The 56,393-nt window shown below is 71.7% G+C and carries 51 protein-coding genes (1 of these 51 running past the window's edge); 28 read left to right on the forward strand and 23 right to left on the reverse strand.

All coding sequences use genetic code 11. The annotated features are described in order from the left end of the window. Positions 1–35 precede the first annotated feature (35 nt). Genes bioD through bioB form a run of 4 tightly spaced genes read right to left on the reverse strand, consistent with a single transcriptional unit; the run spans position 36 to position 4,372 of the window. Positions 36–755, reverse strand: coding sequence for a dethiobiotin synthase (gene bioD, locus ASE20_RS08820; RefSeq protein ID WP_056894199.1), 720 nt, complete (start codon positions 753–755; stop codon positions 36–38). Continuing rightward, positions 752–1,879 (reverse strand): 8-amino-7-oxononanoate synthase, encoded by a 1,128-nt coding sequence (locus tag ASE20_RS08825; RefSeq protein WP_056894200.1) that lies wholly within the window; start codon positions 1,877–1,879, stop codon positions 752–754. Before ASE20_RS08825 ends, bioD begins: the two co-directional genes overlap by 4 nt. Continuing rightward, positions 1,876–3,168 carry an adenosylmethionine--8-amino-7-oxononanoate transaminase gene (locus ASE20_RS08830; RefSeq protein WP_056894201.1) on the reverse strand — a complete coding sequence of 431 codons (1,293 nt, stop codon included), beginning with the start codon at positions 3,166–3,168 and terminating at the stop codon, positions 1,876–1,878. Before ASE20_RS08830 ends, ASE20_RS08825 begins: the two co-directional genes overlap by 4 nt. Positions 3,169–3,172: 4 nt before the next feature. Next, entirely contained in the window at positions 3,173–4,372 is a 1,200-nt protein-coding gene (gene bioB / locus ASE20_RS08835) for a biotin synthase BioB (RefSeq protein ID WP_157560751.1), read from the reverse strand. A gap of 70 nt (positions 4,373–4,442) precedes the next feature. Here bioB and ASE20_RS08840 point away from each other — a divergent pair, with 70 nt between their 5' ends. After that, positions 4,443–4,943, forward strand: coding sequence for a TetR family transcriptional regulator (locus ASE20_RS08840; protein WP_056894202.1), 501 nt, complete (start codon positions 4,443–4,445; stop codon positions 4,941–4,943). Here the strand turns inward: ASE20_RS08840 and ASE20_RS25260 are convergent. Further along, positions 4,927–6,267 (reverse strand): RNA polymerase sigma factor, encoded by a 1,341-nt coding sequence (locus tag ASE20_RS25260; RefSeq protein ID WP_200952751.1) that lies wholly within the window; start codon positions 6,265–6,267, stop codon positions 4,927–4,929. The genes ASE20_RS08840 and ASE20_RS25260 overlap by 17 nt on opposite strands. A 19-nt stretch (positions 6,268–6,286) precedes the next feature. After that, the gene (locus ASE20_RS08850; RefSeq protein WP_056894204.1) at positions 6,287–7,036 is read right to left on the reverse strand and encodes a hypothetical protein; all 750 of its coding nucleotides are present in this window, start codon (positions 7,034–7,036) and stop codon (positions 6,287–6,289) included. A 119-nt stretch (positions 7,037–7,155) separates the two neighbouring features. Here ASE20_RS08850 and zwf point away from each other — a divergent pair, with 119 nt between their 5' ends. After that, complete coding sequence (gene zwf / locus ASE20_RS08855) at positions 7,156–8,604, forward strand: glucose-6-phosphate dehydrogenase (protein WP_056894398.1); 1,449 nt, start codon at positions 7,156–7,158, stop codon at positions 8,602–8,604. 93 nt (positions 8,605–8,697) lie between these two features. Then, positions 8,698–10,242: an MXAN_6640 family putative metalloprotease gene (locus tag ASE20_RS08860; protein ID WP_056894205.1), complete on the forward strand. Its 1,545-nt coding sequence runs from the start codon at positions 8,698–8,700 to the stop codon at positions 10,240–10,242. Positions 10,243–10,263: 21 nt separating this feature from the next. On the opposite strand, the gene ASE20_RS08865 is transcribed toward ASE20_RS08860, so the two are convergent. The 4 genes from ASE20_RS08865 to ASE20_RS08880 all read right to left on the reverse strand — a co-directional run bounded on the left by ASE20_RS08865 (position 10,264) and on the right by ASE20_RS08880 (position 14,507). Further along, positions 10,264–11,139 (reverse strand): helix-turn-helix transcriptional regulator, encoded by an 876-nt coding sequence (locus ASE20_RS08865; protein WP_056894206.1) that lies wholly within the window; start codon positions 11,137–11,139, stop codon positions 10,264–10,266. 70 nt (positions 11,140–11,209) lie between these two features. Then, complete coding sequence (locus ASE20_RS08870) at positions 11,210–12,700, reverse strand: flavin-containing monooxygenase (protein ID WP_056894207.1); 1,491 nt, start codon at positions 12,698–12,700, stop codon at positions 11,210–11,212. Beyond that, on the reverse strand, positions 12,697–13,572 hold the full coding sequence (locus tag ASE20_RS08875; RefSeq protein ID WP_056894208.1) for an SDR family oxidoreductase: 876 nt from the start codon (positions 13,570–13,572) through the stop codon (positions 12,697–12,699). Before ASE20_RS08875 ends, ASE20_RS08870 begins: the two co-directional genes overlap by 4 nt. Next, the gene (locus ASE20_RS08880; protein ID WP_200952752.1) at positions 13,569–14,507 is read right to left on the reverse strand and encodes a patatin-like phospholipase family protein; all 939 of its coding nucleotides are present in this window, start codon (positions 14,505–14,507) and stop codon (positions 13,569–13,571) included. Before ASE20_RS08880 ends, ASE20_RS08875 begins: the two co-directional genes overlap by 4 nt. An 84-nt stretch (positions 14,508–14,591) precedes the next feature. Here ASE20_RS08880 and ASE20_RS08885 point away from each other — a divergent pair, with 84 nt between their 5' ends. From ASE20_RS08885 to ASE20_RS25140, 6 genes are all read left to right on the forward strand, one after another. Beyond that, positions 14,592–15,221: a TetR/AcrR family transcriptional regulator gene (locus ASE20_RS08885; protein WP_056894400.1), complete on the forward strand. Its 630-nt coding sequence runs from the start codon at positions 14,592–14,594 to the stop codon at positions 15,219–15,221. Positions 15,222–15,357: 136 nt separating this feature from the next. Continuing rightward, positions 15,358–16,383, forward strand: a complete 1,026-nt coding sequence (locus ASE20_RS08890; protein WP_056894209.1) for a methionine ABC transporter ATP-binding protein — start codon at positions 15,358–15,360, stop codon at positions 16,381–16,383. After that, positions 16,380–17,051, forward strand: a complete 672-nt coding sequence (locus ASE20_RS08895; RefSeq protein ID WP_056894210.1) for a methionine ABC transporter permease — start codon at positions 16,380–16,382, stop codon at positions 17,049–17,051. The genes ASE20_RS08890 and ASE20_RS08895 overlap by 4 nt, the downstream gene beginning before the upstream one ends. Before the next feature lie 76 nt (positions 17,052–17,127). Next, the gene (locus ASE20_RS08900) at positions 17,128–18,060 is read left to right on the forward strand and encodes a MetQ/NlpA family ABC transporter substrate-binding protein (RefSeq protein WP_056894211.1); all 933 of its coding nucleotides are present in this window, start codon (positions 17,128–17,130) and stop codon (positions 18,058–18,060) included. Between the two features lie 85 nt (positions 18,061–18,145). Further along, positions 18,146–18,631, forward strand: coding sequence for a DUF4396 domain-containing protein (locus ASE20_RS08905; protein WP_164483665.1), 486 nt, complete (start codon positions 18,146–18,148; stop codon positions 18,629–18,631). After that, the gene (locus ASE20_RS25140) at positions 18,631–18,771 is read left to right on the forward strand and encodes a hypothetical protein (protein ID WP_164483666.1); all 141 of its coding nucleotides are present in this window, start codon (positions 18,631–18,633) and stop codon (positions 18,769–18,771) included. Before ASE20_RS08905 ends, ASE20_RS25140 begins: the two co-directional genes overlap by 1 nt. 6 nt (positions 18,772–18,777) lie before the next feature. On the opposite strand, the gene ASE20_RS08910 is transcribed toward ASE20_RS25140, so the two are convergent. Then, positions 18,778–20,124, reverse strand: coding sequence for an NAD-dependent malic enzyme (locus ASE20_RS08910; RefSeq protein WP_056894401.1), 1,347 nt, complete (start codon positions 20,122–20,124; stop codon positions 18,778–18,780). A gap of 146 nt (positions 20,125–20,270) precedes the next feature. Here ASE20_RS08910 and ASE20_RS08915 point away from each other — a divergent pair, with 146 nt between their 5' ends. Together ASE20_RS08915 and ASE20_RS08920 are read left to right on the forward strand one after the other, a co-directional pair. Continuing rightward, entirely contained in the window at positions 20,271–21,347 is a 1,077-nt protein-coding gene (locus tag ASE20_RS08915) for a TIGR03857 family LLM class F420-dependent oxidoreductase (RefSeq protein ID WP_056894212.1), read from the forward strand. After that, complete coding sequence (locus ASE20_RS08920; RefSeq protein ID WP_056894213.1) at positions 21,344–22,384, forward strand: phosphotransferase; 1,041 nt, start codon at positions 21,344–21,346, stop codon at positions 22,382–22,384. Before ASE20_RS08915 ends, ASE20_RS08920 begins: the two co-directional genes overlap by 4 nt. 152 nt (positions 22,385–22,536) lie before the next feature. Here ASE20_RS08920 and ASE20_RS08925 read toward each other — a convergent pair whose 3' ends face one another. Further along, on the reverse strand, positions 22,537–23,973 hold the full coding sequence (locus ASE20_RS08925) for an aminopeptidase P family protein (RefSeq protein ID WP_056894214.1): 1,437 nt from the start codon (positions 23,971–23,973) through the stop codon (positions 22,537–22,539). Positions 23,974–24,046: 73 nt separating this feature from the next. Here ASE20_RS08925 and ASE20_RS08930 point away from each other — a divergent pair, with 73 nt between their 5' ends. From ASE20_RS08930 to ettA, 5 genes are all read left to right on the forward strand, one after another. Further along, positions 24,047–25,168 carry a PrsW family intramembrane metalloprotease gene (locus ASE20_RS08930; protein ID WP_056894215.1) on the forward strand — a complete coding sequence of 374 codons (1,122 nt, stop codon included), beginning with the start codon at positions 24,047–24,049 and terminating at the stop codon, positions 25,166–25,168. Further along, complete coding sequence (locus tag ASE20_RS08935; RefSeq protein ID WP_225869033.1) at positions 25,165–26,922, forward strand: dynamin family protein; 1,758 nt, start codon at positions 25,165–25,167, stop codon at positions 26,920–26,922. Before ASE20_RS08930 ends, ASE20_RS08935 begins: the two co-directional genes overlap by 4 nt. Next, a complete protein-coding gene (locus ASE20_RS08940) occupies positions 26,919–28,520 on the forward strand; it encodes a GTPase (protein ID WP_225869032.1) in 1,602 nt (533 codons plus the stop codon). The genes ASE20_RS08935 and ASE20_RS08940 overlap by 4 nt, the downstream gene beginning before the upstream one ends. A 182-nt stretch (positions 28,521–28,702) precedes the next feature. Then, positions 28,703–29,119, forward strand: coding sequence for a single-stranded DNA-binding protein (locus ASE20_RS08945; protein WP_056894216.1), 417 nt, complete (start codon positions 28,703–28,705; stop codon positions 29,117–29,119). A 169-nt stretch (positions 29,120–29,288) separates the two neighbouring features. Beyond that, positions 29,289–30,971, forward strand: coding sequence for an energy-dependent translational throttle protein EttA (gene ettA / locus ASE20_RS08950; RefSeq protein WP_056894217.1), 1,683 nt, complete (start codon positions 29,289–29,291; stop codon positions 30,969–30,971). 60 nt (positions 30,972–31,031) lie between these two features. On the opposite strand, the gene ASE20_RS08955 is transcribed toward ettA, so the two are convergent. Both ASE20_RS08955 and ASE20_RS08960 read right to left on the reverse strand, forming a co-directional pair. Beyond that, positions 31,032–31,514 (reverse strand): MarR family winged helix-turn-helix transcriptional regulator, encoded by a 483-nt coding sequence (locus ASE20_RS08955; protein WP_056894218.1) that lies wholly within the window; start codon positions 31,512–31,514, stop codon positions 31,032–31,034. Positions 31,515–31,711: 197 nt separating this feature from the next. Beyond that, positions 31,712–32,926 carry an acetyl-CoA C-acetyltransferase gene (locus tag ASE20_RS08960; RefSeq protein WP_056894219.1) on the reverse strand — a complete coding sequence of 405 codons (1,215 nt, stop codon included), beginning with the start codon at positions 32,924–32,926 and terminating at the stop codon, positions 31,712–31,714. A gap of 142 nt (positions 32,927–33,068) precedes the next feature. Between ASE20_RS08960 and ASE20_RS08965 the strand changes: the two genes are divergently transcribed. Beyond that, positions 33,069–33,959 carry an acyl-CoA thioesterase gene (locus tag ASE20_RS08965; protein ID WP_225869031.1) on the forward strand — a complete coding sequence of 297 codons (891 nt, stop codon included), beginning with the start codon at positions 33,069–33,071 and terminating at the stop codon, positions 33,957–33,959. A 24-nt stretch (positions 33,960–33,983) separates the two neighbouring features. Here ASE20_RS08965 and ASE20_RS08970 read toward each other — a convergent pair whose 3' ends face one another. The 6 genes from ASE20_RS08970 to ASE20_RS08995 form a co-directional block, all read right to left on the reverse strand. Next, a complete protein-coding gene (locus ASE20_RS08970; RefSeq protein WP_056894220.1) occupies positions 33,984–34,757 on the reverse strand; it encodes an enoyl-CoA hydratase/isomerase family protein in 774 nt (257 codons plus the stop codon). Between the two features lie 31 nt (positions 34,758–34,788). After that, positions 34,789–35,352 carry an RNA polymerase sigma factor gene (locus tag ASE20_RS08975; protein WP_056894221.1) on the reverse strand — a complete coding sequence of 188 codons (564 nt, stop codon included), beginning with the start codon at positions 35,350–35,352 and terminating at the stop codon, positions 34,789–34,791. A 113-nt stretch (positions 35,353–35,465) separates the two neighbouring features. Next, the gene (locus tag ASE20_RS08980; RefSeq protein ID WP_056894222.1) at positions 35,466–36,170 is read right to left on the reverse strand and encodes a hypothetical protein; all 705 of its coding nucleotides are present in this window, start codon (positions 36,168–36,170) and stop codon (positions 35,466–35,468) included. Between the two features lie 94 nt (positions 36,171–36,264). Further along, on the reverse strand, positions 36,265–36,804 hold the full coding sequence (locus ASE20_RS08985) for an RNA polymerase sigma factor (protein WP_056894223.1): 540 nt from the start codon (positions 36,802–36,804) through the stop codon (positions 36,265–36,267). A 770-nt stretch (positions 36,805–37,574) separates the two neighbouring features. Then, positions 37,575–37,970, reverse strand: a complete 396-nt coding sequence (locus ASE20_RS08990) for a globin (RefSeq protein WP_056894224.1) — start codon at positions 37,968–37,970, stop codon at positions 37,575–37,577. A gap of 7 nt (positions 37,971–37,977) precedes the next feature. After that, positions 37,978–38,976, reverse strand: a complete 999-nt coding sequence (locus ASE20_RS08995) for a mechanosensitive ion channel family protein (protein ID WP_082612275.1) — start codon at positions 38,974–38,976, stop codon at positions 37,978–37,980. An 82-nt stretch (positions 38,977–39,058) separates the two neighbouring features. On the opposite strand from ASE20_RS08995, the gene ASE20_RS09000 reads away from it, so the two are divergent. Both ASE20_RS09000 and ASE20_RS09005 read left to right on the forward strand, forming a co-directional pair. Continuing rightward, on the forward strand, positions 39,059–39,427 hold the full coding sequence (locus ASE20_RS09000; RefSeq protein ID WP_157538411.1) for a hypothetical protein: 369 nt from the start codon (positions 39,059–39,061) through the stop codon (positions 39,425–39,427). 9 nt (positions 39,428–39,436) lie between these two features. Beyond that, on the forward strand, positions 39,437–39,796 hold the full coding sequence (locus tag ASE20_RS09005; protein WP_056894226.1) for a DUF5130 family protein: 360 nt from the start codon (positions 39,437–39,439) through the stop codon (positions 39,794–39,796). 88 nt (positions 39,797–39,884) lie between these two features. Here ASE20_RS09005 and pepN read toward each other — a convergent pair whose 3' ends face one another. Continuing rightward, a complete protein-coding gene (pepN, locus tag ASE20_RS09010; RefSeq protein ID WP_056894227.1) occupies positions 39,885–42,452 on the reverse strand; it encodes an aminopeptidase N in 2,568 nt (855 codons plus the stop codon). Positions 42,453–42,615: 163 nt separating this feature from the next. Between pepN and ASE20_RS09015 the strand changes: the two genes are divergently transcribed. From ASE20_RS09015 to ASE20_RS09040, 6 genes are all read left to right on the forward strand, one after another. Continuing rightward, complete coding sequence (locus ASE20_RS09015; protein WP_162260992.1) at positions 42,616–44,244, forward strand: CHAP domain-containing protein; 1,629 nt, start codon at positions 42,616–42,618, stop codon at positions 44,242–44,244. A gap of 40 nt (positions 44,245–44,284) precedes the next feature. Continuing rightward, a complete protein-coding gene (locus ASE20_RS09020) occupies positions 44,285–44,917 on the forward strand; it encodes a DsbA family protein (RefSeq protein ID WP_056894229.1) in 633 nt (210 codons plus the stop codon). A 47-nt stretch (positions 44,918–44,964) separates the two neighbouring features. Further along, positions 44,965–46,755 carry a methionine--tRNA ligase gene (gene metG, locus ASE20_RS09025; RefSeq protein ID WP_056894230.1) on the forward strand — a complete coding sequence of 597 codons (1,791 nt, stop codon included), beginning with the start codon at positions 44,965–44,967 and terminating at the stop codon, positions 46,753–46,755. Positions 46,756–46,889: 134 nt separating this feature from the next. Further along, a complete protein-coding gene (locus ASE20_RS09030) occupies positions 46,890–47,501 on the forward strand; it encodes a LysE family translocator (RefSeq protein WP_056894231.1) in 612 nt (203 codons plus the stop codon). Then, entirely contained in the window at positions 47,501–48,394 is an 894-nt protein-coding gene (locus ASE20_RS09035; protein ID WP_056894232.1) for a GNAT family N-acetyltransferase, read from the forward strand. The genes ASE20_RS09030 and ASE20_RS09035 overlap by 1 nt, the downstream gene beginning before the upstream one ends. Before the next feature lie 20 nt (positions 48,395–48,414). Further along, positions 48,415–49,308, forward strand: coding sequence for an alpha/beta hydrolase (locus ASE20_RS09040; RefSeq protein WP_056894233.1), 894 nt, complete (start codon positions 48,415–48,417; stop codon positions 49,306–49,308). Between the two features lie 3 nt (positions 49,309–49,311). On the opposite strand, the gene ASE20_RS09045 is transcribed toward ASE20_RS09040, so the two are convergent. Next, positions 49,312–50,496: a glycoside hydrolase family 43 protein gene (locus ASE20_RS09045; protein ID WP_082612277.1), complete on the reverse strand. Its 1,185-nt coding sequence runs from the start codon at positions 50,494–50,496 to the stop codon at positions 49,312–49,314. Positions 50,497–50,540: 44 nt separating this feature from the next. Between ASE20_RS09045 and folC the strand changes: the two genes are divergently transcribed. From folC to secA, 3 genes are read left to right on the forward strand one after another with little or no spacing between them, the layout of a single operon-like run. Next, positions 50,541–51,893: a bifunctional tetrahydrofolate synthase/dihydrofolate synthase gene (gene folC / locus ASE20_RS09050; RefSeq protein WP_056894235.1), complete on the forward strand. Its 1,353-nt coding sequence runs from the start codon at positions 50,541–50,543 to the stop codon at positions 51,891–51,893. Then, on the forward strand, positions 51,890–52,297 hold the full coding sequence (locus ASE20_RS09055) for a DUF4233 domain-containing protein (protein WP_225869030.1): 408 nt from the start codon (positions 51,890–51,892) through the stop codon (positions 52,295–52,297). The genes folC and ASE20_RS09055 overlap by 4 nt, the downstream gene beginning before the upstream one ends. A 23-nt stretch (positions 52,298–52,320) precedes the next feature. Next, the gene (gene secA, locus ASE20_RS09060) at positions 52,321–55,203 is read left to right on the forward strand and encodes a preprotein translocase subunit SecA (protein WP_056894236.1); all 2,883 of its coding nucleotides are present in this window, start codon (positions 52,321–52,323) and stop codon (positions 55,201–55,203) included. Positions 55,204–55,266: 63 nt separating this feature from the next. Here secA and ASE20_RS09065 read toward each other — a convergent pair whose 3' ends face one another. Beyond that, positions 55,267–56,393 carry the 3' portion of a hypothetical protein gene (locus tag ASE20_RS09065; protein ID WP_056894237.1) on the reverse strand. The gene runs 67 nt beyond the window's last position, so the window shows 1,127 of its 1,194 coding nt (coding positions 68–1,194); the start codon falls outside the window, past its right edge; it ends in the stop codon at positions 55,267–55,269.

Below are 56,393 nucleotides of genomic sequence, written 5' to 3' on the forward strand. Positions count from 1 at the left end.
CACGGTTCGTGGTGCCATCTCCGACGGTTCGTGGGTCAGGGGAACCAGGTGGGGGCGGCGGTGCGGAAGTCGTCGCCGGACAGGGAGCCGGCGCCTTCGGGGAGCACGGCGAGGACGGGTACGCCGGTGACGCGGGGGAGGTCCTCGCGGTTGCAGGTCTCGGCGAGGCCGGGCGACGACGGCCAGGAGCCGATGACGAGGCCGGCGGGCTCGACCTGGACCGCGCGCAGCGCCGTGCAGGTGAGCTCGGTGTGGTTGAGGGTGCCGAGGCCGGCGCGGGTCACGACGACGACCTCGACGGGCGAGGAGACGACGTCGTCGGCGCCCCGGCGGCGCAGCGTGAAGGTCAGGTCGCGGGCGAGGTCGAGCAGGGTGCCGCCCTCGGCGTCGAGGCGCACGAGGAGGCCGCCGGCGCCCTCGACCAGCACGACGTCGTACGACGCCCCGGCGACCAGCTCGCGGATCCGGGCGACGTGCTCACGGACGGTCGGGATCGCGACCCCCTGGCGGCGGGCGGCGGTGTCGGGGGCGAGCGGCTCGTCGAGCGCGACGAACTGCACGGTCTCCACGCCGGCGAGCGACCGCACGGTGTCGACGTCCGGGGTGTCGGGTTCGGTGCCGCCGATGCCGGTCTGCACCGGCTTCACGACGAGCACCCGCTCGCCGGCAGCCGCGGCGCGGGCGGCGAGGGCAGCGGTGGCGACGGTCTTCCCGACGCCGGTGTCGGTGCCGGTGACCACGACGACCCGGGTCACTGGTGCTCCTTGACCAGCTCCACGAGGGTGTCGACGGCGCGCGCCCAGTCGTCGGCAGGTACGCCGGCCGTGACCGTGATGCGCAGGCGCGAGATGCCGTCCGGGACCGACGGCGGGCGGAAGCAGCCGACTCGCAGGCCGGCCTCGAGCGCGGCGGCCTGGGCCGCGACGGCGGCCTGCGGCGAGGACATCGGCACTGACAGCACCGCGCCCGCGGGGGCGACCACGCCGAGCACGTCGGCCAGCGCGGCGACCCGCGACCGTACGGTCGCACCCAGCTCGGGACGACGGCGGATCTCGCGCAGCGCGGCGAGCGCGCCCGCGGTCGGCGCCGGCGCGAGCCCGGTGTCGAAGATGAACGGCCGGGCCCGGTTGACCAGGTGCTCGCGCAGCGCCGTCGGGCCGAGCACGGCCCCGCCCTGGCTGCCGAGCGACTTCGAGAGGGTCGCGGTGACCACGACGTGAGGCAGGCCGGCCAGGCCCAGCGTGGTGACCAGGCCGGGGCCGTGGACGCCGACGCCGTGCGCCTCGTCGACGACCAGCAGGGCGTCGTACTCCTCGCAGAGGGCGGCCAGTTCCACCAGCGGCGCCGCGTCGCCGAGCACGGAGTAGACCGACTCGACGAGCACCATCGCCCGCTCGCCCGCGTCGTGGGCGGCGACGAGGCCGGCGTGCACCGCGTCCACGTCGCTGTGCGGAACCACCGTCAACGCAGCCCGCGAGAGGCGGACCGCATCGACCAGCGAGGCGTGGATGTGCGCGTCGGAGAGGACCCGGACGGTGCGGTCGGCGAGAGCGGTCACGATCGCGAGGTTGGCGTGGTAGCCGGTCGAGAAGACCAGTGCGGAGGGCTGCTCGAGGTAGTCGGCGAGCTCGTTCTCGAGCTCGCCGTGCAGCGCGAAGGTGCCGCTGACCAGGCGTGAGGCGCTGGCCCCGGAGCCCCACTGCAGCGCGGCGTCCGCGGCCGCCTGCCGTACGGCGGGGTCGCGGGCGAGCCCGAGGTAGTCGTTGCCGGCGAGGTCGGTCGTCGGGTCGTCGGCCGGCCGCTCGCGCAGCCGCCGGGTCAACCCGGCCTCCTCACGCTTGCTCGCCTCGTCCGCGAGCCAGTCCTGCCAGGCGCTCATCCGGCCCTCACCGCCGCTCCGATTCCTGCGACGAGCGTGTCGAGCTCGTCGTCACTGATGACGTACGGCGGCATCGCGTAGACCAGGTCCCGGAAGGGCCGCAGCCACACGCCCGCCTCGATGGCCGCGTCGGTGGCCGCCACGACGTCGACGTCGTGGTCGAGCTGCACGACGCCGACGGCGCCGAGGGTGCGTACGTCGCGCACGCCCGGCAGGTCGCGCAGCGGCGCCAGGCCGGTGGCCAGCCGGGAGCCGATGTGCCCGACGGTCGCGCTCCAGTCGCCAGCCAGCAGCACGTCGATCGACGCGCTCGCGACGGCGCAGGCCAAGGGGTTCCCCATGAAGGTCGGACCGTGCATGACGACCCCGGCCTCGCTGGCGGAGATCCCGCGGGCGACGGCGTCGGTGGTCAGGACCGCCGCGAGCGTGAGGTAGCCGCCCGTCAGCGCCTTGCCGACGCAGAGGATGTCGGGGGTCACCAGGTCGCTGACGAACAGGTGGCCGGTGCGGCCGAAGCCGGTCGCGATCTCGTCGAAGACGAGCAGGAGGCCGTGCTCGTCGGCGACCTCGCGCAGCACCTTCAGGCAGGCTGCGGGGTAGGGCCACATGCCGCCCGCGCCCTGGAGCAGCGGCTCGACGATGATGCCCGCGAGCTCGTGGTGGTGCTGGTCGGCGATGTGCCGCAGCGTCGTCGCCCACTGGGCGACCTCGTCCTCCGGGGCGAGGGCCGAGGGAGGCTGCGGTGCGAAGACCTGCTGGGGGAGCAGCCCCTGCCACATCGCGTGCATCCCGCCGACCGGGTCGGTCACGCTCATGCAGTCGAAGGTGTCGCCGTGGTAGCCGCCGAGCACGGTGAGCATCCGGGTGCGGTCGGGGCGGCCGACGCCGCGCTGGTACTGCAGCACCATCTTCATCGCGACCTCGACCGACACCGAGCCGGAGTCGGCGAGGAACACCCGCTCCAGCGGCTCGGGCGTGACCGAGAGGAGTCGACGGCCGAGCTCCACCGCGGGGGCGTGGGTCAGGCCGCCGAACATGACGTGCGAGAACTCCGCGGCCTGGTCACGCAGGGCTGCGTCGAGCACCGGGTGCCGGTAGCCGTGGATCGCCGACCACCAGGAGGACATGCCGTCGACGACCTCGCGGCCGTCGTACCCACCGCCGAGGGTGAGACGCGCGCCGGACGCGCCGGTGACGAGCCGCACCGGGGTGGGCTCGGTCATCGACGTGTACGGGTGCCAGAGGTGCTCGCGGTCGAAGGCGAGCACGTCGGCCGGCGCGGTGGTCATGGCCTCAGGCGTTGGCAGCGACTTCGGTCCCGGCGCCGCGGGAGCGGATGACCGGCTTCTCGGCGGGCGCCGCCTCGGCAGGCGCCGCGGCGACCGAGCAGCCACCGCAGCCGTCGCCGCAGCCGGAGCCGGCCGAGGAGCCGCACGGCGTGGTCGCGTGCGCGCGGTGCACGGTCGCGGCGTTGGCCTCGTGGGTCGCGATCAGCTCGGCGAAGCCGGCGTCGTCGAGGCCCAGGATCGAGAAGCCGTTGTCGCGCAGCATGTGCAGGTCGGCGAGCGCGTCCTGGCCCTCGGAGGTGAGGTAGTCGCCGAGGAAGATCGAGTTCGCGACGTGCAGCGCGGTGGCCTGCAGGGTCCGCAGGTGCATCTCGCGGCCGCCGGCGATGCGGATCTCCTTGTCGGGGCACACGAAGCGCGCCATCGTCAGGATCTTCACGCAGCGGGTGGGGGAGAGCTCCCAGGTGTTCTCGTACGGCGTGCCGTCGAACGGCATCAGGAAGTTCACCGGGATCGAGTCGGACTCCAGCGCCTTCAGGGCGAAGAGGGCCTCGACGAGCTGCTCGTCGGTCTCGCCGAGTCCGGCGATCAGGCCGGAGCAGGGGGACAGGCCGGCCGACTTGGCCTTGCCGATGGTGTCGACGCGGTCGGCGTAGGTGTGCGTCTGGACGATGTTGTCGTGGTTGGACTCGGCGGTGTTGATGTTGTGGTTGTAGGCATCGACACCGGCGCCCTTGAGCCGCTCGGCCTGGCCGTCCTTGAGCAGGCCGAGGCAGGCACAGACCTCGACGCCGTCGTACTCGTCCTTGAGGGCCTCGGTCATCTCGACGACCTTGTCGATGTCGCGGTCCGAGGGGCCGCGGCCGGAGGACACCATGCAGACGCGGGTCGCGCCGCCGCGCAGACCGGCCCCGGCCTGCTTGAGGGTCTCCTCCTTCGAGAGGTAGGAGTACTTGAGGATCGGCGCCTCGGAGCCCATCGCCTGGCTGCAGTAGTTGCAGTTCTCGGGGCACAGGCCGGACTTGAGGTTGACCAGGTAGTTGACCTTGACCGTGTTGCCGAAGTGCTCGCGGCGCAGGCGGCCGGCGGCGGCGACGAGGAACATCAGCTCGGAGTCGGGCGCCTGCAGGACGGCGAGTGCGTCGGCCTCGGTCGCCGCGCCGCCCTCGAGGATGCGGGTGGCGAGCGCGTCGAAGTTCGTGGTCATGGGCACTCCTGGTGCGGTAAGTTGAACACTGTTCAGTTGAAGGGTAACGGGGATCGGGGGGACGCGCCAGATGGGCTACCGACGTACGGACGTCCTCGAGCGGGCGATCGAGCTCCTCGACGCGGGCGGCATCGACGGGTTGACCATGCGCAAGCTCGCCGCCGACCTCGGTGTCCAGCCCGGCGCGCTCTACCACCACTTCGCGAGCAAGGACGCGCTGTACGCCGCGATCGCGGACGAGATCCTGCGTCGCGGCCGGCGCCCCGCCGAGATCCTCGCCTGGGACGCGGAGGTGCAGCTGCTGTGCCTGGGCCTGCGCAGCGCGATGGCCCGCCACCGCGACGGCGCCCTGCTGATCACACAGGTCCACCGCGCCGACGGCGAGGCCCTGGAGCAGCCGCTGCGCGACGCGCTGGCCCGTGGGGGCGTGGACGACGACCTCGCCCGCGTCGGCGCGCGGACGCTCGTCCGGCTGGTCCTGGCCCACGAGCACGACGACGCGGACGACTTCAACGTCGCGCTCGGGCTGGTCCTCGACGGGTTGCGCCAGCGGGTCACCGCGTCGACGTGAACGTCACGCTCCGCGGGTCGTTGGCGGCGCGCTGGAGGGTGGCGCGGGTGCAGTCCCAGCAGTTCTGCTGGACGACGACGCGGTGGCCGCCGACGTCGAGCACCCACCACCGGCCGTGGTACGGCGGCGGCGCGCCGACGACCGTGGCGGTACGTCCGGGGAGCTGGACCGCGCCGTCCCCGCTGCAGCGGGAGGCGTCGTAGGCCCGTGGGACGTCGGCCTCCAGGTAGTAGCCGCTCGCGCCGCCCAGGCGGACGGGCTCCGGGGCGGAGACCTCGAAGACGGGGAGCGCGGCCATCGCGGCGACGAGGGCGTCGACGCCCGGCCCGACCGGGACGATCCCCCCGGCGCAGGGGTCGCGCGGCACGCCGTAGTCGTCCCCCGCGAGCTCGACCTTGAGCACCACCGCGGCGCTGGAGAGGAAGAGTCCGTCGTCGTGGGCCGAGGAGCCGTCGGGCAGGTCGACGTCGTAGGAGATGTCCTCGCCCAGGTCGATCCGGTAGCGGCCGGCGGGCACGTCGACGAAGTCCTCGCCGGCGGGCGCGGCGGGCAGGGCGTGCACCCCCTCGGGCAGGTCGCTCGGCGAACGGGTGGGCTCCTTGACGGGCTGGGAGTCGTCGCGCCCGTCGCCGTGCGTGGCGATCCCGATGCCGCCGGCGACGAGGACGACCGCAGCGAGCGCGCCGACCAGCCCCCGCGCCCGGTGCTGCCGACGTCGCGCGGTGTGCTCGAGCGAGGCGAAGTCCGGTGGCGTGACGTCGTGCGCCAACTCCCTCAGCCCGTCCCAGTCAGCCATGGCTCGGTTCCTCCCTCTCGGTGGCCTGCTCCGAGTCGGCCAGCAGCTCGGCGAGCCGCTGGCGTCCCCTGCCCAGCCGGGACTTGACGGTGCCGGCCGGGAGCCCGAGGTCGTCGCGATCTCGTCGACCGTCCGGTCGGCGAGGTGGTGGAGCACCACCACCTCGCGCTGACCGACGTCGAGCTGGGCCAGGGCGGACACGAGAGCGACGTGCTCGGGCCCGATCTCGGCGACCGGGGCCGGCCCACGGTCGAGGGCCTGGTGGTGTCGTACGACGGCACGGTGGCGCCACCCGCCGTGCAGCCGGCGGAGCGCGACGGTCCGGATCCACGCCTCGGGGTTGAGCACGGACTGGAGGGTGCGCCGCTTCCGGAGCGCGGTGATGAAGGCCTCCTGCACCGCGTCCTCGGCGTCGGCGAGGTCGCCGCAGAGGGCGTACATCTGGACCACCAGCCGTCGGTACGACGCTGCGTACAGCGCGTCGAGGTCGTGCACCTCGCGCCTGCCGTCAATGAGCGCCCCCGTCATCCGGATCAACCGTCCCGCATCACGGCGCGGCTGTGAAGGCGAGCGTCGAGGGGATCGGGCGCGCGGCGTCGAGCTGGGCGGCCGAGCAGTCCCAGCAGTTCTGCTGGACGACCACGCGCTGGCCGTGGACGTCGAGGACCCACCAGCGTCCGTCGTACGGCGGAGGCGCGCTGACCGCGGTGTCGGGGTTGCTGGGGAGCTGGAGCGAGCCCATGCTGCTGCAGCCGGAGGCGTCGTAGGCCTCGGGGCTGTTGGCCTCGAGGTAGAAGCCGTCCGCTCCGCCGAGCGAGACGGGCTCCGGCTCCGAGACCTCGTAGACGGGCACGCCGGCCAGGTCGTCGACCAGGGCGTCGACGCCGGCACCGGAGGGGAGGATGCCGCCCGCGCACGGGTCGCGCGGCGCGCCGTACTCCCTGCCGGCGAGCTCGACCTTCAGCACGGCCGAGCCGGAGGCGAGGAACAGGCCGTCGTCGTGGGCGGAGGTGCCCTCGGGCAGGTCAACGTCGAACGAGAGCCCCTCGCCGAGGTCGATCCGGTAGCGGCCGGCGGTCAAGTCGACGAAGTCCTTGCCGGCGGCGCGCGCGGGGAGCGCCCGAACGCCGTCGGGAAGGTCGTCGTCGGCGACCGGGCTCGTGGTCGGGCCGGTGGCGGGGCTGGTGGACGGCTGGTCGGCCGCCTTGTCGTCATCTGCGTCGTCGGAGCAGGCGCCGAGGAGGGCCGTGGCCGCCACGAGCGCGACCGAGGTCCGGAGGAAGGTGGTGTGTCTCATGCACCCACGAGGTCCGAGCCGTGCGCCGGGTTCCCGGGCGCGTCGAATCTTTACCCGGCGACCGGGACGGACGCCTCTCGTTATCGTGGAGGTAACACCGAGGAGGCAGTGTGGACGACATGGCACCGAAGACCCAGAAGCCGGTGACGGTGGTCCTGTTCGGGGCGACGGGGGACCTCGCTCGGCGCAAGCTGTTGCCGGGACTGCTCCATCTCTTCGAGACCGGCTTGCTGCCCCAGCTCCAGATCGTCGGTACGTCGCTCGACGAGCACACGACCGAGTCCTTCGTCGCGTTCGTGCACGAGGCGGTCAAGGAGTTCTCGGGCGACGACGGCGACATGGATGCCTGGCCCGAGTTCGCGCCGCTCCTGCACTGGGCGCCCGGGGCCGAGGGCGCGGCCGGGCTGCGGGCCGCGGTCGAGAAGGCCGAGTCCACGCTCGAGGGCGACCGGATCCGCCTGCACTACCTGAGCGTCCCGCCGAAGGCGGCGCTCTCGGTGGTCAAGACGCTCGACGACGCCGAGCTGGTCGAGGGCAGCCGGATCATCATGGAGAAGCCCTTCGGTGTCGACCTCGCCTCCGCGAAGGCCCTCAACGCCGAGCTGCACAAGACCTTCGACGAGTCGCAGATCTACCGGATCGACCACTTCCTCGGGAAGGAGGCCGCGCAGAACATCCTCGCGTTCCGGTTCGCCAACGGCCTGTTCGAGCCGATCTGGCACCGCAACAACATCGACCACGTCCAGATCGACGTGCCCGAGGAGCTCGGCCTCGACCAGCGGGCCAACTTCTACGAGTCGACCGGGGCCTACAAGGACATGGTCGTCACCCACCTCTTCCAGGTGCTCGCCTTCACCGCGATGGAGCCGCCGACCTCGCTCGCCCCGGACGCGATCCGGGAGGAGAAGGACAAGGTCTTCCGGTCGATGCTGCCGATCGACCCGGCCGACGTGGTGCGCGGGCAGTACCAGGGCTACCGCGACATCCCGGGCGTCGCGCGCGAGTCGGAGACCGAGACCTTCATCGCGCTCAAGTGCTTCATCGACAACTGGCGCTGGGCCGGCGTGCCCTTCTACCTGCGCACCGGCAAGCGGATGGCCGAGGGGGCGCGGATCATCTCGATCGCCTTCAAGGAGCCCCCGAAGTCGATGTTCCCGGCCAACTCGGGCGTCGGCGACCACGGCCCCGACCACCTCACCTTCGACCTCGCCGACAAGGCCAAGATGTCGCTGTCCTTCTACGGCAAGCGCCCCGGGCCCGGCATGAAGCTGGACAAGCTCTCGATGCAGTTCGCGATGGGCGACACGACCTGGGCCGGCTCCGTGCTCGAGGCCTACGAACGCCTCATCTACGACGCCGCGCGCGGCGACCAGACCCTGTTCAACTCCGCCGAGGGCATCGAGCGGCTCTGGGAGGTCTCCGCGCCGCTGCTCGAGAACCCGCCGATCGTGCGGCCCTACCGCCAGGGCAGCTGGGGCCCCAACCAGATCCACCAGCTGATCGCGCCCTACGCCTGGCGGTTGCCGTTCGAGCGGGCCTGGCGCGACCCGAACGCCACCGGCGGCTGAGGTTCGACCCGGGAAGTCTGGGGAAATGCTGCCGTGACCAGGCCCGCCTGAGAGGCTGGGCCGCGATCCCCCAGCTCGGAAGAGGTTTGTCTCGTGGTTGCACCGTCCCGACTCTCCCGCGGCGTCGTCGCCGCAGCGGCGCTGCTCGCCGCCGTCGTCCCGATCGTCGTCGTACCGAGTGCCTCGGCAGACGACGACGGCAAGCAGAAGGTCCTCACCTCCTCCGTCGCGCGCGACGAGCGGCGGGTCCGCGCGAACGCCGCGCTGGATCGGGTCGAGAAGATCGCCGACGGTACGGCGAGCGAGGCGGAGAAGGCGTCGTACACGATCGCCCGGCGTGACCTGCGCGTCGCGCTGCGCGACCTGGGCCGCGCCGACCAGGCGCGTGCCGCCGCGATCCTGGCGCGCCCCGCGACCGACCAGGTGCTGTGCAGCGCGACCACCTGCGTGCGCTGGGCGACCGGCGTCGCCACGCCGCAGTTCGCCCAGTTGGCCCTGACCACGGTGGACCAGGTGCGGGCCAAGTACCAGGCTGCGGGCTACCGGGCGCCGCTGGGCGACGGCACCTCGGGTGGTGACGCCCGGACAGACGTCTACCTCGAGGACAGCGGTTCCGAGGGCCTCTACGGCTACTGCGACTCCGACGACCCGAAGATCTCCACACCCGGCGCCGTCGGGTTCGACGTCTCCGCCTACTGCGGCCTCGACAACGACTTCTCGACGTCGCAGTTCCCGGGCAACCCGACCAACAACCTGAAGGTCACCGTCGCCCACGAGTTCTTCCATGCCGTCCAGTTCGCCTACGACTTCCTCGAGGACGGCTGGTTCATGGAGGGCACCGCGGCCTGGGTCGAGGACGAGATGTACACCGCCGTCAACGACAACCGCCAGTACCTCTGGACCAGCCAGCTGCGCGCGCCGGGCCGCTCGCTCGACCTCTTCGGCGGCGGCTACCACTACGGCACGTGGCTGTTCTTCCGCTACCTGACCGAGCGCTTCCCGGGGAAGTCGGGCGGCCTGCCGTCCCTCGTGCGCAGGATGTGGGAGCTGGCCGACGGTGCCGTCGGTGGCCCTGACTACTACTCGATCTCAGCGGTGGCGCAGGCCCTGGCCGAGCGTGGCACCAACCTGACCACGCAGTACAGCCGCTTCGCGATGGCCAACCGGTCGCCGCGCAGCTTCTACCGCGAGGGCGCCGCCTACCCGAAGGCAGTGGCGAGCAGCGTCGTCGTCCGTGCCTCCCGTCCCAACGCGCCGGCCACGGCCCGCACGCTCGACCACCTGACCTCGGCCACCGTTCGCTACGTCCCGTCGCGCACGACCGCCCGCAGCTGGAAGCTCAAGCTGACGCTCAACATGGCCGACCGCGTGCGGGGATCGGCCGCGATCGTCCGCGTGTTCTACCGCAGCGGCGCGGTGAAGACGATCAACGTCGCGCTGAGCTCGACGGGTGGCGGCGTCGTCCGCGTGCCCTTCTCGACCCGCACGGTCCTCAGCGTCGAGGTCACCATGGCCAACGCCAGCCGCCGCTTCTACGGCAACACCTGCTTCTCCTACGAGACGCCGCTCTCGTGCGGTGGCGCCACCCCGATGGACGACAACCTGCGCCAGGTCGTCGACCCGGTCGCCTACCGCTGACGCACCGTCCGCGGGGCCGGCTCAGTCGATGACGCCGGCCTCGCGGGCCAGGCGCACCGCGTGCACGCGGTTGGTCGCGTGCAGCTTGCGCATCGCGTTCTTCAGGTAGGACTTCACCGTGCTCTCGACGAGCCCGAGCGACTCCGCGACCTGGCGGTTGCTCTGGCCGAGGGCCACGTGCGCCAGGACGTCGACCTCGCGTGCGGCGAGGCCGGTCGGCGGCTGCGTACGGGGCTGCGCGGGCGTGGGCTCACGCCCCTCGTCGACCCGGTGCCGCACCTCCTCGAGGCGCTGCCGCAGCGCGTCGTCCTGCACCAGGGCGGCCAGGTCGGCGAGCTCGTCGGAGATGTCGCGGAGGTCGGCGCGCGTCAGCTGGACGGCGGGTGCGGGCGTGGCGGGAGGTGCGGCGAGCGCCGTCAGCCGGCGGCGGACCTCGTCGTCGACGGCGATGTCGCGCTCCACCTTGCGGACCAGGGGCAGGAAGGAGTCGTACCAGACGTCGCCGAGCACCACCTGCGTGCGGTGGGCGAGGTAGACGACCATCCGCGGGACGCGGTCGACCACGATCGGCAGGGCGGTCACCGTCTCGAGCTGCTCGGCGCGCACCGGGCCGTCGTACTGGTGGGTGATGCCGCGCGCGTCGTAGTAGTTGGTGACCGAGACGGGGCGTCCGATCATCAGCGCCTTGCCGCCCAGGCCGTAGCTGCTGCGGACCCGGAGGCCCTGCAGTGAGCGGGTGTTCGCTCCGTGCAGACTGGTGATGTCGAGGGCGGTCCCGGCGCTCACGACCGGTCCACCGAAGGCGACGTCGCTGCGGCCGACGGCGCGGAAGTCTGCCAGCGTTCGCAACAGCCGGGCGCCGTCGTAGGGCGCCTCCGGGAGGAGCTCAGCTGTCATGCTCACCACGGTAGGTGACCGCGATCACAGCGGCAATCCGGCTACCTCCTTAGGGAGGTGGCCCCAACCCTCAGGCGGTGCGGAACTCGTAGTCGTCCAGCGGGAACCGCACCGCCTCGCGGTGGGCCGAGAGGGTCGAGGTCGGCCGCAGCAGCACCGCCTCGCCGTGCTGGTTGAAGTAGTAGCTGCGGGCCGTCGCGCACTGGCCAGCGTTGAACACCGAGTTCCCGAGCAGTCCGGTCATCCGGTCGAGGAACTCGGTGTTCGCGCGCTCGGTGACCTCGAAGACGCCGGCACCCTTCTTCTCCATCCCCTCGAGCAGCCGGGCCATGTGGGCCATCTGGGTCTCGATGGTCGTGAAGTAGGACAGGCCCGAGTAGGAGTAGGGGCTGTTGAGGGAGAAGAAGTTCGGGAACCGCGGCACCGCGATGCCCTCGTAGGCGCTGAACCGGGTCTCGCGCCACCACTTGCCCAGGTCGCGGCCCTCGCGGCCGATCACCTCGATGGCCGGGAAGTTCACGTCCCACAGGTTGAAGCCGGTCGCCAGCACGAGCACGTCGAGGTCCGCGCGGTAGCCGTCGACAGTGACGATGCCGCCGGCGTCGACGTGGTCGATCGTGGTGGTCTCGAGATCGACGTGCGGCTTGGTGAAGGTCGGGAAGTAGGTGTTGCTGAACGTCGGCCGCTTGCACCCGAAGTCGTAGTCGGGAGTGAGCTTGGCGCGCAGCTCCGGGTCCTTGACCTGGCGCCGCAGGTGGGCCTCGCAGACCCGCTTGCCGAGCTGGTTGGCGGCCGGCAGGTCCTTGAAGTGCAGGACGCCGGCGACCATCAGCAGCTCGAGAATCGATGTCCCGGCCAACCGGGCAGCCTTCTGCGTCAGTGGCACCCTCGCGAACGCCCCGCGCACGATGCCCGGCACCGGTCCGTCCAGCTTCGGGCTGACGTAGATCGGCGTGCGTTGGTAGACCGTCAGGTGGTCGGCCACCTTCGCGAGCTCGGGGATCAGCTGGACGGCGGTCGCACCGGTGCCGATGATGCCGATCCGCTTGCCCTGCAGGTCCACGTCGTCGTCCCAGCGGGTGGTGTGCATGACCGTGCCGGCGAAGTCCTCGACGCCCGCGATGTCGGGCAGCCTCGGCTGGGAGAGGAAGCCGGTCGCGGTGACCAGGAAGCGGCCGACGACGGTCTCGCCGCCCTCGATCGCGACGTGCCAGGTCGACGTCTCCTCGTCCCAGCGGGCGCCGTCGACGACGGTGTCGAAGCGCATCCGGCGGCGCAGGTCGTACTTGTCGGCGACGTGCTCGGCGTACTGCTTGAGCTCGGCGCCGGGGGCGAACAGCCGTGACCAGTGCGGGTTCGGCTCGAAGGAGTAGGAGTAGGTCGTCGACGGGATGTCGACGGCCAGGCCGGGGTAGCGGTTGACGTGCCAGGTGCCGCCGAGGTCGTCCTCGCGCTCGAGGATGACCAGGTCGTCGTACCCGAGGCGCTGGAGCTGGATCGCGGCGCCCATGCCGCCGAAGCCTGCGCCGACGATGACGGCGTCGTGGACGTGCGTGCTCATGCGTTGCTCCGATCGTTGCTGGCGTGGGTGTGGGCGGCCTCGTCGAGCCGCGCCGTGTACGCCGCCCGCGCGGCCGTGTCGGGGTGGAGGGCCCGGTCGCCCTTCACCACCTTGCGCACCCGGTCCATCACGGGGACCGGTACGAGGTGGGTGCCGGCGGCGATCGCGCCGACGTACCGGGGGACGGCGATCTCGGCCGCGCGATGGCGCACCGAGCCGACGACGGCGTCGGCGATGTCGCTGGGCTTCACCTTCGGGATCGGCCTCATGTCGAAGCCGGACGCGAGGTCGGTGTCGACGGCCGACGGCAGGACCGCGGTCAGCGTCACCCCGTGCGGCGCCATCTCCAGGCGGGTCGCGGCGGTGAGGCCGACGACGGCGAACTTGCTCGCGTTGTAGACCGCGAGCCCCGGCACGGGGAACTTGCCCGCGAGCGAGGCGATGTTGACGACGTGGCCGCGACGGCGCTCGACCATGCCGGGCAGCACGCGGCGCAGGCCGTTGATCACGCCCTGGACGTTGACCTCCATGGTCAGCCGGTCGGTCGCCGGGGTCTGCTCGAGGAAGGCGCCGCTCGGCATCACGCCGGCGTTGTTGACCAGGACGTCGACCGGGCCGTGCTCGGCCTCGGCGGCGCTCACGAAGGCGTCGTACGACGCCGCGTCGGCCACGTCGACGTGGTGGCCGCTCGCGCCGATCTCCTCGGCGGTGGCGGTGGCCGCGGCGAGGTCGAGGTCGCCGATGGACACCGTGGCGCCCCGCGCGAGGAAGGCCTCCGCGGTCGCGCGACCGATGCCGCGGGCACCGCCGGTGATGACGACGTGGGCGCCACCGAGGTCGATGCGGGTGGGTCGGTCCGTCGACAGGATCATCGGGTGGGCTCCAGGGTCTTGAGGCGGCGGGAGACGAGGGACGGTGCGCTCCTGCGGGCGGTGGTGCGCACGTCGTCGAGGCGGTCGGCGTCCATGAAGTTGGCGCCCATCGCGCCGAGGTCGGCGCGGGTGGGCTCGATCCGGGAGACCCGCGCGCCGGCAGCGCGCAGCGCGGCGACCTCGTGGTCGACCCGGCGGGTCATCGGGTGGCGCAGCAGGCGCTCGATCCGCGCCGCGCCCTTCGCGGGGGCGCCGCCGTGGCTCGACATCGGCGCCACGACCACGACCTCGTCGACGCGACCGGCCGCGACCTCGGGCAGCAGGAGGTCGGCGGACGTGGGGGAGACCGTCCCGCCGTCGAGCAGCTGGCGGCCGTCGACGGCGACCGGCGGGAACCAGCCGGGTATCGCCCAGCTGGCCGCGATCGCGGTACCGAGCGTGGTGGTCGGCGCGTCCGGGTGACCGAGCGCGACCCGCTCACCCGTGCGGGCGTCCGCGGCGACCAACCAGGTCGCGGGGTGCTTGGTCCAGCCGCTGCGGGTCTCGAGCGCGTCGCCGAGCTCGACCAGCCAGTGCGGGTTGCCACCGCCGCGCGGCAGCAGCCCGGCGAGTCCGGCCAGCACGTCCACCCGGCGTCGTACGGCGGCGCGGGTCAGGCCGAGCCCGGGCCACCACGGCCGCGGAAGGCCCGGCAGCCTGCCCGGGGCATCGGGGGAGGAGAGGTGCGCGGCGACCCGGCGGTCGGACGCGGCGTCGATGGCGCAGGCGCGCACGCCGGAGCCCAGCAGGGCGACCAGCTCGGCGCCGGCCGACGTACCGATGAGGACCTCGGCGGTCCGCGGGTCCCAGCCCTGCCGCTCCAGCTCGGCGAGGACGGCAGCCGTCCAGGCGAAGCCCAGGGTGCCTCCGCACCCGATCACCAGCGCGCGTCCCACGGGCCCCCCTGAGGTCAAAACGGAATGGCGTGTCAGTTTCGGAACGTATCGTCATTTCCTGCGCCCTGCAATAGGCTCGTGACCGTGACGACAGTGGAGGCTGGACCCAGTCGCCTCGAGCGGCGCAAGGCCGAGACCCGGCGCGAGATCATCGACGCCGCCTTCACCTGCTTCGCCGAGCAGGGCTACCACGCGACGGGGATCGCCGACATCGCCGCGCGACTGGGCATCGGCCACGGCACCTTCTACCGCTACTTCGAGAACAAGCGCGACATCGTCGAGCACGTCATCGACGACCTGGTCGAGCGCATCGTCGCGACCCTCGGCGCCGAGAACGCCCCCGACGCCGTCAGCACCCTCGACGACTACCGCGCGCAGTCCGAGCGGATCGGCGCCGGCCTGGCCCGCATCTTCAGCGAGGATCCCCGCGTCCCGCAGCTGCTGCTCTCCGCCGCCGGCATCGACGACGCCATGCGCGAGCGGATGCTCGACCTCTTCGCCGCGACGGCACCGCTGACCGCCGCCTACCTCGAGCACGGTGTCCACCACGGCTACCTCCGTGCCGACCTCGACGTCGAGTCCACCGCCCAGGCCATCAACGGCATGATCCTCGGCTCCGTCCTCGCGGCGCTCCGCGATCCGTCGCCCGAGCGGCAGGCGCGGCTGAGCGCCGCGATCCGCGCGGTCATGTACGACGGCATCGCCGCGCGCTGAAGCCCCCGGCTGCAAGGCCGCGCTGATCGGGGGATCGGCCACTCCGTCGCCGAGAGGTGACCTGGATCTCTGGCGCGACGGCAATATGTCCATAAAGTCAGTCGAGAAACATTTATTGACGGCAAGGGGGCGCCGGATGATCGAGATCGCCGGACTCACGAAGTCCTACGGGAGCACGACCGTGCTCGACGGCATCGACCTGACCGTCGACGAGGGCCGGATCGCCGCGGTGGTCGGCCCGAGCGGGGCCGGGAAGAGCACGCTCGCCCGGTGCATCAACCTGCTCGAGCGTCCGACGAGCGGCACCATCGCGGTCAACGGGCAGGACCTGACCCGGCTCTCGCGCCGCGACCTGCGCGAGGCGCGCCGCCAGATCGGCACCGTGTTCCAGTCGGCCAACCTGCTGCGGCGGCTGACCGCCGCGCAGAACGTCGCGCTGCCGATGCGCCACGCCGGCCTGCCTGACCAGGAGGTACGACGGCGCGTGGCCGAGCTGCTGGAACGCGTCGGCATGCTGCACCGGGCCAACCACTACCCCTCCCAGCTGTCCGGCGGCCAGCGCCAGCGGATCGGGATCGCCCGCGGCCTCGCGCTCCAGCCGGCCGTGCTGCTCTCGGACGAGGCCACCTCCGGGCTCGACCCGGAGACGACCCTGTCCATCCTCGACCTGCTCGCCGAGCTGCGGGACGACCTCGGTGTCACGATCCTCGTGATCACCCACGAGATGGACGTGGTGCGTTCCGTCGCGGACCTCGTCGCGCAGCTCGACCACGGACGGATCGTCGAGCAGGGGACGGTCTCCGACGTCGTACGACGGTCCAACTCGCCACTCTCGCGCGCCCTGCTGCCGATGCCTCCCGTCGCCGTGGACGAGCAGCTGCGGGCCTGGGCGGTCCGCTACGAGGGCCCCGAGGTCTCACCGGTGTGGCTGGCGCAGGCCGGCCGCGAGCTCGACACGGACGTCGCCGTGCTCGCCGCGCTCGTCGAGGCGGCGGGTGACCATCGCGTCGGCCGACTCACCGTCGGCCTCGATCCCCAGCTCGACGACCGCCGCGTGGTCGAGGTCCTCACCCGGTACGGCGTCGTCGCCGAGCCGGTCGACCGGGCGGTGCTCCGCGCGGTGGCGACGGGGGCGAACGTCGCGGCGGAGGGCGCCGCATGATCGCGCTGCTCGGCACGCCGTGGCCCGACGTGCCGGACCTGATGGTGCCTGCGCTCGGCGAGACCTTCCGCATGGTCGCCGTGGTCATGGCCATCGTCGTCGCCCTGGGCGGTCCGCTCGGCCTGCTGATCTTCAACACCTCGCCGCTGGGGCTCTTCCCGAACCGCGCCGTGCACGTGTCGATCAGCTGGATCGCCAACCTCGGGCGGTCGCTGCCCTTCCTGGTGCTGATGGCGGCGGTGATCCCGGTGACCAAGCTCGTCTTCGGGACCACGATCGGCTTCAAGGCCGCGCTGATCCCGATGTCGATCGCCGGCATCGCGTTCTTCGCCCGGCTGACCGAGAACGCCGTGCGCGAGGTGCCACGCGACCTGCTCGACGTCGGCCTCGCGGGCGGCAGCAGCAGGTCCCAGATCATCACGTCCATCCAGCTGCGTGAGGCGATGCCGGGGCTGGCTGCCGGCCTCACCCTCAATGTCATCGCGATGATCGAGTACTCCGCGATCGCCGGCGCCATCGGCTCCGGCGGCGTCGGCTACCTCGCGGTCAACTACGGCTACCGGCGCTTCGACGACAACATCATGATCGCCTGCATCGTGCTGCTGGTCGTGCTCGTCCAGCTCATCCAGTTCTCCGGCGACCGCGTCGTCCGGGCGCTGTCCCGCTGAGCCTGTATTCGGTGAATACGGGCCAAGTCCCTCCCCATCCCTCCCTGCGTCTGCGCAGACCTCGAAAGGAACAGTCATGTCCACCACCCAGCAGCCCGGCAAGCGCGAGGCCGACGCCGGTCGCGATGCCATCGACCTCGGCGGATCCGGCCGGAAGTGGCTCTGGCCCGTCGCGGCCGGGGTCGTCGTGCTGGCCCTCGCCCTCTTCCTCGTCCTCAAGCTCACCGGCTCCGACGAGAAGGCGGTCGAGGGCAGCCACTTCGGCAACGACTTCCAGATCGCCTACCAGGCCAGCAGCGCCTCGGAGAAGGCCTTCCTCGACTACCTGAACGAGGAGATCGCCCCTGACCACGGCGTGACCATCAAGGGCGTCGGCATCGAGGACGGCAACCAGCTCGACCAGGCCACCGCCGACGGCCAGTACATCGCCAACATCTACCAGCACAAGCACTGGCTGAAGCAGGTCACCGACTCCACCGGCATGGACCTCACCGCCCTCGGTGAGGTCTTCCAGTGGTCGTACTCCGTCTACTCCACGAAGTACGCCTCGCTCGACGAGCTCCCGAAGGGCGCCACGGTCGCGCTGCTCAACGACCCGGCCAACACCGCGCAGGCGCTGTGGATCCTCGAGCGTGCCGGCAAGCTGACCTTCAAGGACGGCGTGGACCCGTGGGCCGCCACCGAGCAGGACATCGCCGACAACATCGGCGGGTACAAGTTCACCTACATCGAGTACGGCGCCGGCCCGCGCACGCTCGACTCGGTCGACGCGGTCATCGACTACAACATGTCCTTCGTCGACGCGGGCACCCCGGACAAGTACCGGATCTTCGAGCCGGACGCCCCGAAGGAGTTCGCCGGACAGCTGGTCGTCGGCACGGCGTACCTCGACGACCCGCAGGTCGCGAAGCTGAAGGAGGTCTTCTTTGACGAGAGGGTCCAGGCCTACCTCGCCGAGAACACCGACCCGAACCTCTCGGGCCAGCTCGCCCCCGTCTCGGCGGACTGACGCGCGTCGTCCGTCGCCGGCCTCGTCTCCCGACCATCGGGGGCGAGGCCGGAATATACCCATAGGGGGTATCGTTCCCGTCACCATGAACCCCCGGAACGCGCTCGCTGCCAGCGCCACCCTGCACTGCCTCACCGGCTGCGCGATCGGTGAGATCGCCGGTCTGATGATCGGTACGACGATCGGCCTGTCGAGCGGGCAGACGATCGTGCTCGCGATCGGCCTGGCCTTCGTGTTCGGCTACCTGCTGTCGTCGCTGCCACTGGTCGGCGCGGGGATGTCGCTGGGCCGGGCGCTGAGGCTGGTCCTCGCGGCCGACACGGTCTCGATCATCGTGATGGAGGTCGTCGACAACGCGGTGATGGCCGTGATCCCCGGCGCGATGGACGCCGGCCTGGTCGACCCGGTCTTCTGGATCGGCATGATCGTGGCGCTCTCGGCGGCCTTCGTCGCCGCCTTCCCGGTCAACCGCCACCTCATCGACCGCGGCAAGGGCCACGCCCTCCACCATGCCCACCACGGCGACCCCGGTGGTCACGAGCAGCACCAGCACGGGACGGAGCACCACTGATGAACACGAGCACCCTCGCCGCCGGCGTGATCGGCTTCCTCCTCGGCGGCCTGACCGTCTCGACCGCCGCCACGCTGCAGGACGACGACGGCGGGCCGGCCCACGGGGTGGACCGACCCGCCGTCGTCAGCGAGCGCTGAGCCTGCTCACTCCGGCTTGTGGGCGATCGCGGCCGCGACCGCATGGTGCACCTCGGGGTGGAACACCGAGGGCATGATGAAGCTGGCGTTGAGCTCGTCGTCGCGCACGACGTGCGCGATCGCGTCCGCGGCCCGCAGGCACATCTCGACGGTCACCTCGGTGGCCCGCGCGTCGAGCAGTCCCCGGAAGACGCCGGGGAAGGCGAGCACGTTGTTGATCTGGTTCGGGAAGTCCGAGCGGCCGGAGGCGACCACGGCGGCGTACTTCGCGGCCTGGGCCGGGTCCACCTCCGGGTCGGGGTTGGCGAGTGCGAAGACGACCGGGTCGGCGGCCATGGTCGAGATCCACTCGGGCTTGAGGACGCCGGGCGCGCTGACCCCGATGAAGACGTCGGCGCCGACCAGCACGTCCTGCAGGCCGCCGCTGCGGAGGTCGCGGTTGGTCAGGCCGGCGAGCTCGGTGTGTGCCTCCGACAGGACGGTGTCGCCGGCGACCAGTGCCCCGGCGCGGTCGACCACGACGACGTCCTGGACGCCGGCGGCGATCAGCAGCTTCACGATCGCCGTACCGGCCGCGCCGGCACCGGAGACCACGACGCGCGCCGCGCCGATCTCCTTCTTGACCACGCGCAGTGCGTTGGTGAGGGCGGCGAGGACGACGATCGCGGTGCCGTGCTGGTCGTCGTGGAAGACCGGGATGTCGAGCCGCTCGCGCAGCCGGGCCTCGATCTCGAAGCAGCGCGGCGCGGCGATGTCCTCGAGGTTGATGCCGCCGAAGCCGGGGGCGATCAGCTCGACCGCGCGCACGATCTCGTCGGTGTCCTGGGTGTCGAGGCAGATCGGCCACGCGTCGATCTCGCCGAACCGCTTGAACAGCGCCGCCTTGCCCTCCATCACCGGCAGGGCCGCACCGGGACCGATGTTGCCCAGGCCGAGCACTGCCGACCCGTCCGTGACGACGGCGACCGTGTTGCCCTTGATGGTCAGGCGTCGTACGTCGTCGGGGTTCTCGTAGATCGCCATCGAGACCCGCCCGACGCCGGGCGTGTACGCCAGCGACATGTCGTCGCGGGTCTTGAGCGGAACCTTGGAGGCGACCTCGATCTTGCCGCCGAGGTGGATCAGGAAGGTCCGGTCGGAGACCTTGTGCACCTCGACGCCCTCGACCGCCGCGACCGCGGTCTGCAGCTCGGCCGCGTGCTCGGCGTCGGCGGCGGAGCAGGTGACGTCGACGGTGAGCCGGTTGCTGCTGGACTCCGCGACGTCGATGGCGGTGACCATCCCGCCCGCGCCGGCGATGGCGGTCGCGACCTCGCCGACCACGCCGTGGTCGACGGTGGTGTGCAGACGCATGGTGATCGAGTACGACGAGGCGGTGGCGGTCTTGGAGGGCACGCCTCCAGTCAACTCCGCTTCGGGGGTTACTCGGAAGTCGCAAGCCGCTGAACTCAACGACCACAACCCTGGACAGGTGTCCAGTCGGGTGTCATGCTGCCTCGGTGTTCCCTGAGATCGGCTGCTACGGACTCGCCGGCCACACCTCCTCGCCCCGCGACCTGCTCGACGAGGCACGCCTCGCCGAGGACCTCGGCATCGGCGCCCTCTTCCTGTCGGAGCGCTTCAACGTCAAGGACGCCGGCGTGCTCGCCGGAGCCGCCGCGGCCGCGACGGAGCGGCTCGGCATCGCGACGGCGGCGACCAACCACAACACGCGGCACCCGCTGGTCACCGCCACGATGGCGACCACGCTGCACCGGCTCAGTGGCGGCCGCTACGCCCTCGGCCTGGGCCGCGGGTTCGACCTGCTCTTCGACGTGATGGGCCTGCCGCGGGTCACCGGCGCGCAGATGGCCGACGCGATCTCGATCTACCGCCGGCTCTGGCACGGCGAGGCGTTCGGCCACTCCGGCCCGGCGGGGGAGTACCCGTACCTCTCGCAGGACCGTGACTTCGACGAGGACATCCCGGTGCTGATGATGGCGATCGGCGACAACTCGCTGCGCCTCGCCGGCCGGGTCGCCGACGGCGTCGTGCTGCACACCTTCCTGTCCGACGAGACCCTGGCCCGCTCGGTCGCCACGATCCGTCGTGCCGCCGAGGATGCCGGACGCGATCCGGCGTCGGTCCGGGTCTGGTCGGTGCTGGCGACCGTCGACGACGCGATCGCCGAGGAGGCCCGGCTGCGCAAGCTGGTCGGCCGGTTGGCGACCTACCTCCAGGGGTACGGCGAGGTGCTGGTCCGCGCCAACGGCTGGTCCCTCGACGACCTCACCCGCTTCCGCGAGCACCCGCTGGTGCAGGGCTACCCCGGCGCCTTCGACGCCATCGGCACCGTCGACGAGCTGACCCGGCTGCGCGAGGAGGTGTTGCCCGCCGCATGGCTCGCGGCGTCGGCGACCGGCAGCGCGGAGCAGTGCGCGCGCCGGGTCCGGGACCAGCTCGACGCCGGCGCGGACTCGGTGGTGCTCCACGGCGCGACGCCGGCGGAGCTCGCGGGCGTCGTACGGGCGTGGGCGCAGGTGCGCGACCCCGCGCTCGACGCGCTGCCCGCGAACCCCGGCCGGGTACGACGATGAGCGCGCCACTGGTCGCCGAGGTCGACGAGCTCACCCCGGCCTGGTTGAGCTCCGCGCTCGGCCGCCGGGTCGACACGGTCACCGCCCGCCCGGTCGGCACCGGGCAGATCGGCACCTGCTTCCGGCTGACCCTGACCGGCGACCCGCACCTGCCCGCGACCGTGCTCGCCAAGCTGCCGGCCGCCGACCCTGCGGCACGCGCACTGCTCGCGAATCCGTACCGCACCGAGCTCCGCTTCTACCGCGAGATCCTGCCGACGCTCGCCGTGCGCGCGCCGCAGCCCTACTACGCCGACATGGCCGCCGAGGGTGGCGACTTCGTGCTGCTGCTCGAGGACCTCGCGCCCGCCGAGCAGGGCGACCAGATCGCCGGCTGCACGGTCGACCAGGTCCGCGACGCGGTCGTCAACCTCGCCGGGCTGCACGGCCCGCGCTGGTGCGACCCGACCCTGCTCGCCATCGAGGGACTCGCCCTCAACGGCCCCGACGACGCGGCGCTGATGGCCGAGCTGTTCGGCCCGGCCGCCGACCTCTTCCTCTCGAACCTCGCCGGCCTGCTCGCTCCCGGGGACGAGGCGACCGTGCGCGCCGTCCCCGACGTGATCGAGCGGTGGGCACTGGCCCGCGCCGAGCGGTTCGGGCTGGTCCACGGCGACTACCGCCTCGACAACCTGCTCTTCCCGCCCGGCGGCGGCCCCGGCGTGGTGGCCGTCGACTGGCAGACGCTCAGCCTCGCGCTGCCCGCCCGGGACCTCGCGTACGCGATCGCGACCAGCCTCGACCCCGACGCGCGTCGCGCCGCGGAGCGGGAGCTCGTGGCGGCGTACCACGCGGCGCTGGTCGGGCACGGGGTCGCGGCGTACTCGCTCGAGGAGTGTTGGGACGACTACCGCTTCGCGCAGCTCCAGGTGCCCCTGGTGGCGGTGTTCGGCCAGGCGTACGGCGCGCGCACCGAGCGCGGTGACCGCATGTTCGCGGTGATGACCGCGCGCTCGTGCGCGGCCGTCCGCGACCTCGGGACCCTCGACCTGGTCTGAGACCGAGTTCTGCTGGGGTGAGTCCCGGGGCCGCCGCGCGGCCCGTGTCGGTCTGCCGCCGCCCCAAGCCTCGCCCCGTCACTGCCGCCTGCGGATCCCAGCACCCGACCAACCGCAGCGGTCCGGCGCGGAACCCCCGAGGAGCGCGTGCGTCAGCGCAGCGACGCCATCCACTCCTCGATGGCGTCCGGCGTGCGCGGGAGCGCCGCCGACAGGTTCTGCACGCCGTCGGCCGTCACCAGGACGTCGTCCTCGATGCGGATGCCGACCCCGCGCAGCTCCTCGGGGACCAGCAGGTCGTCGGCCTGGAAGTAGAGGCCGGGCTCGACGGTGAGTACCATGCCCTCGACCAGGTCGGCGTCGCGGTAGGCCTCCGGCGCCGCGTGGCCGCAGTCGTGGACGTCCATGCCGAGCATGTGGCTGACCCCGTGCAGGGTCCAGCGGGCGTAGACCTTCGAGTCGGGGGACAGGGCCTCGTCGACCGACACCGGCAGCAGGCCCAGGTCGCCGAGCCCGTGGGCCAGCACGACCATCGCGGCCTCGTGGCCGGCCAGGAACTTCGCGCCCGGGCGCAGCGCGGCGAGCGCGGCGTCCTGCGCCTGCAGGACCAGCGTGTAGAGGTCGCGCTGCAGCGAGGTGAAGGTGCCCGACACCGGCAGGGTGCGGGTGATGTCGGCGGTGTAGAGGTGGGCGTTCTCGACGCCCATGTCGAGCAGGATCAGCTCGCCCGGCGTGACGGCGCCGGAGTTCTCGATCCAGTGCAGGGTCGTGGCGTGCGCGCCGTTGGCGACGATCGAGTCGTAGCCGATGTCGTTGCCCATCGTCCGCGCACGGCGGAAGAAGGTGCCCTCGAGCCAGCGCTCGCCGTGCTCGATGACGCGGTCCCACTCGCGCACGCAGTCCTCGAAGCCCAGCGTGGTCGCGTCGATCGCGGACTGGAGCTGGGCCACCTCCCAGTCGTCCTTGACCAGGCGCATCTCGGAGAGCACGCGGGCCAGCTCGGCGTCGCGGGCCTCGTCGGCGGTGACGAGACCGTCGACGCTCGCGGAGACGGAGCGGTGGACGCGGGTCTTGGTGCCGCCGGCGAGCGCGGCCGCGAGGTCGTCGACGTGACGCACCTCGATGCCGAGGGCTGCCTCCAGCTCCTCGGACGAGGGACGCTTGCCGGCCCACAGGGCGCCGTACTGGCGGTCACGGAAGAACTCGTCGCTCTCGCGGCCCGAGCGCGGCCGGGCGTACAGCACCGACGAGCCGTCGGGCTCGACGACCAGGACCGCGTCGGAGGTCTGGTTGCCGGAGAAGTACGTGTGGGCCGTGTCGGGCCGGAAGCGGTAGTCGGTGTCGTAGGCGCGCACCTTGTAGCCGCCGCCCGGCAGCACGAGGCGCTCGCCGGGGAAGGCCTCGGCGAGGCGGCGCCTGCGGTCGGCTGCCCGGTCGGCGAGCGGGTGCCGCTCGACGTGGCTCGGTCGGTCGTCCCAGCCGGTGCGCATGAAGGCGGCGTAGGCTTCGGGAACCGCCGGGTCGTGCTGCTCGGTCTTGAGCTGTGCGGCGGGCGCGGTCGGGGTGCTCTGGGGGGTGTCCTCGGTCACCTTTCTCACTGTACGCCGGGCGCGGAGTTTGCCGATCAGGGGTTGACGGACGCCTCCCGATAGGCTTCCGCACATGTCAGCGGGCCCTCGTAACAGCGTTGCCTTCACGGTCGTCGTGACCGTGGCGGTGACGGTCGGGGCACTGCTGACCCTGCTCGTGCTCGCCCTGTCGGGTGCGCCCGGTGCCACGCTGCTCGCCACGGGCCTGGCGGCACTGCCCGTGGGGCCGGTGCTGGCGGCGTACCTCTGGCTGGACCGCTACGAGCCGGAGCCGCGAATCCTGCTGGTCTCCGGGCTGGCCTGGGGCGCCTTCGTGGCGACCATGGCGGCGCTGGTCATCCAGGGTGTCGGCGGGCTCGTCGTACCGATCACGGACAACGCCTCGCTGGCGGTCGCGGCCCCGGTCGTCGAGGAGGCCAGCAAGGGCCTCTTCCTCGTGCTGCTGCTCTGGTGGCGCCGGGCCGAGGTCGACGGCATCCTCGACGGCATCGTCTACGCCGGCATGGTCGGCGTCGGCTTCGCGTTCACCGAGAACATCCTCTACCTCGTCGCGGCCTGGAACGGCACCGACGGCGTGGGCCCGGGCGGCGTCGAGGCGGTGACCGGCACGTTCGTGATGCGCTGCCTCTTCAGCCCGTTCGCCCACCCGCTCTTCACCGCGTTCACCGGTGTCGGCATCGGCCTGGCCGTCGCGAGCCGCAGCCGCGCGGTGCGTTGGATCGCGCCGGTCGGTGGGTACCTCCTCGCCGTGCTGGCACACGGTATCTGGAACGGCTCCTCGGTCTTCGGCCTCGGCGGCTTCGCCGTCGTCTACGTCGTGATCATGGCCCCGGCCTTCATCGGGATGGTCGCGCTGGCGTGGTGGGCACGCGAGACCGAGGCGCACGTGCTGCGGATGGCGCTCACCGATGCCGCCGACCGCGGCCTGCTCCCGGCCACCGACATCGGCTGGGTCGTCGACCTGCGGGCGCGTCGTGCGGCGCGCCGGCATGCGCGGCGCCAGGGCGGACCCGCCGCCGAGCGTGCGATGCGCGACTACCAGCAGGCGGCCATCGAGCTCGGCTACCTGCACCACCGTCTGCTGCGCGGCACCGCACCGCGTGACTGGCAGGCGCGTGGACAGGACTTTCTCGGTCGCATCCAGGCAGCCCGGCCTCGGATCGCGTTCCCCGGACAGGTGGTACCCCAGCGATGACCCCCGGACACCAGATCCTCACGGATGCCGACCTCGGCGGTGACGGCCTCGGCGGCCGGATGCTGACCGAGGTGGTGCGCCTGCACGGCTCCCTCAAGGCGGCTCCGCTGCCGCTCGACCTGCCCGGCGTGAGTGCGCTGCGCGTGGGCCGCGACCACATCATCGAGCAGCTCGAGGACTACATCATCCCGCGGCTGACCGAGATCGAGGCGCCGATGCTGGTGGTCGTCGGTGGCTCCACCGGCGCCGGCAAGTCGACCCTCGTCAACACGATCGTCGGCCACAAGGTCACCACGCCCGGCCTGCTCCGCCCGACGACCCGCTCGCCCGTCCTGGTGCACCACCCGGACGACGTGCGCTGGTTCGGCGCCGACCGGCTGCTCCCCGAGCTCTCGCGGGTCAGCCAGGCCACCAACGACCAGTCCGCGATCCAGCTCGTCGCGAGCGCCCAGGTCCCGCGTGGCCTGGCGATCCTCGACGCGCCCGACGTCGACTCCGTCGACGAGCGCAACCGCGAGCTGGCGACGCAGCTGCTGGCCGCTGCCGACCTCTGGCTCTTCGTGACCTCGGCCGCGCGCTACTCCGACCAGGTCCCGTGGGACCACCTGAAGGTCGCCGTCGACCGCAACACCGCCGTCGCGCTGGTCCTCAGCCGCACCCCTGCCGAGGACGTGCAGACGGTCTCGGTCCACCTCGCCCGCATGATGGCGGCCCGTGGCCTCAAGGACAGCCCGCTCTTCGCGGTCGCCCAGGGCACGGTCACCGACGACGGGCTGCTGCCGGCGTCGTACGCCGGGGAGATCCGGGCCTGGCTCGAGGCGCTCGCCGCCGACGCTGCCGCCCGCCGCGACGTGGTCAACCAGACGGTCGCCGGCGCGGTGCGCACGGTGACCCGCAAGGCGTTCCCGATCGCCGACGCCGCCGCCCTGCAGGTGGGTGCGGTCGGCGGCCTGCTGGCCGCCGCCGACAAGGTCTACGACGACACCGAGGCCGCGCTCGTCGCGGCCGGTGCCGACGGCACGCTGCTGCGCGGCGACCTGCTCGCGCGCTGGCAGGAGTTCGTCGGCAGCGGCGAGCTGGTCCGCTCGCTCGAGGCCAAGGTCGGCTTCGTCCGCGAGCGCCTCGTCAATGCGATCAAGGGCAAGCCGCAGCAGGCCGAGCGCGTCGCGCTCGCCGTCGAGATGGCCCTCGAGGCACTCGTCGCCGACCACGCCGAGCGCGCCGCCGAGACGGCCTCGCGCGAGTGGCGCACGCAGGAGTACGGCGAGGCGCTGCTCGCCTCGACGACCGACGACCTCACCCGGGCCGGGCGCGGGCTGCGCTCGCGCACCGAGCAGGAGGTCCGCGGCTGGCTCGACGAGCTCCAGGAGTTCGTGCGCCACGAGGCCGGCGACGCCCGGCACAGCGCGCGCTTCCTGGCGCTCGGCGTCCGGGGACTCTCGGTGACCCTCGCCGTCGTGGCGCTGGCCGGTGACCAGCCGCGCGGCCAGGCCGCCGAGTCGGTGCGCCTCGGGCGCTCCCTGCTCGAGACGATCCTCGGCGACGCCGCGACCACGCGGGTGATCGACCAGGCCCGCGGCACGCTGACCCGGCGGTTGACGGCACTGATGGGCGCCGAACGGGCTCGCTACCTCGCGCCGGCGGCGCAGTGGGAGCTGAAGCCCGATGCGGCCGACCAGCTGCGCCAGGCGGCGCGGCGTGTGGACGACCTGCGGTTCGCCGCGGCCAAGAAGGGAACGGGTGGACACCTGTGACGGACGCTCTCGAGACGGCAGCTCCCGACCTGGGCGACCTCGCGACGCGAGGCACCCCGGTCGGTGACCGGCTCTCCGGCCTCGGCGACGCGGTCACCGCGGCGCGTGGCCGGGTGCCCGACGCGATCCTCGACGAGGTGGCCGCCGCGGCGGACCGCGCGACGGGCCGCCTGAAGCTCTCGGCGCGGCACACGGTCGTCGCGATCGCCGGCGCGACCGGCTCCGGCAAGTCGTCGACCTACAACGCGCTCACCGGTCTCGAGCTCTCCTCGGTCGGCATCCGCCGGCCCACGACCTCCTGGGCCACTGCGGTGGTGTGGGGGAGCCAGGGCGCCGAGGAGCTGCTCGACTGGATCGGCATCCCGCCGCGCCACCAGACCATGCGCGACTCGATGCTCGACAGCCGCCGCGAGGACAGCTCGTTCGACGGCGTCGTGCTGCTGGACCTGCCCGACCACGACTCGACCGAGGTCGCCCACCACCTCGAGGTCGACCGCCTCGTCGCGGTCGCCGACCTGATGGTCTGGATCCTGGACCCGCAGAAGTACGCCGACGCCGCGGTCCACGACCGCTACTTCAAGCCGCTGGCGACCCACCAGGGCGTGATGCTGGTGGCCCTGAACCACATCGACACGGTCCCGGCCGAGCGTCGACAGGCGATGGTCGACGACGTCCGCCGGCTGCTGGCCGAGGACGGCCTGCCCGACGTACCCGTGCTGGCGATCTCGGCCAAGGAGGGCATCGGCATGGCCGAGCTCCGTGCCGAGATCCAGCGTCGGGTCAAGGACAAGCACAGCACGACCGCCCGCGTCGAGGCCGACATCGCCGCCGCTGCGGGCCGGCTCGAGGGTGCCGCGGGAAGCACGCCCGCTCGCGAGCTGCCGGCGCAGCGCTACGACGACCTCGAGGGCCGGGTGGCCGACGCCGCCGGCATCTCGGCCGTGGTCGACGGCATCGAGCGCACGCTGGGCTCCCGCGCCCGCAGCGCGGTCGCCTGGCCGCCGCTGCTGCTCGCCGGCCGGGCCGACCCGGAGGTCGCCGCGCTCGACGCCGCCCCCCAGGTCGCGCCCGTCGACCGGGCCACCGTCGACACCTCGGTGCGTGCCCTCGCCGACGAGGCGAGCGAGGGCGTCGGTGCCGGCTGGGCGCCGACGGTCCGCGCCGCCGCCACCGGCCGCCTGGCCGAGGTCGCCGACAAGCTCGACCGTGAGCTCGGCAAGGTCGACCTCGGCGGCCGGCTCCCGTTCTGGCTCAACCTGGTGCGCCTGCTGCACTGGCTGCTCCTGATCGCCCTCGTCGGCGGTCTCGGCTGGTGGGGCTACGCCGCCGTGCGCGGTACGACGGACGACCTCACCCAGGTCGCCGGCTTCCCGCTGCCGGCGGTGCTCGCCGTCGCCGGGCTGGTCCTCGGGCTGGTGCTCGCCGTCGTCGGCCGCTCCCTGGTCGGCGGCCTCGCGCGCACGCGCGCCGAGGAGGCCGACGAACGGCTGCGTGCGGTGGTCCACCAGGTCGTCGAGGCCGAGGTGACCCAGCCGGTGAGCAAGGAGCTCGCCGCGTACGCCGCCTTCCGCCGCGGCATCGCCACGGCCCGCGCCTGACCTCTCCCTGCTGCCTCCTGCGCCCCTCGGGGCGCAGGGGCGGCCACCGCGTCTCCACACCCGGGGATCCGCCTGTCCGCTGTCCCCAGGCCGGACCGCGCTCGTCGTGCTGCGTCGGCCCTGTCGCGTGCACTGGTCCTCGACCGGCCGCAGGGGCGACCGGCACGAGATGAGGAGGACCGATGGCCAACGAGACGATCGTGACGGTGCACGGCTGGATCGCGGGCGTGCCGATGGCCCGCGAGGTCAGTGGCGTGCCGGTGCTGAACTTCCGGGTCGGCTGCACCCCGAGCCACTTCAACCGCACCACGGGGGCCTGGGTCGACAGCGAGACCCAGTGGTACGGCGTGAGCGCCTGGCGCCGGCTGGCCGCCCACGGGGCTGAGTCGCTGCGGCAGGGCGACGCGGTGATCGTCCACGGCCGGCTCAACCACCGCACCTACGTCAACAAGGCCGGCGTCGAGGTGGTCGCGACCGAGATCGAGGCGTTCAGCATCGGCCACGACCTCAACCGCGGCACGGCGAGCTTCGTCAAGGCCCCTGCCGCGAGCGGCTCGGCGGCCGACCCCGGCCACGGCGGTGCCGTGGCCGCTGCGTAACAAGCCCAGACCCACCGATGGCTACCTACTGCGCGGCCCCTGGCAGGCACGCTCGCGGCGTTGCGGCCGCTCGACGGTGCGCCCAGACCGCCGTCGCGTCCGCGCCTTGCGATCGCACCCGCCAGGAGCCGCTCGCAACGGCATCCACCGGTGGCTCTAGGCTTGGGGGGTGGCTGAATACGTCCTCTCCCTGCGCAACGTTCGCAAGGCCCATGGCGACAAGGTCGTCCTCGACAACGTGACCCTCTCGTTCCTCCACGGGGCGAAGATCGGTGTCGTCGGCCCGAACGGCATGGGCAAGTCGTCGCTGCTCAAGCTGATGGCCGGGCTCGACGTGCCCAACAACGGCGACATCGTGCGCGACCCCGACGCCACGGTCGGCATGCTCCAGCAGGAGCCGCCGCTGACCGAGGGCAAGACGGTCCTGGAGAACGTCGAGGAGGCCGTCGCCGACATCAAGGCGAAGATGAAGCGCCTCGAGGACGCCTACATGGAGATGGGCGACCCCGACGCCGACCAGGACGCCCTGATGGCCGAGACCGGCGAGCTGCAGACCGAGCTCGACAACATCAACGCCTGGGACCTCGACAGCCGCCTCGAGCAGGCGATGGACGCCCTGCGGTGCCCGCCGTCGGACGCGCTCGTCGACAACCTCTCCGGTGGTGAGCGTCGCCGTGTCGCACTGTGCAAGCTGCTCCTCCAGCAGCCCGACCTGCTGCTCCTCGACGAGCCCACCAACCACCTGGACGCCGAGTCGGTCCAGTGGCTCGAGGGCCACCTCAAGAGCTACCCCGGCGCCGTCCTGGCCGTCACCCACGACCGGTACTTCCTCGACAACGTCGCCGAGTGGATCGCCGAGGTCGACCGCGGCTCGATCCACGGCTACGAGGGCAACTACTCGACGTACCTCGAGACCAAGAAGGAGCGCCTCAAGGTCGAGGGCGCCAAGGACGCCAAGCGCGCCAAGATGCTGGAGAAGGAGCTGGAGTGGGTGCGCTCCAACGCCAAGGCGCGCCAGACCAAGTCCAAGTCGCGTCTTGCGCGCTACGAGGAGATGGCTGCCGAGGCCGACAAGGCCCGCAAGATCGACGCCGCCGACATCAACATCCCGCCGGGCCCGCGCCTCGGTGACATCGTCCTCGAGGCCGAGCACCTCACCAAGGGCTTCGAGGGCCGCGTCCTGTGGGACGACATCTCGTTCACGCTGCCGCGCGCGGGCATCGTCGGTGTCGTCGGCCCCAACGGCGTCGGCAAGACCACGCTGTTCCGCATGATCACCGGTGGCGAGCAGCCCGACTCCGGCAAGCTCACGGTCGGCCAGACGGTCAAGATCTCCTACGTCGACCAGAGCCGTGGCGGCATCGACCCCAACAAGAACGTCTGGGAGGTCGTCTCCGACGGCCTGGACTTCATCAAGGTCGCCAACTTCGAGATGAACAGTCGCGCCTACGTCGCCTCGTTCGGCTTCAAGGGCCCCGACCAGCAGAAGAAGGCCGGCGTCCTCTCCGGTGGTGAGCGCAACCGCCTCAACCTCGCGCTGACCCTCAAGCAGGGCGGCAACATGCTGCTGCTCGACGAGCCCACCAACGACCTCGACGTCGAGACGCTGTCCTCGCTCGAGGACGCCCTGCTCGACTTCCCGGGCTGCGCCGTGGTCACCTCCCACGACCGGTGGTTCCTCGACCGCATCGCCACCCACATCCTCGCCTGGGAGGGCACCGAGGACAGCGAGGGTGAGTGGTTCTGGTTCGAGGGCAACTTCGCCTCCTACGAGGAGAACAAGATCGAGCGCCTCGGCCTCGAGGCCGCCCGTCCCCACCGCGTCACCCACCGCCGCCTCACGCGCGACTGAGCCGTCGGGGCGCTCGCTGCCCTGCGCATGGCGGGCGCTCCTCGGCCCCGGGGCAGAGGCTCAGCGCAGCTCGCGCTCCGGGTGGTCCGCGATCAGCTGGTCGCACACCGCGTTCATCACGCGGTCCAGGGCCTGCAGGTCGCACGGGTCGACGAGGTCGATCAGCGACTGGCGGACCGTCTCGACGTGGCTGGGCGCCGCGGTACGGAGCGTCGCACTGCCCTTGTCAGTGAGCCGGCAGACCACGCCGCGGCCGTCCTCGGGGGAGCCGGTGCGCTCGACGAGCCCGGCGTTCTCCATCCGCTTCACCGTGTGCGTCACGCGGCTGCGGCTGTGGGCGAGCGAGGCCGCCAGCTGCGCCATCCGCATCCGGCCCTCGGCCTCGGAGAGCCGCACGAGGATCTCGTACTCGACGGCGGAGAGGCCGTGGTCGCGGCGGAGGTCCTCGTCGATCCGGTCCAGCAACAGCGTGGTGCCGAGCAGGAACGACCGCCAAGCGCGCTGCTGCTCCTGGTCGAGCCAGCGTGGCTCCGCGGTGCTCATCGCCTCAGTCTAGGACGTGTCCGGCGGCGTTCCGGTGACCCCTCACCGGAGGTCGTGGCGCATCAGGACGCGCGGGTGCCCGCTCAGCACGGAGGTGGTGGTGGAAGTCAGCGGCATCGAGAACGGCCGCGGGCCGCACGTCGATGCTCCTGCACCGAAACGTACGGCCCGCCGCCGACAGACAGAGTGCGCTCAGCTCAGCTGAGGCGCTCCAGGATCATCGCCATGCCCTGGCCGCCACCGACGCACATGGTGATCAGGCCGGTGGACTTGTCGTGCCACTGCAGCGAGTTGATCAGCGTGTTCTGCAGGCGCGCGCCGGTCATGCCGAAGGGGTGACCGACGGCGATCGCGCCGCCGTTGACGTTGAGCTTCTCGATCGGGATGCCGAGGTCCTCGGCGGAGGGCAGCACCTGCGCGGCGAAGGCCTCGTTGATCTCGGCGAGGTCGATGTCGTCGATGGTCATGTTGGCGTACTTGAGCGCGTTGCGGGTCGCCTCGACCGGGCCGAGGCCCATGATCTCGGGGGAGAGGCCGGAGACGCCGGTCGACACGATGCGGGCGAGCGGGGTCAGGCCCAGCTCGGCGGCCTTGGTGTCGGACATGATGACGACCGCGGCGGCGCCGTCGTTGAGGGCGCAGCAGTTGCCCGCGGTGACGACACCGTCGGGGCGGAAGACCGGCTGCAGCTGCGAGAGGGCCTCGTAGGTGACGCCCGCGCGCGGGCCGTCGTCCTTCGAGACGACCGTGCCGTCGGCGAGGGTCACCGGGGTGATCTCGCGCTCCCAGAAGCCGTCGTTGATGGCCTTCTCGGCGAGGTTCTGCGAGCGGGCGCCGAAGGCGTCGAGGTCCTCGCGCTTGAGGCCGCGGATGCTCGCGACGTTCTCAGCGGTCTGGCCCATCGCGATGTAGATGTCCGGCAGCAGGCCGTCCTCGCGCGGGTCGTGCCAGACCTGGCCGCCCTCGGCGTACTTCTCGGTGCGCTGCTGGGCGTCGGCGAAGAGCGGGTTCTTGGTGTTCGGGATGTGGTCGGACGTGCCGAACTGGAAGCGCGACACCGTCTCGACGCCGGCGGAGATGAACACGTCGCCCTCGCCCGCCTTGATCGCGTGGAAGGCCATCCGCGAGGTCTGCACCGACGAGGAGCAGTAGCGGGTGATCGTGGCGCCGGGGATCTCGGTGCCCATCAGCGTCGTGACGATGCGGGCCATGTTGTTGCCGGCCTCGCCGCCGGGCAGGCCGACACCGAGGTAGAAGTCGTCGACGTCCTTCGGGTCCAGGGCGGGGACCTTGTCGAGGGCGGCCTGCGCGATGAACGCGGTGAGGTCGTCGGGGCGGAAGTCCTTCAGCGACCCCTTGTTGGCGCGCCCGATCGGCGTACGGGCAGCGGAAACGATGACGGCCTCAGGCATGGGCACTCCTCGGTGAGCGGGGTTTCGGAACCAGCACAGACTAGTAGGCAAGGAGTGGAACAGGTTGCAGTGGTGGCGGACGCCACAGTCCCGCTCCTCAGGACGTGGTCGGTGGACCGCCGCGGGCCCGGGGCGTGGAACCATGCTCGTCGTGCGGCACCGTTATGAATGCCCCCTGCGCTGGGCCGACGTCGACATGCTCGGTCACGTCAACAACGTCCGGTACGTCGACTACCTCCAGGAGGCGCGCAGCGCCCTGCTGCGGGCCTGCCTGAACGCGGCCGGTGTCGAGCGGCCCGAGGGCGGCTACGTCGTGGTGCGCCACCAGGTCACCTTCCTGGCGCCGCTGCTCTTCCGCAGCACCGCGGTGTCGATCGAGTCGTGGGTGACCGAGATCCGCGCCGGAAGCTTCACGCTCGACCACGAGATCTTCCACGACACCGAGGACGGCGGGCGGGTGGTCTACGTCCGCGCCCGGACCGTGCTGGCGCCGTTCATGATCGAGACGGGTGCGCCGCGCCGGATCAGCGACGCCGAGCGCACGGCCCTGGCACCGTACGCCGAGCTGGGGGAGCGCTGCCGCCCGGTGCAGGTCGACGTCCCGCGCGACGACCCGGCCGCGCACTTCCCGGTGCACGTGCGCTTCTCCGACCTCGACATCTACCGCCACGTCAACAACGTCATGTACTTCGAGTACTTCCAGGAGTCGCGGATCGCGGTCTTCGGCCGGTTGCGCGAGGCGCTGCGGGAGTTCCCGCGCATCAACGTCGTCGTCGCGCAGACCGACATGGAGTACGTCGCCCCGATCACCCTGCGCGCGACGCCGTACGACAGCTGGTCGGTCGTCACCCGCATGGGCAACAAGTCGATGGTCATCGACGCCGAGATCGTCGACGGCGAGCAGGTCCTGGCCCGCTCGCGCAACGTGCTGGTGTTCTTCGACGCGGCGACCCAGACGTCGGTCACGCCGCCTCCGGGCTATCGCGAGGCGATCATCGCGGCGCTCGGTGGATCGCTGGCGGAATCGGCCTGACCCCGGACCGAATCCTGGACCGAGTCACAGTCCGGTGAAGTCGGGGGCGCGGCCCTCGGCGAAGGCGCTGAGCGCCTCCAGGTTGGCGGGCCCGCCCATCAGCTCGGCGAAGGCAGCGTTCTCGCGGTCGCGCGCCTCGCGGATCGCGGTGCGGTGCGGCTCGGTCATGGTCCGCTTCACCGCCACCAGCGACGAGATCGGGCGCTGCGCCAGCAGGGTGGCGTGCTCGCGTGCGGTGGCGAGCAGCTCCTCGGGCGCGCACACCCGCCAGACCAGGCCCATCTCCCGGGCCTGCTCGGCCGAGATCCACTCGGCCGACAGCAGCGCCCACGCGGCGTTCTGCCGGCCCACCAACGCCGGGAAGAGGTACGACGACGCCGCCTCGGGTGCGACGCCGAGCGACGTGAACGGGCACTTCAGCTTCGCCGCTGTCGACATGAACCCCAGGTCGGCGAAGCCGAGGATCGTGGCGCCGATGCCCAGCCCCAGCCCGTTGACCGCGACGACGAGCGGCTTGGGGAAGTCGACCAGTGCGTCGATCAGGCCGATGAAGCCGTGCTTGCCCCGCTCGAAGCTCGGGTCGGTGGCCATCCGGTGCATCTCGAGCAGGTCGGTCCCGGCGCTGAACGCGCGCCCCGAGCCGGTCAGCAGCACGACGGCGACCGACGGGTCGGCGGCGGCGTCGAGGAGGGCGTCCGCGGTGGCGTCGTACAGGGCCTCGTTGAAGGCGTTGAGGGCGTCGGGACGGTCCAGGACCAGGGTGCGGACCCGGGCCTCGTCGGACACGGTGAGGGTCATGCACCCAGAGTAGAACGTGTTCTACAAATGGTCACTCGGTCGCGCCGACGGGACCCGCCGCAGCCGGCTCGGCGAGCTTCGACCGCAGCCGGCGCAGGGCACGGTGCCGGGCCACCCGGACCGCGACCGCCGTCATGCCGAGCACCTGCGCGGTCGCCTGGACGTCGAGGTCGAGCACCTCGAGGCAGGCGATCACGTCGCGCTCGCGCGGTGGCAGCACGGCCAGGGCCTGCTGGACCCACTCGTCCGCGATCAGCTCCCACTCCGGGCCGGGGACCGAGCGGGGGAGCTCGGCGCCGAGCAGGTCGTCGCCCTTGGCGCGGGTGGTCGAGCGCCGCCAGGCGTTGGCGCCGTGGTTGCGGGCGATGCCGAAGATCCACCCGCCGAAATCGGCCGTGTCGCCGTGGAAGTCGGCGATCCGCTCGGCCGCGACCAGCCAGGCCGCGGCGGCCAGGTCCTCGGGGGACTCGGTGCCGGCGGGCGCCCGCGCCTCGAGCCAGAGCACGAGTCGGCCGGCGTGGGCGCGGTACAGCTCGCGCCACGCCTGTGGCTCACCGCGCTTGGCGGCGGCGACCCGATCGTCGTCGTCGCGCACTGACGTCTTCCACCCCTACTCGCCTGCCGACGGCGCCCTGCGTCTGTGCGGACCTCCGGCGACCATTGTCACCTCAGAACGGTCCGAAAGGGGTGAGATCCGGACGGATTTCTTTACCTTCTGTGTCCGCGACCCTGGCCACGGTCGCCGGCGGAGCCGCTGCCCTGGCCGTGGCCGCTGTTGCCACGGTCGTCGGTCGAGGGCAGGAGCGCGGCGGAGCCGTTGCGGTCGCCCGACGGGTCGACCTTGGCCTCCGGGCCCTCGCCCTCGGGACCACCCTGCTGGCTGTCGTCGTCGGGGCCGGGGCGCCGCTGGTCGTTGCCGGGCGCGTCGTCGTCGCGGGTGCCGCCCTGGTCGTCGTCGTGGCCGAGCTTGTGACCCTTGTCGTCGCCCTTGTGCTTGCCCGGGCGGTCGTCCTGCCGTCCGTGGCGCGGGGCGTCGCCCGCACGGTCGGAACGGGAAGTGGACTTGCCCGGCAGCCCCGGGGACAGGGGGCTGCCGGGCGAGGTGGAAACGTCGGGTTGTGGGGTTCCGACGTTTCCGGGGCTCGGCGGTCCGGAGGGCTCCACCTGGGTCGGGCTGTCGGTGGGGGACAGTGGGGTGTCCCTCCCGATCGGAGCGCCCGCCGCCCAGGTCGCCGTCGCGATCACGCCTACGGAGGCGGTCGCGACGATCATGCGGAGTCCAGCCGACCGAGCCGTCGAGGGGGCGGCCGCACGCGAGCTCGCACCGAGCTCGGTGAGGACGCCGAGGAACACCGGATCGGGCTCGAGCGTCGGCGCGGCGACGCGGAGCCGTTCGGTCCGGTGGTTCGACATGTCTCGTCTCTGTCTGATCGGTGGTGCTGACGTCAGTCCCCACCCCAGAAGGGGACTGCCTTCACGGGGTACATGTAGCCAGCGGACCGGGGTGTTACATCCGCTCGGAAATCTTTTCGCGCTCCATTTCCTGGCGCAGTCGCTTGAGCGCCCGGTGGTGCGCCACGCGCACGGCGACCGCGCTGATCCCCAGTGCGGACGCGGTCGTCGGCACGTCCATGTCCAGCACCTCACGGCAGGTGACGACGTCCCGCTCGCGCTCGGGAAGGGTGCGGAGCAGGCGCCGGGCCCAGTCGTCGGCGCCGGTCTCGTGCTCGGGGCCGGGCGCGGTGCGCTCGTCGTCGCCGAGCGAGATGCGGTCGCGTCGTGCGGCTCGGCGCTGCGCGTTCGACGACAGGTTGCGTGCGATGCCGAACAGCCAGCCGGCGAACTCGTCGCTCGTCCCGGTGAACCCGGCGACCTTCTCGGCGGCCACCAGCCAGGCGCCGGACGCGATGTCCTCGGGGCCCTCGTCGCCACAGGGGCGACCGCGCAGCCAGACGACAAGCCGGGAGGCGTGGGCCCGGTAGAGCTCACGCCATGCATCGGGGTCGCCCCGCTTGGCCGCGGCGACGACGTCATCGTCCGTCGTCACTGCGCCTGGGCCACCAACGCTTCCTGCGGCCGGGGGGAGCGGCGGGTGCCGCTGTCGCTGTCGGTAGCAGAGGGCGCACGAGGTGTGCCGAGGCTGGGCACGGCCGGCACGCTCGGGCTCAGAACGTGACCGAGTCCCGACGGTTCGGGAACCGTCGGGACGTCGGGAAGATTCGGCAGTGTCGGGAGCTCCGGCAGCTCCACCTGTCCGGGTGGATCGCCTCGCGGCGGCACCGACGAGGGAGCGCCGGACGGGGCGTGCGAGCCGGAGGTCGGGCCGGCCGGCGAGGGCGGCCCGTCGGTCCCGTCACCCGCCGAGCCCGACGGATCGGGCTCGCCGGGTGACGCCGGGGCGTCCGAAGATGGGGTTCGGACCTCCCCGGGTTGTGGGTCGGTCGGCTGTTGCGTCACGCGCTCCTCCGGGCGGAACGGGGACTCCGTTCCGGGCAGGGCGCCCGCTGCCCACGAGGTCGCTCCGACGGCGATCGCACCCCCCAGCACAATCGCAAGCCGTGCACCAGCCGACCGACCCGGTCGCGTGGCCGGCGCGGTCGAGCCGGAGCTCAGCTGCGTCAGCTGCGCGAGCAGCACCGGATCCGGATCAGCGGGGCGCACCTCGGCACGCAGCGTCTCGATCCAGTCCGGACGGGTCATCAGTTCTCTCTCGAGTTCGATCCGTCGTGACCGGGCCCGGGCACGACGGGGAGGGTGTCCCCTCGTGCTGTACCTGTCACGGGGTCGGCGTGCCGTTACATCGTGGCCGAAAAAACTTCAGCCCGGGGTGTTGATCATGAAGTTCGCGGCGTGCGTGACGTACGCCCAGAACTGCGCGTCCTGCTCGGGAGTGAGCTCCACGCTGTCCAGCCCGGCCCGGAAGTGGCCGAGCCAGCGGTCCCGCGCGTCGGTGTCGACCGAGAAGGGCGCGTGTCGCATCCGCAACCGCGGGTGGCCGCGCTGCTCGGAGTACGTCGTCGGGCCGCCCCAGTACTGGACGAGGAACAGCAGGAAGCGCTCCTCGGCCGGGCCGAGGTCCTCCTCGGGATACATCGGCCGCAGCACCTCGTCCTGCGCGACGCCCTCGTAGAACCTCGCCACGATGCGCCGGAAGGTCTCCAGGCCGCCGATCTCCTCGAAGAAGGTGGTCTCGTCGCCCGTCGGGGTGGTCACGCAGCCATCATCCCTCGTCGCCCGTGGCGGCCGGCGGGGGAGGGGCGTCATGGGCCCGCTTGTCCTCGCGGTGCCACACGACCCGCTGCTGGAACGGGATCTCGATGCCCTCGTGGTCGAAGCGGGCCTTGATCCGCTGGCGCAGCGCCCGGGCGACCGCCCACTGCTCCAGCGGGGCGGTCTTCACCATCACCCGGATCGTCACCGAGTCGGGCGCGAGCATCTCCACGCCGGTGACCTCGGGCTCCTCGATGATCAGGCCGTTGAACTCCTCGTCCTCCCACAGGTCGTGGGCGACCTCGCGCAGGACCCGCTGCACGCGGGCCAGGTCCTCGCCGTACCCGACACCGACGTCGACCACCGCGCGCGACCAGTTCTGGCTCTTGTTGCCGACCCGGACGATCTCGCCGTTGGGGACGTACCAGACGGTGCCGTTGATGTCGCGCAGCCGCGTCATCCGCAGCGTGACGGCCTCGACGGTGCCGTTGGCCTCTCCGACGTCGACCACGTCGCCCACGCCGTACTGGTCCTCGATGAAGACGAAGATGCCGGCGAGGAAGTCCTTGACCAGCGACTGGGCGCCGAAGCCGAGCGCGATGCCGATGATGCCGGCGCTGGCGATGATCGGGGCGATGTCGACGCCGATCTCGCTGAGCACCATCGTGCCGATGACGGCGAAGAGGACGAACGTGATGATGCTCTTGAGCAGCCCGGCCATGGTGGCCGCCCGCTGCTTGCGGCGCGCGGCCACGGCGGACTCGACCCGCTCGGGCAGCACGCCGTGCTCGGCGCGGTGGGCGATCCGGTCGACGACGCGGTGCAGCAGCCAGCGGGCCACGAGGCCGAGCAGGACCAGGCCGATGACGGCCAGCGGCTTGCCGATCAGCACGTCGGACCACTCCGCGAGCCGGCGGTTGCCGCTGACGTCCCAGGTCAGCTCGCACACCTGCTCGCCGTCGGCGCAGGGGCTGACCGCGTCGCTTGCTGTGAGGAGGAGCGAAAGCATCCGGACAGTCTCCCAAACCGCCGGTGACCGGTTCGCGGCCACCTCCTGCCCCCGGACGGCCCGGTGCGGATATCCTCCTCCCGTGACCAGCACTGTTGTTCGACGTCTCCTCACCCTGTGCTCCCTCCTCGGGGTGAGCGCGCTGCTCGTCGTGGCCGGCGCAGGTGCGGCCTCCGCCGACACCCCCGAGCCCCGTCCGGGCAGCTGGGAGCCGAAGCCGGACGTCGACGTGCTGCACGCGTTCCTCGTCCTGGGCGGCATCCCGCTGCTGGTGTTCGTGGTCATCACGCTGCTCTACGTCGCCCCGGCGCTCGCGCGCGGTGCCGACCTGAGCCCCAACGCCCTCGAGCCCGAGAACCAGTGGCTCGGCGGCCCGCGCAAGGCCGCCGGCGAGCTGGCCGCGCCGGACTCCGAGGACTCCAGGGCCGGCGGCGCCGGCGGCAGCTGGTAGTCCGCGACCATGAGCACCACTGCCCTCAACGCGACCGAGCGCGCCGCGCTCGACGTCACCATCCGCAACGCCGAGCAGGCCTGCCGTGCGGAGATCTCGGTCTTCGTCGGCGCCGCCTCCGGCGAGCCGCGGGAGTTCGCGACCAGCCTCCACAACACGCTGGTCCTGCCCGCGCGCAGCGTGCTGGTGATGGTCGACCCCGACCGGCGCCTCGTCGAGATCGTCACCGGCGGTCACGTCCGTGAGCGGCTCACCGACGACGAGTCGGCGCAGGCCGTCGCCGCAATGACCGAGCGCTTCGCCAAGGGCGACCTCGCCGGCGGCCTCAGCCGCGGCATCGAGCTGCTCGGGGAGCTCGCCCGCGACTGAGCGCTGCGCGCACCACCTGGACCACGCGAACGGCCCGGCACCCCGAGGGGTGCCGGGCCGTTGCGGTCCCCGGAGGAGTACCTCAGGACTACCTCGCGTCGGCAGCCTGGGCGGCCAGCGCGCGGGCGACGTCGGCCCGTCCCTCGCGCACGTAGCGCAGCGCGCCCGGGTTGGTGCTGTCGGCGTTCGCCGCCAGCCAGGCGTCGACGGTGTCGAGCGTGGTCTGCGTGGCGATCAGGCGCGGGAAGATGAACTCCAGCGCGACCGACGCCTTGTGGGCGCCCAGCCGCTCCCAGGTGCCGGCGACCTCGTCGAGGTACGTCGCGACGTACGGCGCGAGGACGTCCTCCTGGCCGGCCTGCCAGAAGGCGAGGACGACGCTGCGCTGGGTCTCGTTGGGGACCGACGGGTCGAGGAGCGCCTGGGTCCAGGCGCGCTCCTTGGCCTCGGGGGTGCCCATCGCGGCCCGTGCGGCAGCGGACTTCTCCTGGCCGGAGATGGTGTTGTCCTGGGCCAGCTCGGCGTCGATCCGGGTGTCGTCGGCGCGCCCGACGCGCGCCAGGGCGGTCAGCAGGCCCCACCGCAGGTCCTGGTCGATGGCCAGGCCCTCGAGGACCAGCGAGCCGTCGAGGAGCGCCTCGACCTCGGCCACGGCCTCGTCGCTGCGCGCCGCCGAGGCGAACGCGCGGGCGAAGGTGAGCTGGTGGTCGGTGCCCGGGGCAGCCGACTCCAGCAGTGCCCGCAGGCCCTGCTCCCAGCGGGCCGCGAGGGCCGGCCGGGCCGCGGGGTTGCTGTAGAGCGTGACCGCCTGGGCGGCGTACACCGGGATCCGGCTGACGCCCCAGGCGTCGGTCTCCTGGCCGATGTTGCCGAGTACCAGCTCGACGTAGTCGGTCGCGGCGAGCTCGGCGTCGCGGGTCATGTCCCAGGCGGCGCTCCAGATCAGCGCGCGGGCGAGCGAGTCGTCCACGTCGGAGAGGCGGGCCACCGCGGTCGCGCGGGAGCGCTCGTCGAGGCGGATCTTGGCGAAGGCCAGGTCGTTGTCGTTGAGCAGCAGCAGCTCGGGCTGGGCCCTGCCGACCAGCTCGGCGAGCTCGGTGCGAGCGCCCTCCACGTCGACCTCGACGTAGTCGGTGCGGACCAGACGGCCCTCCGCGGTGTTGTAGAAGCCGACGCCGACCCGGTGCCGCCGCAGCGTCGGGTGCTCCGCGGGCGCGGTCTGGTTGATCGCGAACGAGGCGTAGGTGCCCTCCGGGGTCAGCTCGAAGGCGGGGGAGAGGGTGTTGGTGCCGGCCGTCTGCAGCCACTCCTGCGCCCAGCCGGTGAGCTCGCGGCCGGAGGCCTTCTCGAGCGCGGTCAGCAGGTCGGAGAACTCGGTGTTCGAGAACTCGTGGTCGTGGAAGTACTGCTTGAGCCCGGCCAGGAACGGGTCGAGACCGACCCACGCGACGAGCTGCTTGAGCACCGACGCGCCCTTGGCGTAGGTGATCATGTCGAAGTTGACCTCGACCGCGTGCAGGTCGAAGTTGTCGGCGGCGATCGGGTGCGTCGAGGGCAGCGAGTCGGCGCGGTAGCCGGTCTGCTTGCGGGCGTTGGTGAAGCCCGTCCAGGCGTCGTCGTACGACGTCGCGAGCGCCTCGGCGTGGTAGCAGGCCCACTCCGCGAACGACTCGTTGAGCCACAGGTCGTCCCACCACTTCATGGTCACGAGGTCGCCGAACCACATGTGGGCCATCTCGTGCAGGATCACCGAGGCGCGGAACTCGTAGAACGAGCGCGGCTGGCGGGAGCGGGGGAGGTACTCGTCGCGCAGGGTCACGCAGCCGGCGTTCTCCATCGCGCCCATGTTGTACTCCGGCACGTAGAGCTGGTCGTACTTGCCGAACGGGTAGGGGTAGCCGAAGGCGTCCTCGAAGAACTCAAAGCCCTGCTTGGTCAGGGTGACGATCTCCTCGCGGTCGCGCTCGAGGTACTCCTTGAGCGACTGGCGGGAGTAGTGGCCGAGCGGGATCGTGCCGTACGTGCCCTCGTAGACGTCCTGGACCTCGTAGTAGTCGCCCGCGACCACCGCGGTGATGTACGTCGACATGGGCTTGGTCGCGGGGAAGGCCCATAGCGCCACGCCGTCGCTCACCGGCGTCGGCTCGGGGGTGGCGGCGTTCGAGACGACCTTCCAGTGCGCGGGAGCGGTCACGTTGAACGTGAACGGCGCCTTGAGGTCGGGCTGCTCGAAGGTGGTGTAGACGCGGCGGGCGTCCGGCACCTCGAACTGCGAGTAGAGGTAGACCCGGTCGTCAGCCGGGTCGACGAAGTGGTGCAGGCCCTCGCCGGTGTGGGAGTAGGTGCAGTCGGCGCGGACGACCAGGACGTTGTCGGCCTGGAGGTCGGGCAGCGCGATGCGGCTGTCGGCGTACGCCGTGGCGGGGTCGAGCGCGACGCCGTTGAGCGTGATCTCGTGGATCGTCGCGTCGACCAGGTCGGCGAACGTGCTCGCGCCGGGCTGGCGACAGGTGAAGGTCAGTGTGGTGGTCGATCCGAAGGTCTCGACGCCGGCGCGGGTCGCGTCGCTGAGGTCGAGGTCGATGACGTACGAGATCACGTCGACGAGGGCGGCGCGGGTGGCCGCCTCGTCGCGGGTGAGGTTGGTGCCGGGCATGGCGCCCATCCTTGCACCAGGGGCACATTGTCTGACAACTCGCGGCAGCGAGGGCGAATGACAACGGTGTAACTTCCGAAAGTCAACGCGACACGCCAGTGAACCGTGAGTTTTTCGGGGTTTTTGTTGCGTTCTGGGGCTCGTGTGCCCGATGGTGTTCGTCATGCGCAACCGGACCGTGGTCATGCGCTGGGGGACGTCCGTCGCCGCCAGCGCCCTGTTCGCGACCCTCCTGGTCGCGGTCGGCATCGCGGTTCGCGTCGAGGCACCGATGACCCGATCGGCAGGGGTCACCGATCTCTGCAGTGGTTGGAGCGGGTGCAACAGCGCCGGCTACTCCGACGCCGGGTACGGCGCCGTGAGCGGCCGGATGTACTGGAACATGTACTCGGGCCACAACTGCACCAACTACGTCGCCTACCGGATGATCAAGGCCGGCATGTCGACCACGCGTCCCTGGGTCGGGGGTGGCAATGCGAGCGAGTGGGGCTTGCAGATGAAGAACATCACCGACCAGGTCCCCAACGTCGGAGCCGTCGCCTGGTGGGGGCGCTACAGCAACGGCAGCGGCTCGGCCGGACACGTCGGGTACGTCGAGAAGGTCGTCTCCCCGACCGAGATCATCATCTCGATGGACAGCTGGGGCGGCACCTTCCACTGGCGCCGGATCACCAAGGACAGCGGTCGGTGGCCGACCGGCTTCATCCACTTCGTCGACAAGACCCTGACCCCGAAGGCCGCGCCGGCGATCACCGGCAAGCCCGCCGTGGGCCAGACGCTGACCACGTCCAACGGCACGTGGGTCGGCGCGCCGACCAGCTACACCTACGAGTGGTTCGCCGACGGCAGGACGACCGGGGTGCGGACCAGGACCTACGTGCCGAAGGGCGCGGACCGCGAGAAGAAGATCACCGTCAAGGTGCAGGCGGCCCGGTCCGGCTTCACCCCGGCGACCCAGGTGTCGGCTCCGACGGCCGCGGTCGTCCCCGGCACCTTCGCCCTCCAGGCGACGCCGACCGTCGACGGGACCCTCTTCGTCGACGACGTGCTGACCGCGCAGCCCGGCACCTGGAGCCCGGAGCCGCAGGCGATGGCCTGGCGCTGGTACGCCGACGGCAAGCGGATCGTCAACGCCACCGAGACGCTGACACTGACGCAGGACCTCGTCGGGCGCGAGATCAGCGTGGTCGCCGTCGCCCGCCGCGCCGGCTACACCGCCGCCAGCGGTCCGCGCGTGGTCGCGGGCAAGGTCATGGTCGGCACGATCGAGACCAGCCGCGCGTTCGCGGTGCTCGGGAGACGGACCATCGGGGAGACGCTCACGGTCCGCTCGGGGGTCTTCACGCCGGCGGACGCCACGCCGTCGTACCAGTGGCTGCGCGACGGCGTCCCGATCGAAGGTGCGGTGGCGCCGACGTACCGGCTCGGGGACGACGACGTCGCCTCCCGGATCTCGGTCCAGGTCAACCTGACGCGCAAGAACTACGTTCCGCTGAGCTCGACGGCCACGACGAACGGCCCCGTGCGCAGCCGCGCCTGGATCCAGGTCGGCGCCGCCTCGCGTGGAGGCAAGGCGATCGTCAACGTCGATGTCACGGCCCGGGGAATGGCGCCGGTCACGGGACGTGTCCGGATCGGCATCGGCAGCTGGATGCGCACGGTCACCCTGGTCGACGGCAAGGCGTCGGTGAAGGTGGCGCGCACGCCGGGCGTCTGGAACGTCGCCGTCCGCTTCCTCGGCAACGCCATCGTCCCCACAGCCCTGCGGACGACGACGGTGAGGGTTCGCTGATCTGAGGAATGCTGCGCGGGCGGGCGCGGTTGCAGTCTGCATGACGACCCCCACGCCCAACCGCGCCGACCTCTGGTTCGACCCGCTCTGCCCGTTCGCCTGGATCACGTCCCGCTGGATCCTCGAGGTCGAGGAGGTCCGTGACATCGAGGTGCACTGGCACGTGATGTCGCTGGCCTACCTCAACAAGGACCGCGACATCCCGGACGCCTACCGCGAGATGCTGGCGCCCGCGTGGGGCCCGGTGCGGGTGCTGGTCGCCGCCCAGCAGCAGTACGGCGACAAGGTCCTGCGTCCGATGTACGACGCCTTCGGCCAGCGGATCCACCTCGAGGGCCGCAAGCTGCACGAGCAGCCCGACGGCGGCCTCGCGCTGATCGCCGAGGTGCTCGAGGAGACCGGCCTCGACCCCACCCTGATCGAGGCGGCGACCGACCCGTCGTACGACGACGCCGTGGCGCGCTCGCACCACGAGGGCATGGACGCGGTCGGCGACGACGTCGGCACGCCCACGATCCACGTCAACGGCACCGCCTTCTTCGGCCCGGTGCTCTCGAAGATCCCGCGCGGCGAGGACGCCGGACGGCTCTGGGACGGCACGGCCGCGGTCGCGTCCTTCCCCTACTTCTACGAGCTGAAGCGCTCGCGCACCGGGGACCTCGACTTCTCCTGACGGAACTGGGTCGGCAGCGGGAAGGCCGGGTCAATAGGATCCTTCCCATGACGCATGTCCTCTCCGCTGTCGCCTGGCCGTACGCCAACGGCCCGCGCCACATCGGCCACGTGGCCGGTTTCGGTGTGCCCTCCGACGTGTTCAGTCGGTACCAGCGGATGGCGGGCAACGACGTCCTGATGGTCTCGGGCTCCGACGAGCACGGCACGCCGATCCTCATCGCCGCGGACGAGGCGGGGATGACCCCGCAGGAGCTCGCCGACAAGAACCACCGGCTGATCGTCGAGGACCTCGTCGCGCTGGGGATCACCTATGACCTCTACACGCGCACCACGACCCGCAACCACCACGCCGTCGTCCAGGAGCTCTTCCTGGGGGTCTACGAGAACGGCTACTTCGTCGAGCAGACGACCTTCGGCGCCGTCTCGCCCTCGACCGGGCGCACCCTGCCCGACCGCTACATCGAGGGCACCTGCCCCAACTGCGGGTACGACGGTGCGCGCGGCGACCAGTGCGACAACTGCGGCAAGCAGCTGGACCCCCAGGACCTGAAGAACCCGCGCTCGCGGATCAACGGCGAGACCCCCGAGTTCATCGAGACCCAGCACTTCTTCCTCGACCTCCCGGCACTGGCAGAGGCGCTGCAGGCGTGGCTCGACGACCGCGAGGCGACCGGCCTCTGGCGGCCCAACGTCATCCGGTTCTCCCAGAACATCCTCGAGGAGATCCGCCCCCGCGCCATGACGCGCGACATCGACTGGGGCATCGCCGTCCCGCTCGACGGGTGGCGCGACAACCCGACGAAGAAGCTCTACGTCTGGTTCGACGCGGTCATCGGCTACCTCTCGGCCTCGATCGAGTGGGCCCGCCGCACGGGCAACCCCGACGCGTGGCGCGACTGGTGGAACGACCCTGAGGCCCTGTCCTACTACTTCATGGGCAAGGACAACATCACCTTCCACTCGCAGATCTGGCCGGCGGAGCTGCTGGCCTACGCCGGCAAGGGCGACAAGGGCGGCTCCCCGCGCGAGTACGGCGAGCTCAACCTGCCGACCGAGGTGGTGTCCAGTGAGTTCCTGACGATGGAGGGCAAGAAGTTCTCCTCGTCGAAGAAGATCGTGATCTACGTCCACGAACTGCTCTCGCGCTACCAGCCGGACGCCTTCCGCTACTTCGTGGCCGCCGCAGGCCCGGAGAGCCAGGACTCCGACTTCACGTGGGCGGAGTTCGTCCGCCGTACCAACGACGAGCTGGTGGCCGGCTGGGGCAACCTCGTCAACCGCACCGCCACCCTGATCGCCAAGAACTTCGGCGAGATCCCGGCCGCCGGCGAGCTGACGGCCGAGGACCAGGCGGTCCTCGATGCCACGGAGGCCGCCTTCGACGTCGTCGGCGACCTGATCGGCCGACACCGCCAGAAGCAGGCGATCGGTGAGGCGATGCGCGCGGTGGCCGAGGTCAACAAGTACGTCTCCGACACCGAGCCGTGGAAGATCAAGGAGGACCCGGCCCGCCTGGGCACGGTCCTGCACGTGATGGCCCAGTGCGTCGCCGACCTCAACCTCGTGCTCAGCCCGTTCCTGCCGTTCTCGGCCAACGAGGTCGACAAGGCCTTCGGCGGCACGGGCGCGGTCGCGCCGATGCCGGTGGTCGAGGAGGTCGCCGACCTCGACGACGCCACTCGGTCGTACCCGATCATCACCGGCGACTACGCGGGCTTCCCGTCGTGGAGCCGGCACGCGATCGCGGTCGGGACGCCGGTGGCGAAGCCGACCCCGGTGTTCACCAAGCTCGACCCGTCGGTCATCGACGAGGAGCTCGCCCGGCTCGAGGCCTGACCTCGACGACGCCTCTGGTCGACCTCGCCAGCCGAAGGTTCTGGCGGGGAGTCGGGCGAGTCGGTCGACCTGGTGCGGGCGACGGCCAGGAAACCGGATGCCGGGCTGGAGCCCGGCCGGTAGCCTGCTCGGGCATGAGCACCGCGTTCCTCCTGACCTCGCTGGTGATCGTCGCGACGCCCGGCACCGGCGCGCTCTACGCCATCGCCGCCGGCCTGACCCGCGGCACCCGCGCCGCGATCCTGGCCGCCTTCGCCGGCACGCTCGGCACGATCCCGCACCTGGTCGCTGCGGTCACCGGTCTCGCCGCGCTCCTCCACGCGAGCGGCGTCGCCTTCGCCGTCCTCAAGTACGCCGGCGTCGCCTACCTGCTCTTCATGGCGTGGTCGACCTGGCGCGACCGCGGCGCCCTCACGGTCGACGAGGATGCCGCCGAGACGGGCTCCGCGCGGGCCGTCCTGGTCTCCGGCATCACGCTCAACCTGCTCAACCCGAAGCTGACCATCTTCTTCTTCGCCTTCCTGCCGCAGTTCGTGCCCGCCGGTTCCGGCGCGGTGCCCGCGATGCTCGGCCTGAGCGCGGTGTTCATGGCGATGACCTTCGTGGTCTTCGCTGCCTACGGCGCCTGCGCCGCGGCGGTGCGCGACCAGGTCCTCTCGCGACCCAAGGTGGTCGACCGGATGCGCAAGGCCTTCGCCGCGAGCTTCGCCGTGCTGGCCGGGCGGCTGGCGTTCGAGTCCCGCTGATGGGTAGCACCCACGACGTCTGGTTCACCGAGGACGCCGGCACCTTCCTCGACCGGGCCGGGGAGTACCTCGCCGCCGACCCGGTGGTGGGGACCGTCCTGTCGACCATGGCTCGGCGGACCGCCGAGCACGGGCCGCCGGCGGGCATGCCGGACTGCTGGTTCGCACTGGTGACCGGTGCCGCCGGCGAGATCGTCGGCGCCGCGATGCGCACCGCGCCCTTCGAGCCGTGGCCGCCGTACCTGATGGGGATGGAGGACGGCGCGGCGGTCGCGCTCGCCGACGCGGCGCTGGCGCGGGGGATCGCCATCGACGGCACGAACGGGCTGCGGCCGGCGACCGATGTGTTCTCGGCCCGGGTCGCGGAGCGGACCGGGCGGCAGACCCGGGTCCACCTGCACCACCGCCTGTTCGAGCTCGGCACCCTCGTGCCCCCGCGGCCGGTGCGGGGGCGGCTCCGTGAGGTGCGGTCGGAGGAGGCGCGGCTCGCCCTGGCCTGGATCCACCAGTTCTTCCGGGACGCCGACGAGCAGGCGGGCCGCGAGGCCGGGCACCTCAACGAGGGGGCGTCGTTCGGGATCGGCGACGTGCTGCGCAAGCTGGACGAGGGGGTGCTCTGGTTCTGGGTCGACGACGAGGACCGTCCGGTGCACCTCACCGGGGCCAACCCGCCGGCCTACGGCGTGACCCGGATCGGCCCGGTCTACACGCCGAAGGACGAGCGCGGGCGCGGCTGGGCCGGTGCCGCGGTCGCCGAGGTCTCGCGCCGCATCCAGGCGGACGGCGGCCGCGCGATCCTGTTCACCGACCAGGCCAACCCGACGTCCAACGCGCTCTACCAAGGCCTCGGCTACGAGCCGGTCGTCGACACCGTCCAACTCGACATCTTCTGACGCTGGCTAGGGTCGCGGCCATGGCCCTCCACCCCCAGGCCCGGCGCGCAATCGAGAACGCCGCCGGCGCGCTGCCCGTCACCGACCCGTCGTACGACATCGCGGCGGAGCGTGCCCGTGACCGCGACGAGGCGGTTCGGCAGGAGCGTCTGCCGGTCGCCGAGGTGCGCGACGTCGACGCAGGTGGCGTGCCGGCCCGGCTCTACCTCCCGGCCGGGTACGACGCCGTGGTCGTCCACGCGCACGGAGGCGGCTTCGTCCTCAACGACGTGGAGGTCCACGACGCGGCCGTCCGTCGGTTCGCGCTGGTCGCGGGCGCCGCGGTGCTCAGCGTCGACTACCGCCGCCCACCCGAGCACCCGTTCCCGGCGGCGCCCGACGACGTCACGGCCGCGGCGGCGTGGGTCGCGACCCAGCCGGAGCTGGCCGGCCTGCCGCTGTTCGTCCACGGGGACAGTGCCGGCGGCAACCTCGCCCTCGTCGCGGCGCTGCGCGACCCGGACCGCTTCGCCGGCGTCGCGCTGGTCTACCCCTTCCTCGACCCGACCGCCGCCTTCGACTCCTACCGGACTGCGGCCGACGGCTTCGACCCGAGCGAGGCCGCCTGGTACTGGGAGCAGTACGCGTCATCCCCGGCCGACCTCACCGACCCGGACCTGGCCCCCTTGCTCTCCGACCGGCTCGGCCTGCTGCCGCCGACCCTCGTCACGACCGCCGAGCACGACCCGCTGCGCGACGAGGGCGAGCACCTCGTCCTGCTGCTCGCCGAGGCGGGCGTCGAGGTCGTCGGCACCCGGTACGTCGGCCAGGTCCACGGCTACTGGAGGCACACCTCGGTCTTCGACGCCGCGGAGCCGACCATGCGGCAGGTGGCCGGCTGGATGCGGATGCTCGTGGAGCGCGGCAAGGGGTAGTGGTCAGCCGGGGTCGACGATCTCCAGCGTCCCGTCGTCGCGCTGCCACAGTCCCGCGACGTGCATCAGCCGCTGCCGCCCGACCCGGTCCCAGGCGTGGTAGACCAGCCGCAGCGACAACCCGTCGACGAAGGCGGACGCGCCGCCGGGGCCCAGCCGTCCGGTCGTGGCGGTCGAGAGCAGCGGGTCGCCGTGGTTCTGCCGCACGCAGGGGCCCTCAGGCCCGGCGCAGATGGCGTACCCGGTCGCGTAGTCGGCCCGCTCCCAGGAGTTGCCCGAGTAGAAGAGGTAGGTCACGCCGCGGAACTGCACCATGCTCGGGTTCTCGATCGTGTCGCCCTCCCACGCCCGGTCGAGGGTGAGCAGCTCGCGGGTCTCGGAGCCGGGCTGGAAGCCGGCGCCGTCGCGGCTGAGCTGGCGGATGAACAGGCCCGCCGGGCGCTGGTGGACGATCCCGGAGAACTTCCACAGCAGCCACGGGACGCCGGTGCTGTCGACGAAGACGTCCGGGTCGATCACGCCGAGCTGGGCCTGGCCGTAGCAGAGCGGCTCGCCCACGGGGCGGAACGGGCCGGTGGGGGAGGAGCCGCGGGCCAGGCCGATGCAGTTGTGCCGCTGGCCGCCGCTGGTGCCGGCCGGCGCGGCGTACGCCGCGGTCCAGCCGTCGCCGACCCTGCCGACCCCGGGCGCCCACAGCTCCCGGCCCTCGCCCCGGCCGCGCACCCAGCCCGCCGGCTGCAGCGGGTCGACGCGGCGGCCGGAGCCGTCGGTCAGCGGGGTCCAGGTGCGCAGGTCCTGCGAGACCAAGGTGGGAAGACGCAGGTGGGAGGTGTTGGTCGCGTAGGCGTACCAGCGCCCGCGGGCACGGACGATGTCCGGGTCGGCGAAGTAGCCGCGGTAGGCGACGCCGGGGCGCCACTCCGCGCTGCCACCGGTGACCGCGACCGGCTCCGGGCGCTTCTGCTGCGGCAGCTTCTGCGCCATCCGCTCGGCCAGCCGGGCGAGGTCCTGCATCTCGCCGGCCAGGACGTCGCTCGGCAGCACCGTCGGGACCGCGGTGGGCTCGGGGATCAGCGGCGCCTCGGACGTGCCCGGCGCCGCGTCCGGCGTACCACCGGCCCCACCGCCGCACGCCGACGCTGCCAGCGCCAACGCGGCCAGCACCCCCGCAAGGCGGCGACCCCTCATGCTTTCACTCCCTCCCCGGCGCACACCCTAGACTCAACGACGCCATGAGTGAGCCTGTTGCGCGTCCAGCCCAGACCTTCGCCGAGGCGGAGGACGCCCTGCTGTCCCGATGGCCCGAGACCCGGCTCGAACCCTCGCTCGACCGGATCCGCGCCTTCACCGAGCTGCTCGGCGACCCGCAGCGCTCCTTCCGCTCGATCCACCTGACCGGCACCAACGGCAAGACGTCGACCTCGCGGATGATCGACGCGCTGCTGCGTGCCCTCGACCTGCGGACCGGCCGGTTCACCAGCCCGCACGTCGAGAAGATGAGCGAGCGGATCAGCGTCGACGGCGAGCCGCTCGACGACGAGGCGTTCGTGCGCGCGTTCAACGACGTCGCGCCCTACATGCACCTGGTCGACCAGGCCGAGGCCCACCCGCTGAGCTTCTTCGAGGCCGTCGTCGGCATGGCCTACGCGGCCTTCGCCGACGCCCCCGTCGAGGTCGCGGTCGTCGAGGTCGGCATGGGCGGCTCCTGGGACGCCACCAACGTCCTCGACGCCGACGTCGCCGTGGTGACGCCGATCGCCGTGGACCACGCCAACTACCTCGGCGGCACGACCGCCGAGATCGCACGGGAGAAGGCCGGCATCATCAAGCCCGGCTCGGTCGCCGTCCTGGCCCAGCAGAGCGCCGAGGCCGCGACCGTCCTGCTCGCGCGGGCGGCCGAGGTCGGCGCGACCGTCGCCCGCGAGGGCCTCGAGTTCAACGTCGTCGCCCGGGCCGCCGCCGTCGGCGGCCAGGTCGTCACGCTCCAGGGCCTCCGGGGCCGGTACGACGACCTCTTCCTCCCGCTCTACGGTGCCCACCAGGCGCAGAACGCCGCCACCGCCCTCGCCGCTGTCGAGGCGTTCATCGGCGGCGACGAGCCGCTGGGCGACGACGTGGTCCGCGGTGCGTTCGCCGAGATCACCTCGCCCGGGCGGCTCGAGGTCGTGCGGCGCAGCCCCACGATCGTGCTCGATGCCGCCCACAACCCGCACGGCGCCGCCGCGGCTGCGGCGGCACTGGAGGACTCCTTCCAGTTCGACCCGCTCATCGGCGTGATCGGCGTGATGGGGGACAAGGACGCCGAGGGCCTGCTCGCGGCCTTCGAGCCGGTCCTCTCGCAGATCGTGGTCACCCAGAACTCCGCCGACCGGGCGATGCCCGCCGACCAGCTGGCCGAGGTGGCCCGCGAGGTCTTCGGCGAGGATCGCGTGAGCGTCGTCCCCCGCCTCGCGGACGCGATCGACGAGGCGGCCGGCCTCGCCGAGTCCGCCGGCAGCGACGCCCTCAGCTCGGGCGCGGTGCTGGTCACCGGCTCGGTCGTCACGGTGGGTGAGGCCCGGGTGCTGCTGGGAGGCCTCAAGTGAGCGCCGAGCACGAGGTCCCGGTCGACCCCGAGCGCGAGAAGTCTCCGCGGCGCGGCATGTGCGCTGCGGTGCTCACCCTTGAGGCGATCGCCGTGGCGCTGTCGATCCCGGTGATGATCACGATCTCCGACGTCGGCCCGGCGCTGGCCCTGTCGCTGGGCCTGGGCCTGGCGGTCGTCGCCGTGGTGGCCGCGGGGATGCTGCGCCGGGAGTCGGGCTACCGGCTCGGGCACGCCGTACAGGTCGGAGCGGTCGGGCTCGGCTTCCTGGCGCCCATGATGTTCTTCGTCGGCGGCCTGTTCGCCCTGCTGTGGGGGTCGGCGTACGGCCTCGGGCGCAAGATCGAGCGGGAGCGCGCGGCGGCCTTCGAGCAGTACGACCGCCTCCGCGAATCGGGGGAGTAGTACCGCCTCGGTAGAGTGGCGCCGTGCCTGTGATCATCGACAAGCTCCTCCGCATCGGAGAGGGCAAGATCCTCCGCCAGCTCGAGGGCATCGCCAAGGCGGTCAACGCCATCGAGGACGACTTCAAGGCGATGTCGGACGACGAGCTGCGGGGCATGACGGACGAGTTCCGCAAGCGCCTCGCGGACGGCGAGACCCTCGACGACATCATGCCCGAGGCGTTCGCCACGGTCCGTGAGGCCGCGCGCCGCGTGCTCGGCCAGCGCCACTTCGACGTCCAGGTGATGGGCGGCACCGCGCTCCACCTCGGCAACATCGCCGAGATGAAGACCGGTGAGGGCAAGACCCTCGTCTCGACGCTGCCGGCGTACCTCAACGCCCTCGAGGGCAAGGGCGTCCACGTCGTCACGGTCAACGACTACCTCGCCAAGTTCCAGTCCGAGATGATGGGCCGGGTCCACCACTTCCTCGGCCTGTCCGTCGGTGTGATCCTCCCGAGCATGCGCCCGGCCGAGCGCCGCGTGGCCTACGCCTGCGACATCACCTACGGCACCAACAACGAGCTCGGCTTCGACTACCTCCGCGACAACATGGCCTCCTCGCTCGAGGAGTGCGTGCAGCGCGGCCACAACTTCGCCGTCGTCGACGAGGTCGACTCGATCCTCATCGACGAGGCCCGGACCCCGCTGATCATCAGCGGTCCGACCCAGGACGAGGTCAAGTGGTACGGCGAGTTCGCCAAGATCGCGCAGAAGCTGACCAGGGACGTCGACTACGAGGTCGACGAGAAGAAGCGCACGATCTCGGTCCTCGAGGAGGGCATCACCCGGGTCGAGGACCACCTCGGCATCGAGAACCTCTACGAGTCGGCCAACACCCCGCTCATCTCGTTCCTGCACAACTCCATCAAGGCCAAGGAGCTGTTCCGCAACGACAAGGAGTACGTCGTCATGGAGGGCGAGGTGCTCATCGTCGACGAGCACACCGGCCGCATGCTCGCGGGGCGCCGCTACAACGACGGTCTTCACCAGGCCATCGAGGCCAAGGAGGGCGTGAAGGTCCGCGAGGAGTACCAGACCCTCGCCACCGTCACCCTGCAGAACTACTTCCGCCTCTACGACAAGCTCTCCGGCATGACCGGTACGGCGCTGACCGAGGCCTCCGAGTTCGACAAGATCTACGGCCTCGGCGTGGTCCCGATCCCGACCAACAAGCCGATGCTGCGCAAGGACCAGCCCGACCTCGTCTACCGCACCGAGGAGGCCAAGTACGACGCCGTCGTCGACGACATCGTCGAGCGCCACCACAAGGGCCAGCCGGTGCTGGTCGGCACGGTCTCGGTCGAGAAGTCCGAGTACCTCTCCAACGCCCTGAAGAAGAAGGGCGTCCCGCACTCCGTCCTCAACGCGAAGGTCCACGCCGAGGAGGCGAAGATCGTCGCGATGGCCGGCCACAAGGGCGCGGTCACGGTCGCCACCAACATGGCCGGTCGAGGCACCGACATCATGCTCGGTGGCTCGGTCGAGTTCCTCGCCGACGCCGAGCTGCGCAAGCAGGGCCTCGAGCCCTCCGGTGAGACCGCCGACGAGTACGACGCCGCCTGGCCCGCGATGATCGAGAAGATCAAGAAGCAGGTCGAGAAGGAGCACGACGAGGTCAAGGACCTCGGCGGCCTCTACGTCATCGGCACCGAGCGTCACGAGTCGCGCCGCATCGACAACCAGCTCCGCGGTCGTTCCGGCCGTCAGGGCGACCCGGGCGAGAGCCGCTTCTACCTGTCCCTCCAGGACGAGCTGATGCGCCTGTTCAAGTCCGACTGGGTCGACCGCGTCCTGCTGCTGCTCAAGATCCCGGACGACGTCCCGATCGAGAACAAGCGGGTCACCAACGCCATCGCCAATGCGCAGGGCCAGGTCGAGTCGCAGAACTTCGAGTCCCGCAAGAACGTCCTCAAGTACGACGACGTGATGGACCGCCAGCGCAAGGTCATTTACGGCGAGCGTCGCGAGGTCCTCGAGGGCGTCGACCTGGAGTCCCAGGTCCGCGAGTTCATCGACGACGTCGTCACCGGCACCGTCACCGGCTCGCTCGACGAGTTCTCGGAGGAGTGGGACCTCGACCAGCTCTGGACCGACCTCAAGCAGTTCTGGCCGGTCTCGATCTCCTGGAAGGACCTCGCCGAGGACGCCGGCTCGCAGGCCGCGCTCCACAAGCAGGACCTGATCGACGCGCTGAAGGCGGACGCCCACGCGGCATACGACCGCCGCGAGGAGGAGGTCGGCGAGGAGGTCGCCCGCGAGCTCGAGCGCCGCGTCCTTCTCTCCGTGCTCGACCGCAAGTGGCGTGAGCACCTCTACGAGATGGACTACCTCCGCGAGGGCATCTACCTCCGTGCGTACTCCCAGCGCGACCCGCTGGTGGAGTACCAGCGCGAGGGCTTCGACATGTTCGCCGCCATGATGGACGGCATCAAGGAGGAGACCGTCGGCTTCCTCTTCAACCTGGAGGTCCAGGTCGAGGAGGAGGAGGAGATCCACTACCACGCCGACGGCAGCGCCCACGCGGGCCCGATGCACGAGGGCGCCTTCGCGGAGCCGCCGGTCGGCGTCGTCGAGGGCGGGCTGAGCCTCGACAAGATCTCCGCCGGCCTCGACACCGAGCCGAAGGCCACGCCGAAGGTGACCGCCAAGGGCCTCGACCGCCCGAAGCAGCCGCAGCAGCTCGCCTACTCCGCTCCCGACGAGACGGGGCACGAGGAGGTCCGCGGTGCGGGCGCCGCGAGCAACGCCGACGACGAGTTCTCCGACATCGGCCGCAACGCGCTGTGCCCCTGCGGCTCGGGCAAGAAGTACAAGCGCTGCCACGGCGCCCCCGGCGGTCCCACCGGAGTCGCCCTGCGCGGCTGATCGGCCCAGCAACGACGACGCCCCGTCCCGGTCTCCCGGGAGGGGGCGTCGTGCGTCGTGCGACTACTGCAGCGTCATGCGGGGCTCGCCGTTGAGCAGCCCGGTGGCGCTGCGGACGCAGGCGCCGCCCTTCGGCGTGCCGCCGTTGTAGGCCTGGCGCACGCAGCTGCGGACCGCCAGCTGGCCCCAGTAGTTCGGGTGCAGCGACTCCTGGATGTAGTAGGGACTGTCGCCCGCGGTGGTGACGGTGCGGATCTGGTTGACCCACTCGGTCCGGTCGACGGCACCGGCCGAGGTCCAGTTGGCGATGCCGACCTCCTCGTAGAGGCCGACGCCGGACTCGCACAGACGACGGCCGGTGAACGTCGAGGAGAGGTTGAGGACCTTGCTGTTGGTGATCCCGGCCTGGCCGATCGCCCCGGTGACGGTGTTGTTGATCGTCGGCAGCGCGGTGTTGTTGGCCCAGGCCGCGTCGGCGTCCCAGAAGCCGCAACCGCCCGTGTTCTGGCGGGTGTACCCGCTCTGGCTGTAACGCAGCGTGTTCGGGATCGGCGACGGGTAGGTCTGGACGAGCATCGTCCACTGGGTGTCGGCGTACCCGGCGTTGCGCATCGCGGTGCGGAGGTTGGTCAGCGCGCCGGCGATCCGGGACTTCACCGTTGCGACGTTGCCGCTGGTGAAGTTGCTGGTGACGCTGCTGTCGTCGTTGCAGTAGTCCTTCCACCACGACGGCGAGAGCAGGAAGTCCTGGACGCACTGCTGCACGACGCCGGCGAAGTTGAAGTCGTTGCCGCCGATCGAGACCACGACCATGCGTACGTTGTGGGTGCCGGCGAAGGTCTGCAGCGCGCCGGCCTGGCCGACGCCCTCGGTGCCGCTGTAGAAGTCGAGGCCCGGCTTGAACTCCGAGCCGGTCGCGGTCGCCGTCTTGGCGCCCGAGCAGGCGAGGTTGAGGCTGCCCACGCCGCCGCCGATGTGGATCTCGGCGCTCTTCGAGCGGTGGCAGCGGTCGATCGCCTCGCCGGTGCCGCTCGCGTTGTCGTAGTAGGCCGTCGAGCCGAGGGCGTCGGCTCGGGCGCTGCTGCTGTTGGAGGACCCGGCCCAGCGGCCCGCCTCCCCGGAGATGTAGGAGTCGCCGACGGAGACGACCCAGGGGAAGCCGGCGCCGGGGCCGTCGGCGTGGGCGGGGG

The sequence above is a fragment of the Nocardioides sp. Root240 genome (assembly GCF_001428825.1).
Classification (GTDB): domain Bacteria; phylum Actinomycetota; class Actinomycetes; order Propionibacteriales; family Nocardioidaceae; genus Nocardioides.

Bases quoted from the DNA above. Each gene is read 5' to 3' on its own strand.
- ASE20_RS08890 (WP_056894209.1), top strand. From the start codon at position 15,358: ATGATCGAGATCGCCGGACTCACGAAGTCCTACGGGAGCACGACCGTG.
- folC (WP_056894235.1), top strand. From the start codon at position 50,541: ATGAGTGAGCCTGTTGCGCGTCCAGCCCAGACCTTCGCCGAGGCGGAG.
- ASE20_RS08935 (WP_225869033.1), top strand. From the start codon at position 25,165: ATGACCCCCGGACACCAGATCCTCACGGATGCCGACCTCGGCGGTGAC.
- ASE20_RS08930 (WP_056894215.1), top strand. From the start codon at position 24,047: ATGTCAGCGGGCCCTCGTAACAGCGTTGCCTTCACGGTCGTCGTGACC.
- ASE20_RS09040 (WP_056894233.1), top strand. From the start codon at position 48,415: ATGGCCCTCCACCCCCAGGCCCGGCGCGCAATCGAGAACGCCGCCGGC.
- ASE20_RS08840 (WP_056894202.1), top strand. From the start codon at position 4,443: ATGGGCTACCGACGTACGGACGTCCTCGAGCGGGCGATCGAGCTCCTC.
- bioB (WP_157560751.1), bottom strand. From the start codon at position 4,372: ATGACCACGAACTTCGACGCGCTCGCCACCCGCATCCTCGAGGGCGGC.
- ASE20_RS08875 (WP_056894208.1), bottom strand. From the start codon at position 13,572: ATGATCCTGTCGACGGACCGACCCACCCGCATCGACCTCGGTGGCGCC.
- ASE20_RS09030 (WP_056894231.1), top strand. From the start codon at position 46,890: ATGAGCACCGCGTTCCTCCTGACCTCGCTGGTGATCGTCGCGACGCCC.
- ASE20_RS08920 (WP_056894213.1), top strand. From the start codon at position 21,344: ATGAGCGCGCCACTGGTCGCCGAGGTCGACGAGCTCACCCCGGCCTGG.
- ASE20_RS08960 (WP_056894219.1), bottom strand. From the start codon at position 32,926: ATGCCTGAGGCCGTCATCGTTTCCGCTGCCCGTACGCCGATCGGGCGC.
- ASE20_RS09045 (WP_082612277.1), bottom strand. From the start codon at position 50,496: ATGAGGGGTCGCCGCCTTGCGGGGGTGCTGGCCGCGTTGGCGCTGGCA.
- ASE20_RS08945 (WP_056894216.1), top strand. From the start codon at position 28,703: ATGGCCAACGAGACGATCGTGACGGTGCACGGCTGGATCGCGGGCGTG.
- ASE20_RS25140 (WP_164483666.1), top strand. From the start codon at position 18,631: ATGAACACGAGCACCCTCGCCGCCGGCGTGATCGGCTTCCTCCTCGGC.
- ASE20_RS09005 (WP_056894226.1), top strand. From the start codon at position 39,437: ATGAGCACCACTGCCCTCAACGCGACCGAGCGCGCCGCGCTCGACGTC.
- ASE20_RS09015 (WP_162260992.1), top strand. From the start codon at position 42,616: ATGCGCAACCGGACCGTGGTCATGCGCTGGGGGACGTCCGTCGCCGCC.
- ASE20_RS25260 (WP_200952751.1), bottom strand. From the start codon at position 6,267: ATGACGGGGGCGCTCATTGACGGCAGGCGCGAGGTGCACGACCTCGAC.
- ASE20_RS09035 (WP_056894232.1), top strand. From the start codon at position 47,501: ATGGGTAGCACCCACGACGTCTGGTTCACCGAGGACGCCGGCACCTTC.
- ASE20_RS08995 (WP_082612275.1), bottom strand. From the start codon at position 38,976: ATGCTTTCGCTCCTCCTCACAGCAAGCGACGCGGTCAGCCCCTGCGCC.
- zwf (WP_056894398.1), top strand. From the start codon at position 7,156: ATGGCACCGAAGACCCAGAAGCCGGTGACGGTGGTCCTGTTCGGGGCG.
- metG (WP_056894230.1), top strand. From the start codon at position 44,965: ATGACGCATGTCCTCTCCGCTGTCGCCTGGCCGTACGCCAACGGCCCG.
- ASE20_RS08955 (WP_056894218.1), bottom strand. From the start codon at position 31,514: ATGAGCACCGCGGAGCCACGCTGGCTCGACCAGGAGCAGCAGCGCGCT.
- ASE20_RS08905 (WP_164483665.1), top strand. From the start codon at position 18,146: ATGAACCCCCGGAACGCGCTCGCTGCCAGCGCCACCCTGCACTGCCTC.
- ASE20_RS09020 (WP_056894229.1), top strand. From the start codon at position 44,285: ATGACGACCCCCACGCCCAACCGCGCCGACCTCTGGTTCGACCCGCTC.
- ASE20_RS08900 (WP_056894211.1), top strand. From the start codon at position 17,128: ATGTCCACCACCCAGCAGCCCGGCAAGCGCGAGGCCGACGCCGGTCGC.
- ASE20_RS08830 (WP_056894201.1), bottom strand. From the start codon at position 3,168: ATGACCACCGCGCCGGCCGACGTGCTCGCCTTCGACCGCGAGCACCTC.
- ASE20_RS08865 (WP_056894206.1), bottom strand. From the start codon at position 11,139: ATGACAGCTGAGCTCCTCCCGGAGGCGCCCTACGACGGCGCCCGGCTG.
- ASE20_RS08910 (WP_056894401.1), bottom strand. From the start codon at position 20,124: ATGCGTCTGCACACCACCGTCGACCACGGCGTGGTCGGCGAGGTCGCG.
- ASE20_RS08825 (WP_056894200.1), bottom strand. From the start codon at position 1,879: ATGAGCGCCTGGCAGGACTGGCTCGCGGACGAGGCGAGCAAGCGTGAG.
- pepN (WP_056894227.1), bottom strand. From the start codon at position 42,452: ATGCCCGGCACCAACCTCACCCGCGACGAGGCGGCCACCCGCGCCGCC.
- ASE20_RS08980 (WP_056894222.1), bottom strand. From the start codon at position 36,170: ATGTCGAACCACCGGACCGAACGGCTCCGCGTCGCCGCGCCGACGCTC.
- ASE20_RS08850 (WP_056894204.1), bottom strand. From the start codon at position 7,036: ATGAGACACACCACCTTCCTCCGGACCTCGGTCGCGCTCGTGGCGGCC.
- ASE20_RS08870 (WP_056894207.1), bottom strand. From the start codon at position 12,700: ATGAGCACGCACGTCCACGACGCCGTCATCGTCGGCGCAGGCTTCGGC.
- ASE20_RS08965 (WP_225869031.1), top strand. From the start codon at position 33,069: ATGCTCGTCGTGCGGCACCGTTATGAATGCCCCCTGCGCTGGGCCGAC.
- ASE20_RS08970 (WP_056894220.1), bottom strand. From the start codon at position 34,757: ATGACCCTCACCGTGTCCGACGAGGCCCGGGTCCGCACCCTGGTCCTG.
- ASE20_RS08895 (WP_056894210.1), top strand. From the start codon at position 16,380: ATGATCGCGCTGCTCGGCACGCCGTGGCCCGACGTGCCGGACCTGATG.